Source organism: Kocuria dechangensis (assembly GCF_014636775.1).
GTDB lineage: Bacteria > Actinomycetota > Actinomycetes > Actinomycetales > Micrococcaceae > Kocuria > Kocuria dechangensis.
Map to the genome: position 1 here is coordinate 1 of NZ_BMEQ01000007.1, position 57273 is coordinate 57273.

48 protein-coding genes, 4 tRNA genes, 1 pseudogene and 1 riboswitch (1 of these 54 only partly in view) are annotated in these 57273 nt (G+C 73.7%); of the genes and pseudogenes, 15 read left to right on the forward strand and 38 right to left on the reverse strand.

All coding sequences use genetic code 11. From position 1 onward, the window contains the following. The 14 genes from IEW07_RS08355 to IEW07_RS08420 form a co-directional block, all read right to left on the reverse strand. Positions 1-99 (reverse strand): FAD-dependent monooxygenase (locus tag IEW07_RS08355; protein WP_188536178.1); only part of this gene is annotated, 99 nt, incomplete at its 3' end. Between the two features lie 114 nt (positions 100-213). Then, entirely contained in the window at positions 214-978 is a 765-nt protein-coding gene (locus IEW07_RS08360) for an IclR family transcriptional regulator (RefSeq protein WP_229741664.1), read from the reverse strand. Positions 979-1159: 181 nt separating this feature from the next. Beyond that, complete coding sequence (locus IEW07_RS08365) at positions 1160-5050, reverse strand: DNA-directed RNA polymerase subunit beta' (RefSeq protein ID WP_188536180.1); 3891 nt, start codon at positions 5048-5050, stop codon at positions 1160-1162. A 62-nt stretch (positions 5051-5112) separates the two neighbouring features. Beyond that, the gene (gene rpoB, locus IEW07_RS08370) at positions 5113-8622 is read right to left on the reverse strand and encodes a DNA-directed RNA polymerase subunit beta (RefSeq protein WP_188536182.1); all 3510 of its coding nucleotides are present in this window, start codon (positions 8620-8622) and stop codon (positions 5113-5115) included. A 281-nt stretch (positions 8623-8903) separates the two neighbouring features. Then, positions 8904-10013 carry a glycine cleavage system aminomethyltransferase GcvT gene (gene gcvT / locus IEW07_RS08375; protein ID WP_188536185.1) on the reverse strand — a complete coding sequence of 370 codons (1110 nt, stop codon included), beginning with the start codon at positions 10011-10013 and terminating at the stop codon, positions 8904-8906. Beyond that, positions 10010-12871, reverse strand: coding sequence for an aminomethyl-transferring glycine dehydrogenase (gene gcvP / locus IEW07_RS08380; protein WP_188536187.1), 2862 nt, complete (start codon positions 12869-12871; stop codon positions 10010-10012). Before gcvP ends, gcvT begins: the two co-directional genes overlap by 4 nt. A gap of 159 nt (positions 12872-13030) precedes the next feature. After that, positions 13031-13139: riboswitch (glycine riboswitch) on the reverse strand. Between the two features lie 131 nt (positions 13140-13270). Further along, complete coding sequence (gene rplL, locus IEW07_RS08385) at positions 13271-13654, reverse strand: 50S ribosomal protein L7/L12 (protein ID WP_188536189.1); 384 nt, start codon at positions 13652-13654, stop codon at positions 13271-13273. 96 nt (positions 13655-13750) lie between these two features. Then, a complete protein-coding gene (gene rplJ / locus IEW07_RS08390; RefSeq protein ID WP_188536191.1) occupies positions 13751-14275 on the reverse strand; it encodes a 50S ribosomal protein L10 in 525 nt (174 codons plus the stop codon). Between the two features lie 307 nt (positions 14276-14582). Further along, positions 14583-15731 (reverse strand): GNAT family N-acetyltransferase, encoded by a 1149-nt coding sequence (locus tag IEW07_RS08395; protein WP_188536193.1) that lies wholly within the window; start codon positions 15729-15731, stop codon positions 14583-14585. A 124-nt stretch (positions 15732-15855) separates the two neighbouring features. Beyond that, positions 15856-16563: a 50S ribosomal protein L1 gene (rplA, locus tag IEW07_RS08400; protein WP_188536195.1), complete on the reverse strand. Its 708-nt coding sequence runs from the start codon at positions 16561-16563 to the stop codon at positions 15856-15858. A 92-nt stretch (positions 16564-16655) separates the two neighbouring features. Next, on the reverse strand, positions 16656-17084 hold the full coding sequence (rplK, locus tag IEW07_RS08405) for a 50S ribosomal protein L11 (protein ID WP_188536197.1): 429 nt from the start codon (positions 17082-17084) through the stop codon (positions 16656-16658). 142 nt (positions 17085-17226) lie between these two features. After that, positions 17227-18039 carry a transcription termination/antitermination protein NusG gene (nusG, locus tag IEW07_RS08410; protein ID WP_188536199.1) on the reverse strand — a complete coding sequence of 271 codons (813 nt, stop codon included), beginning with the start codon at positions 18037-18039 and terminating at the stop codon, positions 17227-17229. A 76-nt stretch (positions 18040-18115) separates the two neighbouring features. Beyond that, entirely contained in the window at positions 18116-18394 is a 279-nt protein-coding gene (gene secE, locus IEW07_RS08415; protein WP_188536201.1) for a preprotein translocase subunit SecE, read from the reverse strand. 140 nt (positions 18395-18534) lie between these two features. Then, positions 18535-18607: transfer RNA gene (locus IEW07_RS08420), tRNA-Trp, on the reverse strand. Positions 18608-18910: 303 nt separating this feature from the next. On the opposite strand from IEW07_RS08420, the gene IEW07_RS08425 reads away from it, so the two are divergent. Continuing rightward, a complete protein-coding gene (locus tag IEW07_RS08425; RefSeq protein ID WP_188536203.1) occupies positions 18911-20116 on the forward strand; it encodes a pyridoxal phosphate-dependent aminotransferase in 1206 nt (401 codons plus the stop codon). Beyond that, positions 20113-20460, forward strand: a complete 348-nt coding sequence (locus IEW07_RS08430; RefSeq protein WP_188536205.1) for a hypothetical protein — start codon at positions 20113-20115, stop codon at positions 20458-20460. Before IEW07_RS08425 ends, IEW07_RS08430 begins: the two co-directional genes overlap by 4 nt. Positions 20461-20540: 80 nt before the next feature. Here IEW07_RS08430 and ppk2 read toward each other — a convergent pair whose 3' ends face one another. After that, complete coding sequence (gene ppk2, locus IEW07_RS08435; RefSeq protein WP_188536207.1) at positions 20541-21452, reverse strand: polyphosphate kinase 2; 912 nt, start codon at positions 21450-21452, stop codon at positions 20541-20543. A gap of 204 nt (positions 21453-21656) precedes the next feature. Between ppk2 and IEW07_RS08440 the strand changes: the two genes are divergently transcribed. Next, entirely contained in the window at positions 21657-22688 is a 1032-nt protein-coding gene (locus IEW07_RS08440) for a 6-phosphofructokinase (protein WP_188536209.1), read from the forward strand. Between the two features lie 102 nt (positions 22689-22790). Here the strand turns inward: IEW07_RS08440 and ygfZ are convergent, their stop codons facing one another. The 3 genes from ygfZ to IEW07_RS08455 form a co-directional block, all read right to left on the reverse strand. Beyond that, positions 22791-23885: a CAF17-like 4Fe-4S cluster assembly/insertion protein YgfZ gene (gene ygfZ / locus IEW07_RS08445; protein ID WP_188536211.1), complete on the reverse strand. Its 1095-nt coding sequence runs from the start codon at positions 23883-23885 to the stop codon at positions 22791-22793. Between the two features lie 5 nt (positions 23886-23890). Beyond that, positions 23891-24490 carry a heme-binding beta-barrel domain-containing protein gene (locus IEW07_RS08450; RefSeq protein ID WP_188536213.1) on the reverse strand — a complete coding sequence of 200 codons (600 nt, stop codon included), beginning with the start codon at positions 24488-24490 and terminating at the stop codon, positions 23891-23893. A gap of 117 nt (positions 24491-24607) precedes the next feature. Next, complete coding sequence (locus IEW07_RS08455) at positions 24608-25213, reverse strand: hypothetical protein (protein ID WP_229741666.1); 606 nt, start codon at positions 25211-25213, stop codon at positions 24608-24610. Positions 25214-25372: 159 nt separating this feature from the next. Here IEW07_RS08455 and IEW07_RS08460 point away from each other — a divergent pair, with 159 nt between their 5' ends. The 9 genes and pseudogenes from IEW07_RS08460 (at position 25373) to IEW07_RS08495 (ending at position 33885) form a co-directional block, all read left to right on the forward strand. Next, complete coding sequence (locus IEW07_RS08460; protein ID WP_188536215.1) at positions 25373-26056, forward strand: response regulator transcription factor; 684 nt, start codon at positions 25373-25375, stop codon at positions 26054-26056. Between the two features lie 80 nt (positions 26057-26136). Then, a pseudogene (gene mshD, locus IEW07_RS20950) lies at positions 26137-27039 on the forward strand (mycothiol synthase); the annotation flags it as partial. A 6-nt stretch (positions 27040-27045) separates the two neighbouring features. Further along, a complete protein-coding gene (locus IEW07_RS08465) occupies positions 27046-29265 on the forward strand; it encodes an RNA degradosome polyphosphate kinase (protein ID WP_371870222.1) in 2220 nt (739 codons plus the stop codon). A 92-nt stretch (positions 29266-29357) separates the two neighbouring features. Then, positions 29358-30320, forward strand: a complete 963-nt coding sequence (locus IEW07_RS08470; protein ID WP_188536219.1) for an NUDIX hydrolase — start codon at positions 29358-29360, stop codon at positions 30318-30320. 52 nt (positions 30321-30372) lie between these two features. Beyond that, positions 30373-31221, forward strand: a complete 849-nt coding sequence (locus tag IEW07_RS08475; RefSeq protein WP_188536221.1) for a thymidylate synthase — start codon at positions 30373-30375, stop codon at positions 31219-31221. Between the two features lie 83 nt (positions 31222-31304). Then, on the forward strand, positions 31305-31769 hold the full coding sequence (locus IEW07_RS08480) for a dihydrofolate reductase (protein WP_443093584.1): 465 nt from the start codon (positions 31305-31307) through the stop codon (positions 31767-31769). Positions 31770-31866: 97 nt separating this feature from the next. Beyond that, complete coding sequence (locus IEW07_RS08485) at positions 31867-32262, forward strand: GNAT family N-acetyltransferase (protein WP_229741669.1); 396 nt, start codon at positions 31867-31869, stop codon at positions 32260-32262. A gap of 10 nt (positions 32263-32272) precedes the next feature. Next, complete coding sequence (gene asd, locus IEW07_RS08490) at positions 32273-33415, forward strand: aspartate-semialdehyde dehydrogenase (protein WP_188536225.1); 1143 nt, start codon at positions 32273-32275, stop codon at positions 33413-33415. Positions 33416-33423: 8 nt separating this feature from the next. Beyond that, complete coding sequence (locus IEW07_RS08495) at positions 33424-33885, forward strand: GntR family transcriptional regulator (protein WP_308738220.1); 462 nt, start codon at positions 33424-33426, stop codon at positions 33883-33885. 60 nt (positions 33886-33945) lie between these two features. Here the strand turns inward: IEW07_RS08495 and IEW07_RS08500 are convergent, their stop codons facing one another. The 17 genes from IEW07_RS08500 to IEW07_RS08580 all read right to left on the reverse strand — a co-directional run bounded on the left by IEW07_RS08500 (position 33946) and on the right by IEW07_RS08580 (position 53145). Then, positions 33946-34341, reverse strand: coding sequence for a PGPGW domain-containing protein (locus IEW07_RS08500; RefSeq protein ID WP_188536227.1), 396 nt, complete (start codon positions 34339-34341; stop codon positions 33946-33948). Positions 34342-34351: 10 nt separating this feature from the next. Then, positions 34352-35467, reverse strand: coding sequence for a UDP-N-acetylmuramate dehydrogenase (locus IEW07_RS08505; protein ID WP_188536229.1), 1116 nt, complete (start codon positions 35465-35467; stop codon positions 34352-34354). A 10-nt stretch (positions 35468-35477) separates the two neighbouring features. Further along, positions 35478-36707 (reverse strand): MFS transporter, encoded by a 1230-nt coding sequence (locus IEW07_RS08510; protein WP_188536231.1) that lies wholly within the window; start codon positions 36705-36707, stop codon positions 35478-35480. Continuing rightward, complete coding sequence (locus IEW07_RS08515) at positions 36704-37189, reverse strand: MaoC family dehydratase (RefSeq protein WP_188536233.1); 486 nt, start codon at positions 37187-37189, stop codon at positions 36704-36706. The genes IEW07_RS08510 and IEW07_RS08515 overlap by 4 nt, the downstream gene beginning before the upstream one ends. 2 nt (positions 37190-37191) lie before the next feature. Beyond that, a complete protein-coding gene (locus tag IEW07_RS08520) occupies positions 37192-37641 on the reverse strand; it encodes an FAS1-like dehydratase domain-containing protein (RefSeq protein ID WP_188536235.1) in 450 nt (149 codons plus the stop codon). Positions 37642-37766: 125 nt separating this feature from the next. Then, positions 37767-37840 (reverse strand) — tRNA-Met (locus tag IEW07_RS08525). A gap of 60 nt (positions 37841-37900) precedes the next feature. After that, positions 37901-37972 (reverse strand) — tRNA-Thr (locus IEW07_RS08530). A 201-nt stretch (positions 37973-38173) separates the two neighbouring features. Then, a complete protein-coding gene (locus IEW07_RS08535) occupies positions 38174-38755 on the reverse strand; it encodes a hypothetical protein (protein ID WP_188536236.1) in 582 nt (193 codons plus the stop codon). 18 nt (positions 38756-38773) lie between these two features. Continuing rightward, the gene (locus tag IEW07_RS08540; protein ID WP_188536238.1) at positions 38774-41323 is read right to left on the reverse strand and encodes a phosphotransferase; all 2550 of its coding nucleotides are present in this window, start codon (positions 41321-41323) and stop codon (positions 38774-38776) included. Further along, positions 41320-43224: an ABC transporter ATP-binding protein gene (locus IEW07_RS08545; protein WP_188536240.1), complete on the reverse strand. Its 1905-nt coding sequence runs from the start codon at positions 43222-43224 to the stop codon at positions 41320-41322. The genes IEW07_RS08540 and IEW07_RS08545 overlap by 4 nt, the downstream gene beginning before the upstream one ends. Then, a complete protein-coding gene (locus IEW07_RS08550; RefSeq protein WP_188536242.1) occupies positions 43221-44465 on the reverse strand; it encodes a glycosyltransferase family 4 protein in 1245 nt (414 codons plus the stop codon). The genes IEW07_RS08545 and IEW07_RS08550 overlap by 4 nt, the downstream gene beginning before the upstream one ends. Continuing rightward, the gene (locus tag IEW07_RS08555) at positions 44465-45700 is read right to left on the reverse strand and encodes a glycosyltransferase (RefSeq protein ID WP_188536243.1); all 1236 of its coding nucleotides are present in this window, start codon (positions 45698-45700) and stop codon (positions 44465-44467) included. The genes IEW07_RS08550 and IEW07_RS08555 overlap by 1 nt, the downstream gene beginning before the upstream one ends. Next, on the reverse strand, positions 45697-46947 hold the full coding sequence (locus IEW07_RS08560; RefSeq protein ID WP_188536245.1) for a glycosyltransferase family protein: 1251 nt from the start codon (positions 46945-46947) through the stop codon (positions 45697-45699). Before IEW07_RS08560 ends, IEW07_RS08555 begins: the two co-directional genes overlap by 4 nt. A gap of 182 nt (positions 46948-47129) precedes the next feature. Further along, positions 47130-47798, reverse strand: a complete 669-nt coding sequence (locus tag IEW07_RS08565; RefSeq protein ID WP_188536247.1) for a response regulator transcription factor — start codon at positions 47796-47798, stop codon at positions 47130-47132. Beyond that, the gene (locus tag IEW07_RS08570; protein WP_188536249.1) at positions 47795-49453 is read right to left on the reverse strand and encodes a sensor histidine kinase; all 1659 of its coding nucleotides are present in this window, start codon (positions 49451-49453) and stop codon (positions 47795-47797) included. Before IEW07_RS08570 ends, IEW07_RS08565 begins: the two co-directional genes overlap by 4 nt. A 111-nt stretch (positions 49454-49564) precedes the next feature. Further along, the gene (locus tag IEW07_RS08575) at positions 49565-51430 is read right to left on the reverse strand and encodes a DEAD/DEAH box helicase (protein WP_188536251.1); all 1866 of its coding nucleotides are present in this window, start codon (positions 51428-51430) and stop codon (positions 49565-49567) included. Between the two features lie 248 nt (positions 51431-51678). Continuing rightward, the gene (locus IEW07_RS08580) at positions 51679-53145 is read right to left on the reverse strand and encodes a DUF2079 domain-containing protein (RefSeq protein ID WP_229741671.1); all 1467 of its coding nucleotides are present in this window, start codon (positions 53143-53145) and stop codon (positions 51679-51681) included. Positions 53146-53245: 100 nt separating this feature from the next. Between IEW07_RS08580 and IEW07_RS08585 the strand changes: the two genes are divergently transcribed. Then, positions 53246-54232 carry a DNA-3-methyladenine glycosylase family protein gene (locus tag IEW07_RS08585; protein WP_188536253.1) on the forward strand — a complete coding sequence of 329 codons (987 nt, stop codon included), beginning with the start codon at positions 53246-53248 and terminating at the stop codon, positions 54230-54232. Between the two features lie 112 nt (positions 54233-54344). Beyond that, positions 54345-55064 (forward strand): VIT1/CCC1 transporter family protein, encoded by a 720-nt coding sequence (locus tag IEW07_RS08590; RefSeq protein ID WP_188536255.1) that lies wholly within the window; start codon positions 54345-54347, stop codon positions 55062-55064. A gap of 81 nt (positions 55065-55145) precedes the next feature. Here IEW07_RS08590 and IEW07_RS08595 read toward each other — a convergent pair whose 3' ends face one another. Next, positions 55146-55523, reverse strand: coding sequence for a thioredoxin family protein (locus IEW07_RS08595; protein WP_188536257.1), 378 nt, complete (start codon positions 55521-55523; stop codon positions 55146-55148). A 125-nt stretch (positions 55524-55648) separates the two neighbouring features. Here IEW07_RS08595 and IEW07_RS08600 point away from each other — a divergent pair, with 125 nt between their 5' ends. Next, entirely contained in the window at positions 55649-56698 is a 1050-nt protein-coding gene (locus tag IEW07_RS08600) for an LLM class flavin-dependent oxidoreductase (protein ID WP_188536259.1), read from the forward strand. A gap of 146 nt (positions 56699-56844) precedes the next feature. Here IEW07_RS08600 and IEW07_RS08605 read toward each other — a convergent pair. Both IEW07_RS08605 and IEW07_RS08610 read right to left on the reverse strand, forming a co-directional pair. Further along, positions 56845-56926: transfer RNA gene (locus tag IEW07_RS08605), tRNA-Tyr, on the reverse strand. A gap of 107 nt (positions 56927-57033) precedes the next feature. Continuing rightward, a protein-coding gene (locus IEW07_RS08610) for a hypothetical protein (protein WP_188536261.1) crosses the window boundary here: on the reverse strand, positions 57034-57273 show its 3' portion. Its footprint extends 84 nt past the window's final position; the window shows 240 of its 324 coding nt (coding positions 85-324); its start codon lies off the right edge, out of view — the gene reads right to left on this strand; its stop codon occupies positions 57034-57036.

A 57273-nucleotide genomic window follows, 5' to 3' on the forward strand; every position in this document is an offset into this window, starting at 1 on the left:
GATGCCGGCCCGGTGCAGCAGGTGGGACAGCATCAGCCCGGCGGGACCACCTCCGACGATGCCGACCTGGGTGGTGAGAACGGTGCGCTCTGCGCTCATGAGTACTCCTGGTGATACGGACGGGGTCGCGTCCAGTGTCTCAGCGCAGTGTGGGCGCCACCACAGCCGTCCCGTTCAACGGGATGGGGTTGCCCGCGGTCCGAGGACCTCGCCTCAGCGCGCGTCCTCCCGCAGGGTGCGCCGGATGCCGTGCGCGGCGGTGTGCAGCGCCTGCACGATGGCGCCGGCCCGGGCGGCCGGGTCGCCGGCCCGGGTCACCACGCCGAGGCCAGCGACCACCTGCTCGCCGCGCCCGCGCACCGGCACGGCGATGCCGGTGGTGTCCGGCTCCAGGTAGCCCGTCTGGACCGCGTGGCCCGTCGCGCGGATCCGCTCGAGGTCCGCGGCGAGGACCTGCGGGTCCGTGGGCGAGGCCTCCGTGACCGCCGACAGCGGACCCGCCAGGTAGGACTCCTGCACGGGTGCCGGGGCGTGGGCGAGCAGCACGAGGCCCGTGGCGGACAGGTGCAGGGGCAGCCGCCCGGCCACGGCGGCGCGCACGGCCACCGCGTTCGGGTGCGAGAGCCGCTCCACGAGCAGCACCTCCCGGCCCTCGACGATGCCCAGCTGGACGTGCTGGCGCAGGACCGCGTGGATGTCCCCCATGAAGGGCCGCGCGGTGCGCGCCAGGCTCAGCTCGCGGGAGGAGCGGTTGGCCAGCTCCCACAGCCTCGTCCCGACGACGTAGTGCCCGCCCTCGACCCGCTCCAGCCAGCCCTGCCGCGCCATGTCCTGGGCCAGCCGGTGCGCCGTGGCCGTGGGCAGCCCCGCCAGGGCGGCGATCTGCCCGCCCGTCAGCCGGGTGTCCTCCGCGGTGAACGCCGCGAGGATCCGGTCCACCCGCTCCAGCACCGACTCGCCGGTGGGTGAGTTCGCCATGGTCGTGCCGTCCTCTCGGTCCTGGTCCTGCCCCTGCCCGTGCTGTCCCTGCGCGTCCTGTCCTTGCCCGTCATGCCGCCGACCGTCGTGCTGCCCCGGCCCGCGGGCCTCGACGGCGGCAGCCCCGCCCCGGGAACGGTGTTCCGGGACGGGGCTGCCGTCGTGCTGCCGTGCTGCGGCGTCAGTTGGACCCGAAGTCGTAGTCCTCCAGCGGGATCGCCTGGAACTCGGCCGGGGTGTGGCCGGAGTTCTCCTCGGCGTAGCTGAAGTCCGAGAACGAGCCCGGCTCCGTGAACAGCGAGGCCTTGGCCTCCTCCGTGGGCTCCACGTCGATATTGTTGTACCGCGCGAGCCCGGTGCCGGCCGGGATGAGCTTGCCGATGATGACGTTCTCCTTGAGCCCCATCAGCGGGTCGGACTTGCCCTCCATGGCCGCCTGCGTGAGCACGCGGGTGGTCTCCTGGAAGGACGCGGCCGACAGCCACGAGTCGGTGGCGAGGGACGCCTTGGTGATGCCCATCAGCTCCGGGCGGCCCGCCGCGGGGCGGACGCTCTCGGCGACGGCCTTGCGGTTGGCCTCCAGGAAGCGGACGTTCTCGACCAGCTCGCCCGGCAGGAGGTCGGTCTCGCCGGACTCGATGATCGTCACGCGGCGCAGCATCTGCCGCACGATGACCTCGACGTGCTTGTCGTGGATGCCCACGCCCTGGGAGCGGTACACGCGCTGGACCTCGTCCACGAGGTGCTTCTGCGCCTGCCGCGGACCGCGGATGCGCAGCACCTCCTTGGGGTCCACCGCGCCGGAGACCAGCTGCTGGCCGACCTCGACGTGGTCGCCCTCGGCGACCAGCAGCTTGGCACGGCGCAGCACCGGGTAGCCGATCGCCTCGTCCCCGTTGTCCGGCGTCACGACCAGCTTCAGGGCCTTCTCCGTGTCCTCGATGGTCACGCGGCCGGCGACCTCCGAGATCGGCGCGACACCCTTGGGGGTGCGGGCCTCGAAGAGCTCCTGGATGCGGGGCAGACCCTGGGTGATGTCGCCGTCCGAGGACGCGACGCCACCGGTGTGGAAGGTGCGCATGGTCAGCTGCGTGCCGGGCTCGCCGATCGACTGGGCCGCGATGATGCCGACGGCCTCGCCGATGTCCACGAGCTGGTTGGAGGCCAGCGAGCGGCCGTAGCAGGCCGCGCACACGCCCACCGCGGACTCGCAGGTCAGCACGGAGCGCACGCGCACCGTGTCGGCCCCGCCGGTGAACAGCGCGCCGATCACCGCGTCGGACAGGTCCGCGCCGGCCTCGGCCAGCAGCTCGCCGTTCTCGTCCGCCACGTCGACCGCGAGCACGCGACCGTGCACGGTGTTCTCGATGTCCTCGTGCAGGGCACGGGCACCGGACTCGGACACGTCGGCGATCGGCAGCACCAGGCCGCGCTCGGTCATGCAGTCCGCCTCGCGCACGATGACGTCCTGCGAGACGTCCACGAGACGACGGGTCAGGTAGCCCGAGTTCGCGGTGCGCAGCGCGGTGTCGGCCAGGCCCTTGCGGGCGCCGTGGGTCGCGATGAAGTACTCCAGCACCGACAGGCCCTCGCGGTAGGAGGACTTGATGGGGCGGGGCATGATCTCGCCCTTCGGGTTCGACACGAGCCCGCGGATGCCGGCGATCTGACGGACCTGCATCCAGTTGCCTCGCGCGCCGGAGGACACCATGCGGTTGATGGTGTTCAGCTCCGTCATGTTGTCCCGCATGGCCTGGGCGACCTCGTCGGTGGCCTTGGTCCAGATGTCGATCAGCTCGGAGCGGCGCTCGTCGTCGTCGATCAGACCGCGGTCGTACTGGCCCTGGATCTTCGCGGCCTGCGCCTCGTAGCCCTCCATGATGGCGGGCTTCTGCGGCGGGGTCGCGATGTCCGAGATCGCCACGGTCACGCCCGAGCGGGCCGCCCAGTGGAAGCCGGCGTCCTTGAGCTCGTCCAGCGTGTGCGCCACGGTGACCATCGGGTACCGCTCGGCGAGGTCGTTGACCAGCGCCGAGAGGTGCTTCTTGTCGGCGACGGCCTCGTCCCAGGGGTAGTCCTCGGGCAGGGTGTCGTTGAACAGCACCCGGCCCAGGGTGGTCTCCACGAGCACCGGCCGGCCGGACTCCCAGCCCTCGGGGGCCTCCCAGCCCTCGAACGGCACGAAGTCGTCCAGCTCGATCTTGCACAGCGCGTTGAGGTGGAGCTGCCCGGCGTCGTGCGCCATGATCGCCTCGGCCACGGAGGAGAACCCGCGGCCCTCCCCCACCTCGCCCTTGCGGACGGTGGTGAGGTGGTACAGGCCGATGATCATGTCCTGCGAGGGCAGGGCGATCGGCTTGCCGTCGGAGGGCTTCAGGATGTTGTTCGAGGACAGCATCAGGATGCGGGCCTCGGCCTGGGCCTCCGGGGACAGGGGCAGGTGCACGGCCATCTGGTCGCCGTCGAAGTCGGCGTTGAACGCGCCGCACACGAGCGGGTGGAGCTGGATGGCCTTGCCCTCGACGAGCATCGGCTCGAACGCCTGGATGCCGAGACGGTGCAGGGTGGGGGCACGGTTGAGCAGCACGGGGTGCTCGGTGATGACCTCCTCCAGGACGTCCCAGACCTGCGGGCGGTAGCGCTCGACCATGCGCTTGGCCGACTTGATGTTCTGCGCGTGGTTGAGGTCCACCAGGCGCTTCATCACGAAGGGCTTGAACAGCTCGAGCGCCATCTGCTTGGGCAGACCGCACTGGTGCAGCTTCAGCTGCGGGCCGACCACGATGACCGAACGGCCCGAGTAGTCGACGCGCTTGCCGAGCAGGTTCTGGCGGAACCGGCCCTGCTTGCCCTTGAGCATGTCGGACAGCGACTTCAGGGCGCGGTTGCCCGGGCCCGTGACCGGACGGCCGCGGCGGCCGTTGTCGAACAGCGAGTCCACGGCCTCCTGGAGCATCCGCTTCTCGTTGTTGACGATGATCTCCGGGGCGCCCAGGTCCAGCAGCCGCTTGAGGCGGTTGTTGCGGTTGATCACGCGCCGGTAGAGGTCGTTGAGGTCCGAGGTCGCGAAGCGGCCGCCGTCGAGCTGGACCATCGGGCGCAGCTCCGGCGGGATCACCGGGACCGCGTCCAGGACCATGCCCAGCGGGGAGTTGTCCGTGGTCAGGAACGCGTTGACCACCTTGAGCCGCTTCAGGGCGCGGGTCTTGCGCTGGCCCTTGCCGGTGGCGATGGTCTCGCGCAGGGACTCGGCCTCGCCCTCGAGGTCGAAGGACTCGAGGCGCTTCTTGATCGCCTCGGCGCCCATGGAGCCCTCGAAGTACATGCCGTAGCGGTCCACCATCTGGCGGTAGAGCGCCTCGTCGCCCTCGAGGTCGTTGACCTTGAGGTTCTTGAAGCGGTCCCAGACCTGCTCGAGCCGGTCGATCTCCACGTTGGCGCGCTTGCGCACGTTCGCCATCTGGCGGTCGGCGGAGTCGCGGAGCTTGCGCTTCTCCGCGGCCTTGCCGCCCTCCTCCTCGACGCGGGAGAGCTCGGTCTCGAGGTCGCGGGCGATCGCGGCGATGTCGGCGTCGCGGGTGGACTCCATCTGCGCCTTCTCGCGGTCCACGGCGGCCTGCAGGTTCGGCAGGTCGTCGTGGCGGGCGCTCTCGTCCACCGAGGTGATCATGTACGCCGCGAAGTAGATGACCTTCTCGAGGTCCTTCGGGGCGAGGTCCAGCAGGTAGCCCAGCCGGGACGGGACGCCCTTGAAGTACCAGATGTGGGTCACGGGAGCGGCGAGCTCGATGTGGCCCATGCGCTCGCGGCGCACCTTGGCGCGGGTGACCTCGACGCCGCAGCGCTCACAGATGATGCCCTTGTAGCGCACGCGCTTGTACTTGCCGCAGTAGCACTCCCAGTCCCGGGTGGGGCCGAAGATCTTCTCGCAGAAGAGGCCGTCCTTCTCGGGCTTGAGGGTGCGGTAGTTGATGGTCTCCGGCTTCTTGACCTCGCCGTAGGACCAGGTCCGGATGTCCTCGGCGGTCGCAAGACCGATCCGCATGAGTCCGAGTGAAGATTCGTTGGACATGAGGGTCCTTTATCTCTTTCTCTAGAAAGCTTGACGTCTCGTCGGGGGTGGAACGGAGGGAATCAGACCTCTTCGACCGAGCTGGGCTCGGAGTGGGAGAGATCGATGCCGAGTTCCTCGGCCGCCCGGAAGACCTCGTCGTCCGAGTCGCGCATCTCGATCGTGTTGCCGTCCGCCGAGAGCACCTCGACGTTCAGGCACAGCGACTGCATCTCCTTGATGAGCACCTTGAAGGACTCGGGGACACCCGGCTCGGGGATGTTCTCGCCCTTGACGATGGCCTCGTAGACCTTGACGCGCCCGTGGACGTCGTCGGACTTGACCGTCAGCAGCTCCTGCAGGGTGTAGGCGGCGCCGTACGCCTCGAGGGCCCAGACCTCCATCTCGCCGAAGCGCTGGCCGCCGAACTGCGCCTTACCGCCCAGCGGCTGCTGGGTGATCATGGAGTAGGGACCGGTGGAGCGCGCGTGGATCTTGTCGTCCACCAGGTGGTGGAGCTTCAGGATGTACTGGTAGCCCACCGAGACCGGGTCCGGGAACGGCTCGCCGGAGCGGCCGTCGAACAGCCGCGCCTTGCCGGAGCGGTCGATCAGGCGGACGCCGTCGCGCGTGGGGTTGGTGTGGTCGAGCAGGTCGAAGATCTCCTCCTCGCGCGCGCCGTCGAACACCGGGGTCGCGACGTTGGTGGGCCCGGACTGCTTCGGGAAGTTCGGCAGCTTGCCGAGCCACTCCGGGTCGCCCTCGATGTTCCAGCCCTGCTTGGCCAGCCAGCCGGTGTGCACCTCGAGGACCTGCCCGAGGTTCATGCGGCCGGGCACGCCCAGCGGGTTGAGGATGATGTCCACCGGGGTGCCGTCCTCGAGGAACGGCATGTCCTCCAGGGGCAGGATCTTCGAGATGACGCCCTTGTTGCCGTGGCGGCCGGCGAGCTTGTCGCCGTCGGTGATCTTGCGCTTCTGCGCCACGTAGACCCGGACCACCTGGTTGACGCCCGCGGGCAGGTCGTCGTCCTCGTCGTCGCGGTCGAAGACGCGCACGCCGATGACGGTGCCGGACTCGCCGTGGGGCACCTTCAGGGAGGTGTCGCGGACCTCGCGGGACTTCTCGCCGAAGATCGCGCGCAGCAGCCGCTCCTCCGGGGTCAGCTCGGTCTCGCCCTTCGGCGTGACCTTGCCGACCAGGATGTCGCCCGCCTGGACCTCGGCGCCGATGTGGATGATGCCGCGCTCGTCGAGGGCGGACAGCACCTCCTCGGACACGTTGGGGATGTCGCGGGTGATCTCCTCGGCGCCCAGCTTGGTGTCGCGGGCGTCGATCTCGTGCTCCTCGATGTGGATCGAGGTGAGCACGTCCTCGGAGACCATGCGCTGGGAGAGGATGATGGCGTCCTCGTAGTTGAGGCCCTCCCAGGACATGTACGCGACCAGCAGGTTCTTGCCCAGGGCCAGCTCGCCCTGGTCCGTCGAGGGGCCGTCGGCGATGACCGCGCGCTCCTCGACGCGCTCGCCCTCGGAGACGATGACGCGCTGGTTGTAGGTGTTGCCCGGGTTCGAGCGCATGAACTTGTTGATCGGGTAGACCGTGGTCGTCCCGTCGTCGTTGAGCACGCGCACGAGGTTCGCGGAGACCTCCTCGACCACGCCGGCCTTGCGGGCCAGCACGGAGTCGCCGGCGTCCATCGCGGCGTAGCGCTCCATGCCGGTGCCCACGAACGGGGCCTCGGACTCGAGCAGCGGCACGGCCTGGCGCTGCATGTTGGCGCCCATGAGCGCGCGGTTGGCGTCGTCGTGCTCGAGGTACGGGATCAGGGCGGTCGCCACGGACACCATCTGGCGCGGGGAGACGTCCATGAACTGCACGGCGGTCGGCTCGACCAGCACGGCCTCGCCGGAGCCGTCCGCGGCGCGGGCGAGGACGGCGTCCTCGGCGAAGCGGTTGTCCTCGGTCAGGGGCGCGTTGGCCTGCGCGATGGTGACGCCGCGCTCGTCGTCGGCGGTGAGGTACTCGACCTCGTCCGTGACGAGGCCGCCCACAACCTTGCGGTACGGGGTCTCGATGAAGCCGAACGGGTTGATCCGCCCGTAGGTCGCCAGCGAGCCGATGAGGCCGATGTTGGAGCCCTCAGGGGTCTCGATCGGGCACATGCGGCCGTAGTGCGACGGGTGGACGTCACGGACCTCCATGCCGGCACGGTCGCGGGAGAGACCGCCCGGGCCGAGCGCGGACAGGCGGCGCTTGTGGGTCAGGCCCGCGAGCGGGTTGTTCTGGTCCATGAACTGCGACAGCTGCGAGGTCCCGAAGAACTCCTTGATCGCGGCCACCACGGGGCGGATGTTGATCAGGGTCTGCGGGGTGATCGCCTCGACGTCCTGCGTGGTCATGCGCTCGCGCACCACGCGCTCCATGCGGGACAGGCCGGTGCGGATCTGGTTCTCGATCAGCTCGCCCACCGCGCGGATGCGGCGGTTGCCGAAGTGGTCGATGTCGTCGACGTCCACGACGATCTCGCGGGGCTCGCCGTTGCGCACGCCCTGGATCGTCCCGCCGCCGGCGTGCAGGGTCACGAGGTAGCGGATCATCGCCACGATGTCGTCGACCGACAGCACGGAGGCGTCGTCGTCCTCGAAGGCCTTGTCGAGCCCCAGCTTGCGGTTGAGCTTGTAGCGGCCCACCTTGGCGAGGTCGTAGCGCTTCGAGTTGAAGTACATGTTGTCGAGCAGCGTCTGGGCGGCGTCGACCGTGGGCGGCTCCCCCGGGCGCAGCTTGCGGTAGATGTCCAGCAGCGCGTCCTCGCGGGACTCGACGGTGTCCTTCTCCAGGGTGGCGCGGATGGAGTCGAAGTCCCCGAACTCCTCGAGGATGCGGGACTCGGTCCAGCCGAGGGCCTTGAGCAGCACCGTGACGGACTGCTTGCGCTTGCGGTCGAGGCGCACGCCGACCTGGTCGCGCTTGTCGATCTCGAGCTCGAACCAGGCGCCGCGCGAGGGGATGATCTTCGCGGAGTAGATGTCCTTGTCCGAGGTGCGGTCCTGGCCGCGCTCGAAGTACGCGCCCGGGGAGCGGACGAGCTGGGAGACGACGACGCGCTCGGTGCCGTTGATGACGAACGTGCCCTTCTCCGTCATCAGCGGGAAGTCGCCCATGAACACGGTCTGCTGCTTGATCTCGCCCGTGTTGTTGTTCATGAACTCGGCCTTGACGTACAGGGGCGCCGAGAAGGTGGCATCCCGGTCCTTGCACTCGTCCATGGTGTACTTGGGGTCGTAGAACTCCGGCTCGGAGAAGGACAGGGACATGGTGCCCTGGAAGTCCTCGATGGGAGAGATCTCCTCGAAGATGTCGGCCAGACCGGAGGTCGTGGCGATGCCCTTCTCGCCGCTCTCGAGGGCCTGCTGGACGCGGGCCTGCCAGCGCTCGTTGCCGACGAGACGGTCGAAGCTGTCCGTCTGGAGCGCCAGCAGGTTCGGCACGTCCAGCGGTTCGTGGATCTTGGCGAAGGAGATGCGGCGCGGGATGTTCCCGTCGGCCGGGTGGTTAGCGGTTACGTTCGAATCGGTGCTCGAGGCGACCAAGATGGATTCCTTCCACAGACCTGCAGTTGAATCGCGCAGTACCCGATCGGGTTCGACGGGTGCGCGGGGACCAGCGTCCTGGAGTGTGCTGGTTCGCTTCCCGGGGGGCGCCCACCGCTATATGAAGGCACGCAGAATGAGGGACAACGCAAATGTCCAGCATAGGCGTGAAAGGCCCCTCTGTCCACACGGCCGGTGGACGCTGGGCGTCCACCGGCCGTAGGATGAGGGATTTCGTGTCCTGCGTCTCAGGACCGCTCCAGGGATTCCCCGGGGGGCTCTCAGGCCCGCCGGTAGAACGGCAGCTCGACGACCTCCACCGGGGCGCGGCGGCCCCGGACGTCGGCCTCGAGGGGCGCGTCCGCGTCCAGCGCACCGGGCCGCAGCAGCGCCATGGCGACGGGGTGCCCCAGGGTGGGCGACGGGACGCCGCTGGTGACCTCGCCGACCACCTCCTCCCCCGCGAGCACCGAGTTGCCCGCCCGCAGGGGGCGCCGGCTCAGGCCCCGCAGCCCCACCAGCACCCGCTCCGGCGGCGTCGCGGCCTGCGCCTCGAGGGCCGCGCGCCCCACGAAGTCCTCCTTGGTCCGCAGCGCGGCCTCCACCAGCCTGCCCAGCCCCGCCTCGAACGGCGTGATGCCGGTGCCCAGCTCGTGGCCGTAGAGCGGCATCCCGGCCTCGAGGCGCAGCGAGTCGCGGGCGGCGAGCCCCGCCGGGACCACTCCGCGCTCCTCCCCCGCGGCAAGCAGGGCGTCCCAGACGGTGCGCGCGTGCTCGGGGGCGACGTAGAGCTCGAAGCCGTCCTCGCCCGTGTAGCCGGTGCGGGCCACGAGCGCCGGGACCCCCGCCACTTCCGTGGGCACGCACGCGTAGTACCGCAGCTCCCGGACGGCCTCCGGGTCGGCGCAGCCCGCCGCGAGCAGCACGTCCAGCGCGGCCGGCCCCTGCACGGCGACCAGCGCGGTCTGCTCCGTCCGGTCCTCGACGCGCACGTCGAAGCCCTCGGCGCGCGCACTGAGGGCCTCGAGGACCACGGGGGTGTTCGCCGCGTTGGGCACCACGAGGAAGCGGTCCTCGGCCAGGCGGTAGGTGATGAGGTCGTCCAGGACCCGACCGGCCTCGTCGACGATGATCGAGTACTTCGCCCGCCCGGGGGCGAGCGCGCTCATCCGGGAGACGAGGGCGGCGTCCAGGAACCGGGCGGCGTCGGGGCCCTCGACGGCGACCTCGCCCATGTGGGAGAGGTCGAAGAGCCCGGCCGAGCGGCGCACGGCGTGGTGCTCGGCGACGTCGTTGGCGTACTTCAGCGGCATCTGCCAGCCGCCGAAGTCCGTGAAGACCGCGCCGGCATCCCGGTGGGCGGCCTCGAGCGGGGTGGTCCGGGCGCTCATCGGGCGGCCTCCGACGAGCCGGCGTCGGCCCCCGCGTGGACGGCGAACGCCTCGACCGGCGGGCAGCTGCAGATCAGGTTGCGGTCCCCGGCGGCGTTCTCGACCCGGCCCACGGGCGCCCAGTACTTGGCCAGGCGCAGCTCGGGGACCGGGTAGGCGGCCTGGGAGCGCGGGTAGGAGCGGTCCCACTCGTCGGCCGTGAGCACCTCCGCCGTGTGCGGGGCGTGGCGCAGCACGGAGTCCTCCAGGGCGACCTCGCCGTCGGCCACGGCCGTCATCTCGGCGTGGATCGCGCGCATCGCCGCGACGAACCGGTCGAGCTCCGCGAGGTTCTCGGACTCGGTGGGCTCGACCATCAGCGTCCCGGCGACCGGGAAGGCGAGGGTGGGCGCGTGGAAGCCGTAGTCGACGAGCCGCTTGCACACGTCCTCGGCGGTGATCCCGGACGCCTTGGTGAGCGGGCGCAGGTCGAGGATGCACTCGTGGGCCACGAGCCCGCCCGGGCCCGTGTACAGCGTGGGGAAGACGTCCGCGAGGCGCGCGGAGACGTAGTTCGCGGAGAGGATCGCGGTGCGGGAGGACTCCCGCAGCCCCTCGGCGCCGGTCATGGCGATGTACATCCACGAGATCGGCAGCACCCCGGCGGAGCCGTAGCGGGCCTGGGAGACCGGGAACGCGTCGGCGTCGCCGGGGACGGCGGCGGGGTCCTCGGGCAGGAACGGCACGAGGTGCTCGGCCACGGCCACCGGCCCGACGCCGGGCCCCCCGCCGCCGTGCGGGATGCAGAAGGTCTTGTGCAGGTTCAGGTGGGACACGTCCCCGCCGAAGCAGCCCGGGCGGGCCAGGCCCATCAGGGCGTTGAGGTTGGCGCCGTCGATGTAGACCTGGCCCCCGGCGGCGTGCACCGCGGCGCAGACGTCGGTGACCTGCTCCTCGAACACGCCGTGCGTGGACGGGTAGGTGATCATGATGCCCGCGAGCTCCTCGCCCACGGCCTCGATCTTGGCGGCGAGGTCGCTCATGTCCACGGAGCCGTCCTGGGCGGTGGCGACGACGACGACCTTGAGGTCGGCGAGCACGGCGGAGGCGGCGTTCGTGCCGTGCGCCGAGGACGGGATGAGGATGGTCTTGCGCTGCCGGTCCCCGCGGGAGAGGTGGTAGCGGCGGATCGCCAGCAGCCCGGCGATCTCGCCCTGGGAGCCGGCGTTGGGCTGGACGGAGACGGCCGCGTAGCCGGTGATCTCGCTCAGCCAGGCCTCCAGCTGGCCGATGAGCTCCCGCCAGCCGAGGGTCTGGTCCTCCGGGGCCAGCGGGTGGATGCCGGCGAACTCGGGCCAGCTGATGGGCTCCATCTCGGCGGCGGCGTTGAGCTTCATGGTGCACGAGCCCAGGGGGATCATCGTCCGGTCCAGGGCCAGGTCCTTGTCCGCGAGGGAGCGCAGCCAGCGCATCATCGCGGTCTCGGAGCGGTGCAGGGTGAACACCGGGTGGGTCAGGTAGGAGTCGGTGCGCAGCAGCCCGGCCGGCAGCTCCCACGCGGTGCCGGCCTCGGCGGGGGCTGAGGCCCCGAAGGCCGCCAGCACGGCGTCGACGTCGCGCTCGTCGTGGGGCTCGCCGATCGACACGGAGACGTGGTCGGCGTCGACGAGGCGCAGGTTGATCCCGCGCTCGGCGGCGGCGGCCACCACGTCGTCGGCCCGGCCCGGGACCTCGGCCAGCACCGTGTCGAAGAACCGGTCGTGGACCACGCGCACGCCCGCGGCGGCGAGCCCGCCGGCCAGGCGCTCGGCGAGGCCGTGCACGCGCTCGGCGATCGCCCGCAGCCCGTCCGCGCCGTGGTAGGCGGCGTAGGCGCCGGCGACGATGGCCAGCAGCGCCTGGGCGGTGCAGATGTTGGAGGTCGCCTTCTCCCGGCGGATGTGCTGCTCGCGGGTCTGGAGGGCGAGCCGGTAGGCGGGACGGCCGGAGGAGTCCACGGAGACGCCCACGAGCCGGCCCGGCAGGTTGCGCTCGAGGCCCTTGCGGCAGGCGAGGAACGCCGCGTGGGGGCCGCCGAAGAACAGCGGCACGCCGAAGCGCTGCGAGGAGCCCACGGCGATGTCCGCGCCCTGCTCGCCCGGGGAGCGCAGCAGGGTCAGGGCCAGCAGGTCGGTGGCCACGGTCACGAGCGCGCCCTGCGCGTGGGCCTCCTCCACCCGCTCGGCCAGGGACACGACGTCGCCGTCGACCCCCACCTGGGTGAGGACGAGGCCGAAGAGCCCGCCCTCGGGCAGGCCCTCGGAGAGGTCGGCGACCACGAGCTCGACGCCGACGGCGCGGCACCGCCCGCGGAGCACGGCCAGGGTCTGGGGCAGGGTCCGGGCGTCCACGACGACCCGGTCGCTGGTGGCCTTGCGGTTGGCGCGGCGCATCATCAGCACCGCCTCGGTGACGGCGGTGGCCTCGTCCAGCAGGGACGCGTTGGCGAGGTCCAGGCCGGTGAGGTCCATCACGGCGTTCTGGAAGGTCAGCAGCGCCTCGAGCCGGCCCTGGGAGATCTCCGGCTGGTACGGGGTGTAGGAGGTGTACCAGCCCGGGTTCTCGAGGATGTTCCGGCGCAGCACCGGCGGGGTCACGGTGTCCGCATAGCCCTGGCCGATCATCTGGGTCATCACACGGTTCTTGGCGGCCACCGTGCGCAGGGCCGCGAGGGCCTCGTGCTCGGCCATCGGGGCGGGCAGGGCCAGGGGTGCGTCCGCGGCGATGGTCGCCGGGACCGCACGGGCGACGAGTTCGTCGAGGTCGGGGACCCCGATGGTCTCGAGCATGATCCCGGTCTCGGCGGCGTCCGGGCCGATGTGGCGTGACAGGAAGGACAAGGTCAACTCCTCGTGGTTCGAGGCCCCGCAGGGCCCGTCAGGTCTCCCCGCTCTGTTCACTGACCTGAGAGTTTTCGCCGGGCCCGCGGGCCCGGCCTGCACCGTCGGTGGCCCTCCCGGTGGCCGGTGGCCGGGGACGGAGGGCCTCTTCAGAGTGGCCTGCTCGCAGCGGTTCGGGTGCCTGAGAGATTCCCGGGGAGGACTTGCTCCTTCGGCGCCGCCCGCCGTCCGGGGAAAGGACGGCGGCGGGCTCTCCCGCTGCGCGTGGGCGGCCGATGTGGTTGTGTCCCCCAAGTTTCGCACAGACGGCGGGCGGGGACGGCACGAGGCCCCGGACGGCGTGCGTCCGGGGCCTCGCGGGAGGACGTCCGTGCGGACGTCCGGGGTGCTGCGGGGGACTTACTTGAGGGTGACGGTGGCGCCGGCGCCCTCGAGGGCCTCCTTGGCCTTCTCCGCGGCCTCCTTGTTGGCGCCCTCGAGGACGGCCTTGGGGGCGGAGTCGACGAGGTCCTTGGCCTCCTTCAGGCCGAGGGAGGTCAGCGCGCGGACCTCCTTGATGACCTGGATCTTCTTCTCGCCGGCGGACTCGAGGACGACGTCGAACTCGGTCTGCTCCTCGGCCTCCTCGGCGGCGGCGGCCGGAGCGGCGGCACCGGCGACGGCCACGGGGGCGGCGGCGGTGACGTCGAAGGTCTCCTCGAAGGCCTTGACGAACTCGGAGAGCTCGATGAGGGAAAGCTCCTTGAAGGCGTCGATCAGTTCGTCGGTGGTGAGCTTGGCCATGGTTGTGGCTCCTTTTCGATGTGGTGCCCCGGCCGGGTTCGTCGGCGCGGGACGGTCTGGTTCCGTGGTGAGAATGTGCCTCGCGGCGGGTGCTGGTTAGGCGCCCTGCTCCTCGACCTTGGCGCGCAGCGCCTCGGCGGTGCGGACGGTCTTGGACAGCGGGGCCTGGAACAGCGCCGCGGCCTTCGACAGGGACGCCTTGGCGGCGCCTGCCACCTTGGCCAGCAGCACCTCGCGGGACTCGAGGTCCGCGAGCTGCTTGATCTCCGCCTCGGTGAGCGCCTTGCCCTCGAGGTAGCCGCTCTTGATGATCAGCTGGGGGTTCGTCTTGGCGAAGTCACGCAGGCTCTTCGCGGCCTCGACGGGGTCCCCCGAGATGAAGGCGATGGCGCTCGGGCCGGCGAGCTGGCCGTCGAACGCGTCGATGCCCATCTCCTTGGCCGCGATCGCGGTGAGCGTGTTCTTCACCACGGCGTATTCGGCGTTCTCACCGAGCGAGCGGCGCAGCTCCTTGAGCTGGGCCACGGTGAGTCCGCGGTACTCAGTCAGAACAGCAGCGTCCGAGTTGGAGAAGAACTCCTTCAACTCGGCGACCGCGGCTGCCTTTTCCGGGTTCGCCATGGTACTCCTTCCGGTCTTCGTGCCGGGCGCTGCCTGGAAGGGTCCGCACACGGAAAAAGCCCCGCGCAGATGCCCGGGGCTCGACGGCACGACCCGTGCAGGACGGGACGTGCTCGTGGTGCTGGTTCACCTGCGCTGGCCGTTCCTGACGGAACTCTTACGGCTGATCCCCTCGTCCTGCGCGACCCGAGTGGGAGGCGAAGGGCAGAAGGATGCACGACCGGCGGTCTTTGGTACGCCCCACCCTACCCGACGCCGCCGGGCCGGGCCAAATCGCCGGCACGGAGCCCACGGGCCGGAGGTGCGCTCAGTGCGCGGGGAAGTCGCGGGACCACACCCCGCTGCGGCCCGCCACCCGGAAGCCGAGGCGGCTGTTGACCCGGTTCATCCGGTCGTCACCGCTGTGGGACCAGGAGTAGAGCGTCCGCACGGAGGGAGCCGTCCGGGCCAGCTGCTGGAGGTTCGCGAGCTTGAGCCGGGTGCCCAGCCAGCGCCGGCGGTGCTCGCGCAGCACGACGGTCTCGTCCTGGAGACCGATCGGCGGCTCGTCGCCGGCCAGGACGATCTCGGTCAGGCCCACGAGCCGGCCGGTGGCCACGTCCTCGGCCACGGCCACGAGCGCGCGGCTGCCGGCCTCGGTCCGCAGCTGCTCCGCGCGGCGCACCCGCTCCGCGTCCCACGGCTCGGGGTCCGCGGCGACGGGCGGGAGGAAGGACTCGGCGCCCATCCGGGAGTGCAGCGAGGCGAGCTGGTCGAGCCAGTGCTCCGGCGCCGGCCCGTCCCAGGTGTGCACCCGGTAGGCCGAGGCCTCGGGGGACGCGGCGATCTCCCGGAGCAGGGACTCCGCGCGGTCGTCCGGGACGGGCACCTCGAGGACGCTGAAGTCGCTGACCGACTCCAGGCGGTACCCGGCGCTCACCGCGAAACGGGTCTGGCGGTTGGACATGGGCAGCCGGCCGGAGCCGTCCGCCGCGTCGATCCACTCGACCATCCCGGGGGTGATCACGGGGAAGACGCCGGTCACGCTGCCGTCCCCCGTGATCTCCTGCGGGCCGGGGTGCTCGGTCTGGATCCGCACGTGCCGCCGGGACTCGTGCAGGGCGAGCTGCTCGGCGGCCGCCAGCAGCTCGGTGCCGGTGCCCTGGGAGGTGACCTCCGGGTCCACGTCCACGGTGATGTGCGCGGACTCGGTGAAGTCGACCAGGGGCATCCGGACCTCGGCGCGCCCCGCCAGGCGCTCCCCCGACCACGCCAGGAGGATCACGACGCGCTCGTACGGGTCCTTGAGGTCGCGGTAGATCTCCTGGGCGTCGCCGGTCAGGTCGGAGATGCCCCAGACGTGCTCCCGGGAGCGGCGCACCAGGTCGGCGACATGGCCGAGGAGGCGCTGGGCGGCGTCGTCGAACGCGTCGGGGATGCGCAGCTGCTCGATGCGCACCGTGGGGTGCTCGTTCACGGGGATCTCCGTTCCGTCACGGCGGGACGACCGCCCTGGAATCAGCTGGGAAGACGGCAGGGGCCCGGCCGCATCGGCCGGGCCCCCACCCGTCGGGACCCCAGGGGGTCCCGGACTCACGGCGTCACGCGCCGACGACGACCTCGGTCGCGTTCGGGTCGACCGGGATGCCCGGGCCGAACGTGGTCGAAACGGTCGCCTTGGTGATGTAGCGGCCCTTTGACGCGGACGGCTTCAGGCGGAGGATCTCCTCGAGCGCCGCGCCGTAGTTCTCGGCGAGCTTCTGCGTGTCGAAGGACGTCTTGCCCACGATGAAGTGCAGGTTCGAGTGCTTGTCGACGCGGAAGTCGATCTTGCCGCCCTTGATGTCGGTGACGGCCTTGGCGACGTCCATGGTCACGGTGCCGGTCTTCGGGTTCGGCATGAGGTTGCGGGGGCCGAGGACCTTGCCCAGGCGGCCGACCTTGCCCATCATGTCCGGGGTGGCCACGGCGGCGTCGAAGTCCGTCCAGCCGCCCTGGATGCGGGCGATGAGGTCGTCCGAGCCCACGATGTCGGCGCCGGCCTCCTCCGCGGCGGCGGCCTTGTCGCCGGTCGCGAAGACGACGACGCGGGCGGTCTTGCCCGTGCCGTGCGGCAGGTTCACGGTGCCGCGGACCATCTGGTCGGCCTTGCGGGGGTCGACGCCGAGACGGAGGACGACCTCCACGGTCGAGTCGGTCTTGGCGCTGTCGATCTCCTTGGCCAGGGCGACGGCCTCAGCGGGGGCGTAGAACTTGCCCTCCTCGATCTTGGCCACAGCCGCCTGGTACGCCTTGCTGCGCTTTGCCATCTGCTTCTTCTCCTTGTGCAGTTGTGGTCTGCGGACCGCGCTCGGCCCTGCCACGAGAAACTTGGGGTGGGTGGTGGATCAGCGGACGCTGATCACTCGACCTCGATGCCCATGGAACGGGCGGTGCCGGCGATGATCTTCGCCGCGGCGTCGATGTCGTTGGCGTTGAGGTCTTCCTTCTTGGTCTCGGCGATCTCACGGACCTGGTCCATGGTGAGCTTGCCGACCTTCTGGGTGTGCGGGACACCGGAGCCCTTGGCGACGCCGGCGGCCTTCTTGATCAGCTGCGCGGCGGGCGGGGTCTTGGTGACGAACGTGAACGAGCGGTCCTCGTACACCGTGATCTCGACGGGGACGATGTTCCCGCGCTGGGATTCCGTGGCCGCGTTGTAGGCCTTGCAGAATTCCATGATGTTGACGCCGTGCTGACCGAGAGCCGGACCCACGGGAGGAGCCGGGTTGGCGGCACCTGCCTGGATCTGCAGCTTGATCAGGCCTGCGACCTTCTTCTTGGGAGCCATGTGCTGGTCCTTCTCTTGCTGGACGTACCGGCGCACAGGAGCGTACGGCGGCGGGTGGCCGCCGTGGCGCGGCGGCCGGGCGGCCCCTCGGTGAAGCGTGCACCGGGGGGCCGGGACTGTGGAGCGGGCCGGGGCCCGCGGATCAGATCTTGGAGACCTGGTTGAACCCCAGGGTGACCGGGGTCTCGCGCTCGAAGATCGACACGAGGACGACGAGCTGCTGGGACTCGACCTTGATCTCGGAGATCGTGGCCGGGAGGGTCTCGAACGGGCCCTCCTTGACGATGACGGACTCGCCGACCTCGAAGTCCACGTCGATCTGCGGCTGGGCGCTGGGCTGGGACGCCGCCTGCGCGCCGGCGCCGGCCGGGGCCTCGAAGGTCGGGTTGAGCATCTCGAAGACCTCGTCGAGGCGCAGCGGGACGGGGTTGTACGCGTCCTGGCCCACGAAGCCGGTCACGCCCGGGGTGTGCCGCACGGCGCCCCAGGAGGCGTCGGTGAGGTCCATCCGCACCAGCACGTAGCCGGGGATGCGCACGCGGCGCACGGTCTTGCGCTGGGCGTTCTTGATCTCGACGACCTCCTCCATGGGCACCTCGATCTGGAAGATGTCCTCCTCCATGTTGAGGGACTGGATGCGGGTCTCGAGGTTCGTCTTCACGCGGTTCTCGTAGCCGGCGTAGGTGTGGATGACGTACCAGTCACCCTCCTGGCGGCGCAGCTTCGCCTTGAACTCCTCGACGGGGTCCACGGCCGGCTCGTCGGCGTCCGAGGTCGCGGGGGCCTCGGCGGCCTCCGCGGCGGGGGCGACCGGTGCATCGTCCGGCTCGTGCGCGGCTGCGTGGTCGGCCTCCTGCACGGAGGCCTCCTGGAGGGGCGCCTCCGTCGGCTCCGCGGCCTGCTGGTCGGCCTCGACCGACGCGTCGATGCCGTTTTCGAGCTCGTGCTCGGTCACTGGATCTCCCTGCTCTTCTCGTGGATGTCGTGCTCTGTGGGCGGCGGCGCCCGGTCCGCCGGTGCACGCCCCGGGCTCAGCCGGCGGCGGGGGCGCTCCCCTGGCCGAAGATCCACAGGGCGGCCTGCCCGAACGCGAGGTCCAGGACCGAGATGAGCACCATCATGAACGCCACGAACACGAGGACGACCAGGACGTAGTTGACGAGCTCGCGCCGGGTCGGGGTGACGACCTTCTTGAGCTCCCCCACCACCTGGCGCAGGAACAGGAACAGGCGCCCGAAGAGGCCGCGGGGGCTCTCGGCGTCCTGCCCCGGGGGCTGGCCCGACGCCCTGCCGGCGGTGGTCTGCGACATCGGCTCTCCCTGTCTGGACTCGTGCGTGCCGTGCGGTGCTGCCGGCTCGTCCGCGCCCGGAGGGCGGCACCGGCCGGGCCGCCGATCCGGTGCGGCCCCGGCGCCCCGGACGGGGCGCCGGGATCCGTCCCGGACTGGAGCAGGGCAGACAGGACTCGAACCTGCAACCTGCGGTTTTGGAGACCGCTGCGCTACCAATTGCGCCACTGCCCTTCGTGCCTCACGAAGGACGGCCGGCGTCGGAACGCCGGTGCCGATTCGCTCGGACCCGGTCACCGACTCTACCACCCGCCCCGCGGCCGGTACGGCACGGCGGAGCAGGCGTCGATGACACCAGTGGACCACTGTAGGCGACCGGCCGGGCCGCGTGCAATCCGGGGCGTGCGCGATCCGGGTCGCCGGCCGCGGCCGCGCCCCCGGACCGGGGCGCGGGCCCGCGAGTAGCATGGGGACACGTCCGCACCGCCGTGCCCGCACCCGGCGGACCCGCCCGTCCCTTCCAGGAGGCCCCCGGTCATGACCGCATCCCGCATCTCCCGGCGCGTCGGCGCCATCGCAGAATCCGCGACCCTCGCGGTGGACGCCAAGGCCAAGGCGCTCAAGGCCGCCGGCCGGCCCGTGATCGGCTTCGGCGCCGGGGAGCCCGACTTCCCGACCCCGCAGTACATCGTGGACGCCGCCGCGGCCGCGCTGCAGGACCCCGCGAACTTCCGCTACACCCCCGCCGCGGGGCTGCCGGAGCTGCGGAAGGCGGTCGCGGAGCAGACCGCCCGGGACGACGGGTACGCCGTGGAGCCCTCGCAGGTGCTCATCACCAACGGCGGCAAGCAGGCCGTCTTCCAGGCCTTCGCCACGGTCGTGGACGAGGGCGACGACGTGCTGCTGCCCGCCCCGTACTGGACCACCTACCCCGAGGCGATCAAGCTCGCCGGCGGCAACCCGGTGGAGGTCTTCGCCGGGCCCGAGCTCGGCTACAAGGTCACCCCGGAGCTGCTGGAGGCCGCGTGGACCGAGCGCACCAAGGCCCTGCTGTTCTGCTCCCCGTCCAACCCGACCGGCGCCGTGTACTCCCCCGAGGAGACCGCCGCCGTGGGCCGGTGGGCCGCGGAGAAGGGGATCTTCGTGCTGACCGACGAGATCTACCAGCACCTCACCTATGACGGCGTGCCGTTCACCTCGATCGCCGCCGCGGTGCCCGAGCTGGGCGACCGCGTGGTCATCCTCAACGGCGTGGCCAAGACCTACGCGATGACCGGCTGGCGCGTCGGCTGGATGATCGGGGCCCCCGACGTCATCAAGGCCGCCACCAACCTGCAGTCCCACCTGACCTCCAACGTCAACAACGTGGCCCAGCGCGCGGCGCTCGCGGCCGTCTCCGGCCCCCTCGACGAGGCGCACCGGATGCGGGAGGCCTTCGACCGCCGGCGCAAGGTCATGGTCGAGGCGCTCAACGCCATCGAGGGCGTCGAGTGCCCGGTGCCGACCGGCGCCTTCTATGCCTACGCCGACGTGCGGGGCCTGCTCGGCAAACGCTTCGGCGACGCCGTCCCGCGGACCTCCGCCGAGCTCGCCGAGCTGGTCCTGGAGAAGGCGGAGGTGGCGGTGGTCCCCGGTGAGGCCTTCGGCCCCTCGGGCTTCCTGCGGCTGTCCTACGCCCTGGGCGACGACGACCTCGCCGAGGGCCTGCGCCGGCTCCAGGACTTCCTCGGCGGCGCCGCGTGAGCGCCGCGGCGGACGTCCTGGACACCGCCGTGCGCGCGGCGGAGGCCGTGCCCACCGCCGTCCTCGTCTCCGGCGGGCTGATCGGCGGCTACGCGACGGCGCGGGCCACCGGCAACCGCCCGCTCGGCGGCGCGGTGCTCGCCGCCGCGGGGGCCGCGGCCGCCCACACGTGGTGGCGCCGCGGCGGGCCGGCCACGACCGCGGGCCTGACCGCCCTCTACGTCCTGGGCTTCGGGCTCTCCCACCCGCTGGCCCGGAGGATCGGCGCCTGGCCCTCGGTGCTCGCGGTGACCGCCGCCAACGCCACGGCCAACTGGGTCCTCGTGGACCGCGCCGGGCGCTGAGCCCGGCCCCGCACGACGCCGCCCGCCCCCTTCCGGGGACGGGCGGCGTCGTCGTGGGGGTGCGCGGACGGGCCCGGCGCTCAGTCCCCGACGGCCTCGCGGCCGCGGCGCACGATCAGCGGGTCGGGCGGGTGGACCACCTCGGGGTCCTTGTCGTCGTAGTCGAACTGGTCCAGGAAGAAGCGCATCGCGTTGAGCCGGGCCCGCTTCTTGTCGTTGGACTTCACCGTGATCCACGGCGCGTGGTCGGTGTCGGTGCGCAGGAACATCTCCTCCTTCGCCTCCGTGTAGTCCTCCCACCGGTCCAGGGAGGCCAGGTCCATCGGCGAGAGCTTCCACCGGCGCACCGGGTCGATCTGCCGGATCGCGAACCGGGTCCGCTGCTCGTGCTGGGTGACCGAGAACCAGAACTTGGTCAGGTGGATCCCGGAGTCCACCAGCATCTTCTCGAACACCGGGGCCTGCTCCATGAACGTCCGGTACTCCGCGTCGGTGCAGAAGCCCATCACCCGCTCCACGTTGGCGCGGTTGTACCAGGAGCGGTCGAACATCACGATCTCCCCGGCCGTGGGCAGGTGCTGGATGTAGCGCTGGAAGTACCACTGCCCCCGCTCCCGGTCCGAGGGCTTGGTCAGCGCCACCACACGGGCCGCCCGGGGGTTGAGGTGCTCGGTGAACCGTTTGATGGTCCCGCCCTTGCCGGCGGCGTCACGGCCCTCGAAGACGATCACGTGGCGCAGGTCGTGGTCCTGGCCCCAGTACTGGAACTTCAGCAGCTCGATCTGCAGCTGGTACTTCTCCAGCTCGTACTGCTCCCGGGACATCCGCTCCTCGTAGGGGTACTCCTCCCGCCAGGTCTCCACCGCCGAGCCCCCGGGGTCGATCAGGTCCGGGTCCGGGGACTGGCCCTCCCGCACCGTGTAGCCCTGCTCGATCAGCTTGTCGATGAACTCCCGCAGGTTCTCCCGGACCGGTTCTCTGTCCTCGGCCATCGCGGACCTCCTTCCGGCCCGGACGGGCCCTCCAGGGCAGTCTAGGCACGCCCGGCGCCGGGACGAGGGAGGGCACAACACAGCCGCGGCCGGTCGCGCCCGCGGACACCCTGCTCACTAGACTGGGCGGGTCGGCGCAACCCGCCGGACCCGCACGCCCGCGAACGACCACCTGCGAACGACCACCTCGAGGAGCCTGTACGGATGAAGATCGGACTGCTGACCAGCGGCGGGGACTGCCCCGGCCTCAACGCCGTGATCCGCGGCGCCGTGCTGCACGGCATCAAGACCTACGGCCACGACTTCGTAGGCTTCCGCGACGGCTGGCGCGGCGTGGTCGAGGGCGACATCATGGACCTGCCCCGCACCCGCGTCCGCGGTCTCGCCCGGGAGGGCGGCACCATCCTGGGCACCTCGCGCACCAACCCCTACGACGGGCCCCACGGCGGCCCCGAGAAGATCGCCGTGACCCTGGAGCGGCACGCGATCGACGCGGTGGTGGCCATCGGCGGGGAGGGCACCCTGGCGGGCGCCAAGGAGCTGGCCGACGCCGGCCTCCCCGTGGTCGGCGTGCCGAAGACCATCGACAACGACCTCAACGCCACCGACTACACGTTCGGCTTCGACACCGCGGTCCAGATCGCGACCGACGCCATGGACCGGCTGCGCACCACCGGCGAGTCCCACCACCGCTGCATGGTCGCGGAGGTCATGGGCCGCCACGTGGGGTGGATCGCGCTGCACTCCGGGATGTCCGCCGGCGCCCACGCCGTGCTGATCCCGGAGCAGAAGGTCCCCATGGAGCAGGTGGCCCAGTGGGTGACCGAGGTGCACGAGCGCGGCCGCTCCCCGCTGGTGGTCGTGGCCGAGGGCTTCATCCCGGAGGGGCGCGACGAGGTCCTGGCCGGCAAGGGCACCGAGGAGTCCGGCCGTCCGCGCCTGGGCGGGGTCGGCGAGTACGTGACCGAGGAGATCGAGCGGCTGACCGGCATCGAGACCCGGAACACCACCCTGGGGCACATCCAGCGCGGCGGCGCCCCCACCGGCTTCGACCGGGTGCTGGCCACGCGCTTCGGCATGGCGGTGGTGGACCTCGTGCACGAGAAGCAGTGGGGCCGGATGGTCGCCATCCGGGGCACGGACATGGTGCGGGTGGACTTCGGCGAGGCCCTGGAGGGCCTCAAGACCGTGCCGCAGTACCGCTGGGACGAGGCCCGGGTGCTCTTCGGCCGCTGAGCCGGTCCGCGCGGGTCCCGGCCGTCGCGTCCGGCCGGGACCCGCCGCCGGCCCGCGGAGCCGGGGGTCGTCCGGCCGGGGCCGTGCGGTCCGCCCCCCGGGCTACGGGCGCAGTCCGCCGGAGCCGCGCAGGAAGCCCTGCTGCCGGCCCACGACCTGGCCTGCCGACGGGGAGACCACGACCTGCTGGGAGGCCGCGTACCGGTCCTCGCCGTCCACGACGACCAGCGGGGCGGCCGGGTCCACGGTGCGCTTGAGCACCGCCAGGGCGATCGGGCCCGCCTCGTGGTGCAGCTGCACGGAGGTGATCCGGCCGACCGTCCGCTCCCCCGCGAGGACCGCCGAGCCGGCCGCGGGCAGGGTGTGCTCCGACCCGTCGAGGTCGAGCAGGACGAGCCGGCGGGGCGGGTGGCCCAGGTTGTGCACGCGCGCGACCGTCTCCTGGCCCTTGTAGCAGCCCTTGGCGAGGTGCACCGCGGTGCGCAGGAGGTCGAGCTCGTGCGGGATGGTCTTCTCGTCGGTCTCGGCACCCCAGCGCGGGCGCCACGCGGCGATCCGCAGGGCCTCGGCGGCCCAGGCGCCGGCCAGCCGGAGGCCGTCGGCGGTGCGGGCGAGGTCGGCGCGGGGCACCAGGTGCTCCCACCAGATCCGCTCCTCGCCGGGGTGCGGGCCGTCGAGGACGGCGTAGGTCCAGCCGCCCGGCGCGACCTCCGGCCAGGGGTCCTTCCAGACGACGCCGTCGAGGTCCGGCACGGGGCCGGTGGCGCCGAGCACGGCCCACTCGTCCGTGCGGTCCGCGATCTCCACGCGCAGGGCGAAGCGCATGGACTCCAGCCACGCCACGAGCGGCGCGGTCTCGTCGGCCTCCGTGATCAGCCACGTGGTGGCGCCGTCGTCGACGACGTGCGGGGCCGTCTCGATGCGCCCCTGGACGGAGAGGAAGAGCGTCTCGGTGCCGCGGCCCGGCTCGAGGCCGGTGAGCACCTGGGAGGACAGGGTGGTGAGCCAGCTGAGGCGGTCGGGGCCGGTCACGGTGACGACGCCCTTGTGGGAGAGGTCGACCACGGTGCCGGGGGTGCGCACGAGGGCGCGCTGCTCCTGGACGGGGTCGCCGTAGTGCGCCGCGACGCCGCGGTCCAGGCCGCCGGCCTCGACGGCGCCCGGGCGGTCGAGGAGGGGGGAGCGGTAGCCGCCCACGGCGCTCAGCCGACCCTCTTGAGCTGGGCGGAGGCGTGCGTGGTCAGCGGCTCGCCGAGGGCGGCCATGTCCCAGGCCCAGAAGAGGTCCCCGTGGACGAGCCCGTACATCCGGCTGGACGCGGAGTAGTCCTTGGCGCCCCGGGCACGGACCACGGCGTCCGTGGCGAGGTCGATCCGCGGGCCCTTGATCTGGCCGATGTACAGCTCGGCGACGCCGCCGGGGTGGGTCAGGGTCACGAGGACGTCGAAGCCGCCGTCGGCGTTGCGCAGCTGCTCCACGTCCTCGGCGCCCTTGTGCACCGGCACGATGTCGGCCGGGAGCATCCCGGGACCGACGTCGCCGTCCTCGAGCGTGCGGTCGATCTGCCAGAACCCCTGCTCCACCGTGGCCGGACGCAGCAGCTGCCCCTCCTCGTCGAGGAGCGTGGTCTCCGCCCGGTACTCCAGGAACGGCAGGCCGTTCTGCTCGAAGGTCACGCGCTGGCGGAAGGCCCGCTGCTCGACCTCTCCGTACCCCATGAAGCCGTCACCCTCCCAGGTGCCCAGCAGCCAGGCGAAGGGGACGAGCTCGGGGGTCAGATCCGAGGGGATCTCGATCGGCACGGGACTAGTGCTGGCCCTTGAACAGGCCCAGGACCACCTTCACGGAGATGCCGAGGATGAACAGGCTGGCGATGCCCAGCAGGGCCAGGTAGAAGATCTCGAGTGCAAGCATGGTCGTTAAGCTACCACGGGGCCCAGCACGCGGGCCGCGAAGACGGCGGCCACGCCGAGGAACGCCACGGGGGTCACGCCGAGGACCAGGACCCCGCGCCGGGGGGAGTCCGCCGGCGCCGCAGCGATCAGGCGCCCGCCCACGAGGGCGACGACCGCGGCGAGCAGCAGGCCGACGAGGACGAGCTGGGACGGCTCGGCGCCGGTGGTGCGGTAGTCGTCGCCCAGGGCGATCCAGCCGGAGGAGCTGACGGCGGCGAGCACGCCCGCGGTGGAGGCGATCGTGGACTCCAGCCGGTGCTCGGCGCCCTCCCCCCGCACCAGCTCCGCCGCGAACACGGACATCAGGGCCACGCCGAGCACCGCCGGCAGCCACACGAGCTGCTGGCCGGGCAGGAACTGGACGAGCAGCGCGGCGACGGTGCCGGCCGCGCTGATGATGACGTTGTGCCGGTGCCGGGCCGCGATGCCGGTGGCCGCGGGCCAGCCGAAGCCGATCAGCACGGACATGGCCACGGCGAGCAGGGCGGGAGCCGGGCCGCCCACCACGACCGCGCCGAGGACGGCCACGAGGCTGAGCACGCTGCACGCGGCGATCATGGCGTATCTCATGGCGGTCGGACTCCTGTCCTGTCGACGGGTCCGGGCCGGGGCCCGCGCGGTCACGTGCCACGATAGCGGCTCGCCCGCGCGGAGCGCCCCGGCGGGCCCGGCAGGAGGGCCGACTTATACTGACAGCTCAGCCCGTACGCCAGAGTGGAGAAGCCCGTTTTGTTCCAGATCCTGATGCTGACCGATGCGGACGGGCCGTCGGCATCGGTGCTGCCGGCCCTGGACCTGCTCAACCACCGGGTGGCCGTCGCGCCCACCCGCACGGCCTCGGGCAGCCTGGAGGGCCACGAGCCCGACGTCGTCCTCCTCGACGGGCGCACCGATCTGATCACCGCGCGCAACCTCGCGCAGCTGCTCACCGCCAAGGGGCTCGCCGCCCCGCTGCTCATGGTCCTCACGGAGGGCGGGATGGCGGCCGTGGCCGCGAACTGGATGGTCGACGACGTGGTGCTGGACACCGCGGGACCGGCGGAGGTCGAGGCCCGGCTGCGCCTGGCGTCGTCCCGCACCGCGGAGCACCCCGAGGACGACACGCGGATCCGCGCCGGCTCCGTGGTGATCGACGACGCCGCCTACTCGGCCCACGTCAACGGCCAGCCCCTGAACCTCACCTACAAGGAGTTCGAGCTCCTGAAGTTCCTCGCCCAGCACGCGGGCCGGGTCTTCACCCGCGCCCAGCTGCTGAGCGAGGTGTGGGGCTACGACTACTACGGGGGCACCCGCACCGTGGACGTCCACGTCCGGCGGCTGCGCGCCAAGCTCGGCTCCGACCACGAGCACCTGATCACCACGGTGCGTAACGTGGGCTACAGCTTCACCACGGGGCGCGGCCGGGAGGACTGACGCCCCGGCGGAGCCGCCCCGTCGCCCCCGGGACGCTCCCGGACCGTCCCCGCACCCTTCCCGCCCCGCAGGAGGCCCCCATGCCCGACCCCGCGCCGTACATCCTGGAGCGGCCCGACGCCGCGCCGCTCGACGAGATCACCGAGCTCGCGTCCCGCGCCGGGGCCGCGGACGGCGACCCGCCCTTCTCCGACCAGACCCTCGTGGACCTGCGCGCCACCCCCGACCCGCGGGTGCGCACCGTCCTGGCCCGCTCCCCCCAGGGCGAGCTCGTGGGCGCGGGCGTCGGGGTGAGCGAGGACGACGGCGCCGCGCACCTCGTGGAGCTCGTGGTCGACCCCCGGCACCGCCGGCGCGGGATCGGCGGGGCGCTCACGGCCGCCCTGGCCGAGGGCGGCACGGGCACGGTCCGGGCCTGGGCGCACGGCGGCCACCCCGGCGCGGCGGCCCTGGCCGCCCGCCACGGGCTGACCCCCGTCCGCGACCTGCACCGCCTGCTGCGGCCGCTGCGCGGCGCGCAGGACCTGCCCCTGCCCGGCGAGCTGCCGGCCGGCTACCGGCTGCGCAGCTTCGAACCCGGCCGCGACGAGCAGGAGTGGCTGCGCGCCAACGCCGCGGCCTTCGCCGACCACCCGGAGCAGGGCCGGATGACCCTGGACGACCTCCGCCAGCGCGAGGCCGAGCCGTGGTTCGACGCGGCGGGCTTCCTGCTGGCCGTCCCCGAGGACGACCCCGGGACCGTCGCCGGCTTCCACTGGACCAAGGTCCATCCCGCCGAGGGCGGGCGGGCGCCCCTCGGGGAGGTCTACGCCGTGGGCATCGTCCCGGAGCACCAGGGCGCGGGCCTGGGCCGGGCGCTGACCGCCGCCGGCGTCAACCACCTCGCCGAGCAGGGCCTCGACGAGGTCATGCTCTACGTGGACGGGGACAACACCGCGGCCCTGCGGCTCTACGAGCGCCTCGGCTTCCGGCCGTGGCACCTCGACGTCATGTACTCCGGCGTCCTGGAGCCCGCGGGACGGGACGGGGCCGCAGGGGCCCTCGCCCCGCGGGGGCACGGGGACCGGGACCGGATCGACGACCCCGTCCCCGCCGCCCGCCAGGTGCTCGAGGGCCGGCACGGCCCGGAGCGCTTCCTGGACCGCGAGGCCAGCTGGATCGCGTTCAACACCCGGGTCCTGGAGCTCGCGGAGGACCCGGAGCTGTTCCTGCTGGAGCGCGTCCAGTTCCTGTCCATCGTCGCCTCGAACCTGGACGAGTTCTTCATGGTCCGGGTCGCCGGGCTGAAGCGGCGGATCGCCACGGGCATCGCCCGCCCGAGCGCCTCGGGGTGCTCACCGGCCGAGCAGATGGAGACCATCGCCGTGCACGCGCACGCGCTCCAGCACCGCCACGCCCGCGCGTTCCACGAGCTGGTGCGCCCCGAGCTGGCACGGGAGAACATCCACCTGGTGCGCTGGACGGACCTGGACTCCCCCACCCGCGAGCGGATCAGCCGGGACTTCCACCAGGGCGTCTTCCCCATCCTCACCCCGCTGGCCGTGGACCCCGCCCACCCGTTCCCGTACATCTCCGGGCTGAGCCTCAACCTCGCCGTGATGGTCCGCAACCCCCAGACGGGCAAGCGCCTGTTCGCCCGGGTGAAGGTCCCCGACCAGCTGCCCCGGCTGCTGGCCGTGGACGGCGCCCGCAGCCGGAACCTGCCCGGCCAGGCGGCGCGCTTCGTCGCCCTCGAGGACGTCATCGCCGAGCACCTCGACGACCTGTTCCCCGGCATGGAGGTCGAGGAGCACCACGTCTTCCGCGTGACCCGCAACGAGGACCTGGAGGTCGAGGAGGACGACGCCGAGAACCTGCTGCAGGCCCTCGAGAAGGAGCTGCTGCGCCGGCGCTTCGGCCCGGCCGTCCGGCTCGAGGTGACGGAGAGCATCAGCGACGAGGTGCTCGAGCTGCTCGTCTCCGAGCTCGGCATCGACGGGTCGGAGATCTACCGCCTGCCCGCGCCCCTGGACCTGCGCGGCCTGGGCGTGATCGCGGGGATCGACCGCCCGGAGCTGCACTACCCGCGCCACGTGGCCCACACCTCCCGGTACCTCAACGCCACGGAGACCGCCAAGGCCGCCGACGTCTTCGCCGCGACCCGCGCCCGCGACGTGCTGCTGCACCACCCGTACGACTCCTTCGCCACGAGCGTCCAGGCGTTCCTGGAGCAGGCCGCGGCCGACCCGAGGGTGCAGGCGATCAAGCAAACCCTCTACCGCACCTCCGGGGACTCCCCCATCGTGGACGCCCTCATCGACGCCGCGGAGGCCGGCAAGCAGGTGCTGGCGCTGGTGGAGATCAAGGCCCGGTTCGACGAGCAGGCCAACATCTCGTGGGCGCGCAAGCTCGAGCAGGCCGGGGTGCACGTGGTCTACGGCATCGTGGGCCTGAAGACCCACTGCAAGCTCTCCCTGGTGGTGCGCCAGGAGGACCACGGCCTGCGCCGCTACGTGCACATCGGCACGGGCAACTACCACCCCTCCACGGCCCGGTTCTACGAGGACCTGGGGCTGCTGACCTGCGACCCGGAGGTCGGGGAGGACGTCTCCCGGCTGTTCAACCAGCTCTCCGGCTACGCCCCGAAGACCACGTTCAAGCGCCTGCTCGTGGCCCCGCGCTCGGTGCGCTCCGGGCTGATCGACCTGGTGGAGGCGGAGATCCGCCACCACCGTGCCGGGCACCCGGCTCGGATCCAGGTCAAGTGCAACTCGATCGTGGACGAGGCCGTGATCGACGCGCTCTACCGGGCGTCCCAGGCCGGGGTGCCCGTGGACGTCGTGGTGCGCGGGATCTGCGCGCTGCGCCCCGGCGTGCCGGGGCTGTCCGAGACGGTCCGGGTGCGCTCGGTCCTGGGCCGGTTCCTCGAGCACTCCCGGATGTTCGCCTTCGCCAACGGGGGTGAGCCGGCGGTCTACATCGGCTCGGCGGACATGATGCACCGCAACCTGGACCGCCGGGTGGAGACCCTGGTGCGGATCACCGACCCCCGCCAGGCCCGGGCGCTCGTGGACCTGCTGCACCGCTACGTCTCCGACACCACGAGCAGCTGGCACCTGGACGCCGAGGGCCGATGGAACCGCCACCACCGCGACGCCGCCGGCCGGCCCCTCCAGGACATCCAGGAGCACCTGCTGGAGAGCCGGATCCAGGGCCGGCGGACGCTCTGACCGCCGGTACCATCGTGGAGGCGCCCGACGCCGGCCCGGACGGCCGGCCCACGCACGACGAACCACCACGGACAGGGGACGAGAGACCGACCATGGCCAAGACCGCCTCGAAGCCCACCACCGCCACCCACCAGCCGGACGTCCTGGCCGCCGGCTGCCTGTGCTGGCGGCGCGCGGGCAACGGGCTGGAGGTGCTCCTCATCCACCGCCCCCGCTACGACGACTGGTCCTTCCCCAAGGGCAAGCAGGACGACGGCGAGACGCTGCCGGAAACCGCCTACCGGGAGGTGCGGGAGGAGATCGGCCTGCTGCCGCGGCTGGGCGTGCCCCTGCCCACCATCCGCTACGAGGTGGAGGTCGGCCTCAAGGCCGTGCACTACTGGGCCGCCGAGTTCGGTCCCGGCGCGCGGCCGGAGCCCGACGGCCGCGAGGTGGACGAGCTGCGCTGGGTGGGACCCGACGAGGCCAGCCGGATGCTCAGCAACGCCGCGGACCGCGAGCCGCTGGCCCGGCTCGTCGAGCTGCACGGGCGGGGGGACCTGGCGACGCGGCCGGCGATCGTGGTGCGCCACGCGAAGGCCAAGCCGCGCTCCTCCTGGTCCCGCGCGGAGGGCGACCGCCCGCTCGCCGCCACCGGCAGGCGGCAGGCCCTCGCGGTGACCCGGCTGCTCCAGGTGTGGTCCCCCGAGCGGATCCTGACCTCGCCGTGGCTGCGCTGCCTCTCCACCGTGGTGCCCTACGCCCGCAAGGCCGGGGTCAAGGTCCGCGAGCGGCCGCAGCTGACCGAGGCCTCGCACAAGCGCCACCCCAAGCGGGCGGCGACCGTGGTGCAGACGATCTTCGACAAGGAGGCGCCCGTGGCCCTGTGCACCCACCGCCCCGTGCTGCCCACGGTCCTGCGGGTGCTGACCCGGTACATGGACGACGAGCTGGCGCGGCGGCTCCCGGCCAAGGACCCGTACCTGACCCCGGGCGAGATGATCGTGCTCCAGATCTCCCGGCGGCACCGCCGCCGGGTGGTCTCCGTGGAGCTCGTGAAGCCGTTCGACGACTGACCACCCCGCCGCCCGTCCCGCCCGCCCACCCCGCCGCCCCGCAGGAGCACCCATGACAGAGCCCGTCCCCGCGCCCGGGAGGGTGTCCGTGCCGACCCCGTACGAGGACCTCCTGCGCGAGGTCCTCCAGGAGGGCGTGCACAAGTCCGACCGCACGGGCACCGGCACGCGCAGCGTCTTCGGCCGCCAGATCCGCTTCGACCTCTCGGAGTCCTTCCCCCTGCTGACCACCAAGCGGGTGCACTTCAGGTCCCTGGCCCTGGAGCTGCTGTGGTTCCTGCGCGGGGACTCCAACGTGCGCTGGCTCCAGGAGCGCGGCGTGAGCATCTGGGACGAGTGGGCGGACGAGAACGGGGACCTCGGCCCCGTGTACGGCGTCCAGTGGCGCTCGTGGCCCACGCCCGGCGGCGGGTCGATCGACCAGATCGCCAGGGTCGTGGAGCAGATCCGCACGGCCCCGGACTCCCGCCGCCACGTGGTCACCGCGTGGAACCCGGCGGAGGTCGACGACATGGCGCTGCCCCCGTGCCACGCCCTGTTCCAGTTCTACGTGCAGCCCCAGGAGGAGGGACCGGGCCGGCTCTCGTGCCAGCTCTACCAGCGCTCCGCGGACATGTTCCTGGGCGTGCCGTTCAACATCGCCTCCTACGCCCTGCTGACCGTCATGGTCGCGCAGCAGACGGACCTGCTGCCCGGCGAGTTCGTCTGGACGGGCGGGGACTGCCACGTCTACGACAACCACGTGGCGCAGGTGACCGAGCAGCTCTCCCGGGAGCCGTACCCGTACCCGAGGCTGCGGCTCGCGCGGCGGCCGGAGTCGATCTTCGACTACGCGTACGAGGACTTCGAGGTGCTGGACTACCGCCACCACCCCGCGATCAAGGCCCCGGTGGCAGTGTGAGCGCCGCCGCGGGGACCCCGGGCGCCGTGGTCGGGGCGATCTGGGCGCAGACGCCGGCCGGCGTGATCGGCCGGGACGGGACCATGCCGTGGTCCCTGCCCGAGGACCTGGCCTTCTTCCGGCGCACGACGACGGGCCACCCCGTGGTCATGGGCCGGCGCACCTGGGAGTCCTTCCCCGAGCGCTACCGGCCCCTGCCCGGCCGGACCAACATCGTCATCACCTCCCGCCCGGAGGAGGTGCTCGCCGGGACGGCCCCCGGCGCCGTGCTGACCGCCGCGTCCTGGGGCGAGGCGGTCGGTCTGGCCCTGCGCAGCCCCGGCGCCGAGGAGATCTGGGTGATCGGCGGGGAGCGCGTCTTCCGGGACGCGATCGAGGACCCCGAGCACCCGCTCACCGAGGCGCTGGTCACCACCATCGACCTCGACGTGGAGGGGGACACCGTGGCGCCCGTGCTCGGCGAGGAGTGGGCCTCGGAGCCGGTCGTCGCGCCCTCCGTCTCCCGCACGGGGCTGGGCTACCTGATCGACCGGCGCACCCGGCGCTGACGGGGCCGGGACGGGGCCGTTCATGGGCTGTTCCGGCCTGTTCCGTCCGCCCGGGCCCTCCGGTAGCGTGGGCTGCACCACCGACCAGGAGGCGCCCGTGAGCGACCAGCACCCCGCACCGCAGATCCACGACGAGCCGGAGCTGCGCCTCGTCGACAACGCCGACCGGGAGCGCTACGAGCTGTGGCGGGGCGAGGACTTCGTGGGCTTCGAGGAGTACGAGGTGCACCCGGAGGACGGCTCGGTCGAGCTGCGCAACACCATCATCAGCGAGCGGTTCGGACGGCAGGGCTACGCCCGCACCCTGGTCACGATGCTGCTGGAGGGCTTCCGCGAGCGGGGCGTGGCCGTCCGGGCCACCTGCCCCTACGTGCAGGACTTCCTGCACCGCTTCCCGCACTACCAGCAGCTCCTGGCCCCCGGCGCCGGGCTCCCGCCGGTCCAGGCCGTCAAGGAGAAGCGCCGACGCCGGCTGTCGTTCCGCGCCCACTAGACTGGGGGCCATGACTTTTCGCACGGGTGATTCGGTAGGGTTCGTCGGCTGGCGGGGCATGGTGGGCTCCGTGCTCATGCAGCGCATGCAGGAGGAGGGGGACTTCGAGCACGTCACCCCGGTGTTCTTCTCGACCTCCAGCGCGGGCCGGCCCGCGCCCGGGTTCGCGGGTGACGCCGGCACCCTCCAGGACGCCCACGACCTCGAGGCCCTCGCGAAGCTGCCGATCATCGTCACCGCCCAGGGCGGGGACTACACCAAGGACGTGCACGGCCGGCTGCGCGCCGCGGGCTGGGACGGGCTGTGGATCGACGCCGCCTCGACCCTGCGGATGAACGACGACGCGATCATCGTCCTCGACCCCGTCAACCGCGACGTCATCGACCAGGGCCTCGCGCGCGGCGTCAAGGACTTCGTGGGCGGCAACTGCACGGTCTCGTGCCTGCTGATGGGCCTGGGCGGGCTGTTCCGCAACGACCTCGTCGAGTGGGCCACGTCCATGACCTACCAGGCCGCCTCCGGCGGGGGCGCCCGGCACATGCGCGAGGTGCTCCAGCAGTTCGGCGCCCTCCACGGCGTGGTCGCCGACGAGCTCGCCGACCCGGCCTCCGCGATCCTCGACATCGACCGGAAGGTCCTGGACGCCCAGCGCGGCGACGAGCTGGACACCTCGATGTTCGGCGCGCCCCTCTCCGGCTCGCTCATCCCGTGGATCGACGCGGACCTCGGCAACGGCCAGTCCCGCGAGGAGTGGAAGGCCGCGGCGGAGACCAACAAGATCCTCGGCCGCACCGACCAGTACGCGCAGGACTGGGTGCCGATGGACGGGCTGTGCGTGCGGATCGCCACCATGCGCTCCCACTCCCAGGCGCTGACCGTCAAGCTGCGCGAGGACCTGCCGGTCGAGGAGATCGAGCGGATCATCGACGGGGACAACGAGTGGGCCACCGTGGTGCCCAACACCAAGGAGGACTCGATGCGGGACCTCACCCCCGTGGCGACCTCCGGGACCCTGACCATCCCCGTGGGCCGGATCCGGAAGCTGTCGATGGGCCCCGGCTACATCAGCGCCTTCACCATCGGCGACCAGCTCCTGTGGGGCGCGGCCGAGCCGCTGCGCCGCATGCTGCGCATCGCCACCGGGACCCTGTAGCGGCCGCCGTGGACCAGAACGCCGGCGAGACCGCCGGCGCGGCCGCGGACCGGCCCGCCGGCGCCGTGACGGCAGGGGCGGGGGACGCGGCGGAGGACGCCGGGATCCCGCCGCAGCTGGCGCTGGACCCCGCCGACCCGAACCCGCCGTACGAGCAGCTCAAGCAGCGCGTGCTGCAGGGCCGCCAGGACGGCACCCTGCCCGCGGGCACCCGGCTGCCGCCGGTGCGCCGGCTCGCGGAGCACCTGGGGCTCGCGGCCAACACCGTCGCCAAGGCCTACCGGGAGCTCGAGGCCGCCGGCGGGATCGAGACCCGGGGGCGGCGCGGCAGCTTCGTGCGCGCCGCGGACCGCACCGAGGACCTGGCCGTGCGGGCCGCCGAGCGCTACGCGGCCGAGGTGCGGGCCCTCGGGCTCCCGGCCGGGCGGGCGGTCGAGCTGGTCGCCGCCGCGCTGGAGCGGATCCGCTGACAGGGGCCCTCCGGCCCAGCCGGCCCGGTCACAGGCCCGGTCACCGGCCCAGGAGCCTGCTCAGGGGCGCGGGACGCGCAGGTGGCGCGGGCCGGGCACGAGGTCACCGGGGCCGGCGAGGGCACGGCGGTGCCGCCGCTCCGCCACCAGGATCTGCACCTGGCGCCACCGGACCATCACCTGCGCCTTGGCCCACAGGTTGAGCCGGTGGGCCCAGTGGAACTCGGTGCCCCAGATGCCGAGGCCCAGGAAGATCGCCAGCCAGCCGGGCCCGGGCGTGATGAGCATGATCAGGCCCGCGAGCACGAACACGCCTCCGAGCACGGTGACGAAGACCTTGTAGGCCGCGGACAGGGCCGGGTGGCTGTGCGACCACCGCCGCAGCCGCCGCAGCGCCCGCCGCACCCGGCCGTCGGAGCTCTCGCCCTGGGCGATCTCCTCCTCGAGGCTGCTCACCGGGACCGCCTCAGACCGCCGTGCCCACGATGACGGGCTCGGCCACCAGCTGGACGCCCCAGACCGAGGCGACGCCGTCGCGGACCGTCCTGGCCAGCGCCATGAGGTCCTCCGCGGAGGCCCCGCCGCGGTTGGTCAGCGCCAGCGTGTGCTTCGTGGACAGGGAGGCCCGTCCCCCGGCGACCGCGGCGCCGTCGAGGTCCAGGAGTTCGTTGCGGGTGCCGGGCAGCCCGAAGCCCTTCCCGAACCCCGCGCGGTCGATCAGCCACGCGGCGGAGAGCTTCACGCGGTCCTCGAGGGGCGCCCCGGCGGCGTCGACCACGGGGAAGCGGGGGGCGTCCGCCGGGATCCGCCCGTCCAGGTCCGCGGTGGGCAGGACCGGGTTGGTGAAGAAGGAGCCGGTGCTGAAGGTGTCCCGGTCCGCCGGGTCGAGGACCATGCCCTTGCCGGCGCGCAGGGCCAGGACGGCCTCCCGGACCGTGGCCAGCGGGGCGCGCTCCCCCACCTGGACGCCGAGGCGGCGGGCGAGCTCGGCGTAGCGCACCGGCGCGCCTTCGGTGCCGCGCTCCAGCCGGAACCGCACGGCGAGGACCACGTGGCGGGGCGCCCCGTCCACGGTGGTGCGCTTGAGCAGCGAGTCCCTGTAGGCGAAGCCCAGCTCGCCGGGGCCGAACTCCCGCACCCGCCGCTCGTGCCGGTCCCAGACCCGCACGAGCTCGACGGTCTGGGCGACCTCCTGGCCGTAGGCGCCGACGTTCTGCACGGGGGTGGCCCCGGTGGTGCCGGGGATGCCGGAGAGGGCCTCGATCCCCACCAGGGACTCCGCCACGGTCCGGGCGACGAGCTCGTCCCACGGGTGCCCGGCCTGCACCTCCAGGACCGCGGCGCCGGGACCGTCCTCGACGACCGTGACGCCCCGGGAGGCGACGTGCACGACGGTCCCGCCGAAGCCGGCGTCGGCCGCGATGAGGTTGGAGCCCCCGCCCACGACGAGGACGGGACGGCACGCGGCGTCGGCCTCCGCGACGGCGTCGACGACGGCCTGCTCCGTCTCGGCCCGGACGTAGTGGCCGGCCGGTCCGCCCACGGCGGCCGTGGTGAGCTCTGCGATGCGAGGGGTGGTCATGGCGACCAGCTTATCGGCCCGTCCCGGGGACCCTGTGCCCCGCGGGCGGGACCCGCAGGGCGGGGACCAGCAGCAGGGAGACGGCCACGAGACCCGCCACGGCGGTCAGCGCCTGGCGCACCCCGACGGCCTCGCCCAGCAGGCCCAGCAGGGGCGGCCCGCCGAGGAACGCGCCGTAGCCCAGGGTCGAGACGACCGAGACGCTGGCCGCGGTGTTGGAGCGGTCGTCGGCGGCGGCGGACATGCCCACCGGGAAGCCCACGGAGACCCCGAGGCCCCACAGGAACAGGCCCGCGAGGCCGAGGCCCAGCGAGGGGGACGCGACGAACACCGCCAGCCCCGCGAGGGCGAGGGAGCACGCGACGCGGAGGATGACGACCCGCCCGAAGCGGTCCAGCATCGGCGTGCCGGCGAGGCGGCCGGCCGTCATGGCCGTGACGAAGATCCCGTACCCGAGCGCGCCCACAGCCTCCGTGGTGCCGTAGCCGGTGGTCAGGGCCAGTGCCACCCAGTCGTTGGCCGCGCCCTCCGCCAGTGCGATGCCGAGGACGAACACGCCCACGAGGACCGTGCGGGGGTTGCGCCACGCGGCCCGCATGCCCTGCGCCGGCCGGTCCGCCGCCAGCGCCGCGAGGTCGATCGAGCCGGTGTCCGTCCGCGGCTCCCGCGGACGGACCCGGGTGCCCTCCCCGCGGAGGAAGGGCAGCCCGCCCCAGACCAGGGCGAGCACCAGGACCGCCGCGCCCGAGACGTGCCAGACCACCGGGACCCGGGCGGCCGCCGCGAGGGCGCCGACGCCGGCGCCGGCCACCGTCCCGATGGAGAAGAAGGCGTGCAGCACGGGCATGATGTGCTTGCCGAGCGCGTTCTCGAGCGCGGTGCCCTCGACGTTCGCGGCCACGTTCCACGTGGCCGAGCCCAGGCCGAAGAGCAGCATGCCCACGACCGTCACCGGGACCGACGCGAAGAGGCTCACGCCGAGGCCCAGCAGCACGAGTCCCACCACGACGATCCCGGAGGTGAGGCGCAGCGTCCGGGACGCGCCCAGGCGCAGGACGGTCATCCCGGACGTCGAGACCGAGGCGAAGGCGGCGACCGTCTGCGTGAGCAGCAGGGCGCCCAGGCTCGCCGGGGACAGCTCGAGCCGCTCGGCGATCGCGGGCAGGCGCGTCAACCACGCCGAGAGCCCGATCCCGGACGCGAGGTAGACGGCCAGGACCGCGTTGCGCCAGGCCCTCACGCGATGCGCACGACGGCCTGGGCCTTGACGAGCACCTTGAGCTGCGCGGCGGTCGCGGGGTCGGCGCCGGGCGCCGAGAGGTCGGGGGCGGTCACGGCGAGGTCCACCCGGACGGTGCGGGCGTCGGCGTCGACGGCGCCGATCGACCCGGTGACCGTGAGCGCGGTCGAGGGCTCGACCTCGGTGCCGAAGCGGTTGGGGACGACGACCGGCTTGGTGAAGCGGGTCTGGTAGTCCACGACGGCGCCGGGGTCCCCGGCCCAGTCGACGACGAGCTGCACGGCGGCGCCCATCGTCAGCATCCCGTGGGCGATGACGTCCGGGAGGTCCACCGAGCGGGCGAACTCCTCGTTCCAGTGGATGGGGTTCAGGTCGCCGGAGGCGCCCGCGTACCGCACGAGGTCGGCGCGGGAGAGCTCGATCCGGCGCTCCCCGATCCGCTGCCCCTTCTCGAGCTCCTCGAACACGATGGCTGCCGTCATGGTCACTGGTCCTCTCCGCGCACCAACAGGGACGAGACCGTGGTGGCGACCTTCTCGCCGGCCACGGTGCTGATCTCGGCGCGGGACGTCACCATCGCCCCGGAGCCCACCGCGCGGACCTGGTCCACGTGCAGCTCGGCCACCAGCTCGTCGCCGGCGACGACGGGCCGGTGGTGGGTGAAGCGCTGGTCGACGTGCACCACGCGCGAGAAGTCGATGCCGGCCTCGGGGTCGGCGACGAGCGCGGCGTCGGCGCGCTGCGCCACGACGATCGCGAACGTGGGCGGCGCCACGAGGTCGGCGTGGCCCAGGGCGCGGGCCGCCTCGACGTCGTGGTGGGCGGGGTGGCCGGCCTGCACGGCGCGGGCGAAGTCGCGGATCGCCTCCCGTCCCACGCTGTAGGTCTCGGCCGGCGGGTACGTCCGCCCGACCAGATCGGGGTTCACGGGCATGGTTGCTCCTCGCGCGACGGGGGCCGCCCCGGGGCGGCGGGCACCCGGCCATTCTACGGGGCGGCGCGGGCCGGGCCGGGAACGGAAAAAGCCCGTGACCGTCAAGGGTCACGGGCTTTTCGCCGTAGCGGTGGACGGGCTCGATCCGTCGACCTCACGATTATGAGTCGTGCGCTCTAACCAGCTGAGCTACACCGCCAGGTAGATGGGACACCGCGGGAACCGGCCTGTCGGCCGGGCCGCGGAATCTCATCATGAGAGCCCCGACCGGGAATCGATCCCGGGACCTCCATCTTACCAAGATGGCGCTCTACCACTGAGCTATCGGGGCAACGACGAAGACTCTACCAGCAGGTTTCGGCAAAACAAAAATCGCCCGGCCCCTCCTCGGCGCGGCCCCACGGACCCCGTGTCGGCCCAGGTTGCGGGCCGATCCGGCCGCTGCGGGGGCCTCTCCGAGGGGCTGTCCGCGGGTCTCCTCGGGAGCCGTCGCGCGAGGTCCGCGGGGCGGCCCCCGTGCGCACCGCACCGCTCAGTCGTCGTCCCAGTCGTCGCCGCCGTCGTCCGAGTCGTCGTCCCCGTCGTCGTCCGGGTCGCCGGCGGGCGGGGCCGGCTGCACCGGGAGGGGCACCTGGGCCGGCGGCGCGGGAGCGGGTGCCGGAGCAGTAGGCACGGGGGCGGGCGCCAGGGCCGGCGGCTCGGGAGCGGGCGCCGGGACCACGGGGGCCGGCGCCGGCTGCTCGGGCGCTGGGGCCTTCCCGCCGTCGCCGGGCGCGGCCGGCTCCGCGGCGCCCTTCGCCGCCCCCTCCGCCGCGTCCTTCTCCGGCCCCTCCTTCCCGTCCTCGTCCGCGTCCTTCTCCGCGGCCGGAGGGCGTTCCGAGGCGACGGGAGTGGGCTCGCCGGGGGCGGCGTCGGCCGTGCGCACGCTGCCGGGGGTGCGGGCGGGCGCGGAGCTGCCGGTCGTGGAGACGCCGTCGCGCACGACCTCGACGCTGTTCGTGCCGGTCGCGGCGCTCCAGAGCAGGACGGCCAGGACCGAGACCGCCACGAGCGAGACTGCCGACCACATGATCTTCATGGCCTCCACTCTCCCGGAGACGGTTGAGACAGGCATGAGAACATGAGAGCCCCCTCAGGAAGCCCGGCCGTCGAGCAGCTGCTGCGCCACGGCCCGCCAGCGCGGCCGGAAGGCGTAGACGCACGCGAGGCGCAGGCGCGTCGCCTCGGCGTGGACGGCCAGCCGGTCGGGGTCCACGGCGAGCCGCCGGCCCACCTCGTCCACCGCCGCGCGGCCCGCCGTCCGCAGCTCCGGTGCCAGCAGCCCCTGGGCGACCCGCAGGTCCAGGTGCACCGCGAGGTTCGCGAGGTCCAGGGCGGGCTCGCCGACCGCCGCGGTGTCGAAGTCCAGCAGGCCCGCCCGCGCGCCGTCGAACAGCAGCTGCTGGTCGTGCAGGTCCCGGTGCAGCACCGCCCGGGCGCGCCGGTCCGCGGGCAGCGCCACGAGGCGCCCGGCGATCTGCTCCGCGCGGGCGGCGACGGCTCCCGGGGCGGCCCGGAGCAGGCCGGGGAAGGACTCCAGGTGTGCCGCCCACCCGAGCAGGGTGCGGGCCTCGTCCTCCGCGGTGTGCTCCGGCAGCTCCCCGGTCCCCGGCACGGCGGTCGCCAGGACGGGCCAGTGCCGCGCCCAGACCTCCCAGGCGGCCCGCCAGGCGGGCCCGTCCCCGGCGGCGCCGAGCTCGTGCAGGCTCCGTCCGGGCAGGACGGAGAACTCCACCCGGTCCCCGGCCGCGGCGAGCACCGCGGGGACGGCGAAGCCCGCGGCGGTGCCGAGGCCGTGCAGGCGGGCGGAGATCGCGGCGACGCGCTCCGCCTTCCCCCGCGCCAGTAGCTTGACGTAGCGGTCCGGGGCGGCCACCACGGCGCGGCGGCCCCAGCGGTGGACCACCAGGCGGCCGCCGGCCGCCGCGGAGGCCAGCCCGGGCAGGCGGGGGTCCTCGGCGTGGGGTGCCACCCGGACCTCCCGGCCGCCCCGGGGCCGCGGGACCGACTCCCCCGCCCGGACCCGTCCCTGCTCGTCCTCGAGCTCCAGCAGGATCCGGGCCTCCGCCGCGGGCCACGCGCGGCGCACGCGGAGGGGACGCCCGTCGGCGTCGGGCACCGTCTCGGGGACGATGACGGGGCTGATGTCGCGGCTGATGTCGGGGACGGGGTCCGGACCGGTCGCCTCCGACGGGCCCGTGCGCGGCGCGTCCGCCGGCGGGAGCGAGTGAGGGACCGGGTGAGGGGGAGTGCGCGGGACGGCGTGCGGGACGGCGTCCCGCCGCGCCGCGCGCAGCAGCCGCTCGGCGAGCTCCAGCCGCCCGGCGGTGGCCTCCCGCCAGCCGGGCGCGGTCGCGCGGAACGGCTCCGCGGCCCGGCCCAGGACGTGGAACGCCGCCCAGGCGAGCACGTCCGCGCGGGCCGGCGGGCACGCCCCGAGGGCAGTGGCGGCGCGGCCGTAGCCGCCCGAGAGGGCCTCCGCGAGGGCGGTGCCCACGGCGGGCCGCGCCCCCGCGGCCTCCTGCGCGGTCAGCAGCTCCACGGCCAGGAAGCAGCCCAGGTCGTCGGCCGGGGCGCCGGCCCGGAGCCGGTCGAGGTCGGCCAGCAGCAGCCGCGGGGCGCCGGCGGCCGCCGCCCGGTGCACGAGCACCTGGTCCGCGGAGAAGTCGCCGTGCAGCAGCCGCGCGGGTCCCTCTCCCTGCGCGGCCAGCGCCGCGGCAGCGGCCTGCGCGGTGCGCGCGAAGCGCTCGGCCAGGCCGGCGTCGAGGTCCGCGAGGTCCGCGGCGAGCGCGCCGAGCCTGGCCGCCGGGTCCACGGCCGCCGGCACCCGGGAGGCCTCGACCTGCTCCGGGCCGAGCAGGTGCAGGCGGGCCAGGGCCGCACCGGCCTCGGCGGCCGTGCCGAGGAGGTCGGAGGCGGGGAGGTCGGGGCCAGGGAGGTCGGGGCCGGGCACGTCGGGGCCGGGGGCGCCCCGCTCCGGGGAGCCGAGGCCGGCGAGGTCCCCGTCGCCGAACCACGGGTAGTGCAGGACGTGCGGGCCGCGCGGCAGGCCGGCGGGGTCGGTGGGGGCGAGCACGGGGATCCCGGCGGCGGCGAGGCGGGCCAGCAGGTCCGCGCCGACGGGGGCGGGCCGGGCGGTGAGCTTGGTGACCACGGTGGCGCCGTCGTCGTCGTGCCCGGTGAGCACGAGGCGCCGGCGCGGGTTGAAGCGCAGCAGCCGGTGCCGCTGTGCGGGGCCGCCCAGGTCCCGGGCGAGGTCGGCTCCCAGCTGGGACAGGGGGCCGCCGAGGTCGAGGTCCGCCCCGATCCGTCCGACGGCGAGGCGGTGCCCGGGGCGGCCGGGCACGTCCCGGACCAGCACGGCGTCGTCGGTGCCGAGCCGTCGGCGGCCGCGGGCCACGGCCTTGTCGAGCTTGCCGGTGCGCCCCGCGGCGGGCGGGGCGAACGCGGCGACCCAGTGCACCGCCCCGGTGGGCGCCACGTCCAGGCGGGCCACGGCCGAGACCCCCGGCTTGTAGCGCAGGGAGCTCGTCCGGAGGGAGCCGCCCAGCTCCTGGCCGAACAGTCCGGTGAGCCGTGCAGCGTCGAGGAGGACCTCGAGGGCGGGCAGGCCGGCCCAGGAGTCCGGCAGCCGGCCCGTCACGGCCGGACCCCCTGCTGCTGCGACACCGATCGCGACACCGGGTCCGGCTCCGGCTGCGGTTCCGGCCGGGACTGCTGCTGCGACTCCCGCTGTGCCTCCTGCTGCGCGACCCACGCGGCGAACACGCCGTCGGGCCGGGCGAGGAGCTCCTCGGGGGCGCCGTCGAGCAGGACCCTGCCGTCCTGGACCCACAGCACGCGGTCCGCCGCGAGGGCCAGGGCGGCGTCGTGGGTGACGGCCAGGGAGGTGCGGCCGCGCACGAGGCGCCCGATCGCGGCCGTGACGTCCCAGGTGGCCTGCGGGTCCAGGCCCGTGGTCGCCTCGTCGAGCACGACCACGGGCGCGTTGCGCAGCAGGGCGCGCGCGATGGCGAGCCGCTGGCGCTGCCCGCCCGAGACGGTCGAGCCCCGCTCCCCCACCGGGGTGTCGTAGCCCTGGGGGAACGCGGTGATGAAGTCGTGGGCCTGCGCGGCCTGGGCCGCGGACTCGACCTCCGCGTCCGTGGCGTCCGGGCGCCCGAGGCGGATGTTCTCGCGGACGGTGCCGTGGAACAGGACGGAGTCCTGGAGCAGCAGCGCCACGCTGCCGCGCACGGTGCCCAGCGTGAGCAGGCGCAGGTCGTGGCCGTCCAGGGTGACGGCTCCGGAGACGGGGTCCATCATCCGCACCAGCAGGGAGGCGAGGGTGGACTTCCCGGAGCCGGAGGGGCCGACGACGGCGACGTGCTGGCCGGCGGGGATCACGAGGTCCACGTCGCGCAGCACGGTGCTGCCGCCGTCGGCCGGGTCGCCGTACGCGGCGTCGACGTGGTGGAGGGCGAGCTCGCCGCGCACCCCCGGCAGCTCCCGGGCGCCCGGGCTCTCCCGGACGTCCACGGTCTCGTCCATCAGGTCGGCCACCCGCTCCCCGGAGGCGGCGGCCCGGGCGATCCGCCCGGTGTACTTGGCCATGTCCCGCAGCGGCTTCATGCAGGTCTTGAGGTAGGTGGTGAACAGCACGAGGTCGCCCAGGGTCATGGCGCCCTGCAGCACGCGCATCCCGCCGCCGACGACCACGAGCGCGGTGGCCGCGCCCACGATGACGTCCGTGGAGCGTTCCAGCCCCGCCGCCAGCCGGCGCGAGCGCACGCCCTCGGTGAGGGCCTGCTCGTTGGAGCGCCGGAAGGTCTCCGCCATCCGTCCCTCCAGCCCGTATGCCTGCACCGTGCGGACGGCGCCGAGGGCTTCGTGGGCGGTGTTGGCCAGGGCGCCCTCCCCCTGCCGGGTCCTCCGGGACGCCTCGGTGATCCGCGCCGAGGAGCCGCGGCCGACCAGCAGGAACGCCAGGATCGCCACGACGACAACGCCGGCCAGCATCGGGTCGAGAACCAGCATCACCCCGCACATCGCCACGAGGGTGATGACGTTGGCCAGCAGCGGCAGGCCCGCGCTGACGGCGACCTCCTGGAGCTTGCCGATGTCCGAGACGAGGCGCTGGACCGTGTCCCCGACCCGGGACACGGAGTGGTAGCGGTCGGACAGGGACTGGACGTGGTCGAACACCCGGGCCCGCAGGACGGTGGAGACGCGGGAGCCCACGAGGGCGAACGCGACCGTGGCGAGGTAGTTGAACAGGGCGCGGAAGCCGACGATCGAGACGGTGGCGAGGCCGGCCGCCAGGAGCAGCTGCCACGACGCCCCGGGGATCCACCCGTCGACGTTCTGCGCCCCGAGGGAGCGGGAGATCGCGTCGACGACGATCTTCAGCGGCCAGGGCTCGAGCACCCGGAACGCCACCTCGAGCAGCAGCACCAGGACCCCGGCCGCGATCAGCAGGCGGTGCTCGCGCAGGTGCGGCCGGATCAGCGCGACGGTGCGCCCGAGGGCCTTCGGGCCGGTCCGCCCCCGGCTCCTGCGGCTCACGCCGGGACCTCCGCGGCCGCGGGGCCCTGCTCGCCGGGGTGCCTCCTGTGGTGTCCGACCGGGCGTCCCACGGCGGTGCCCGCGAGGAGGCGGTCGAGCACCGCCGTCCACGAGCGCTGCTCGACCGCCGTCCGCCGGGCGGCGCGGCCCATGGCCCGGCGGCGGGCGGGGTCGGCCACGAGGGCGTCCACGGCGCGGGCGAGCGCGGCGGGGTCCGAGGGCTCGACGAGCAGGCCGCCGACCCCGTCCTCGACCGCCGAGGGGATCTGGCCCACCCGGGAGGCGACCACGGGCAGGGCCGCGGCGGCGTACTCATAGAGCTTCAGCGGGGAGAAGTACTGGTCGGCGGCGTCCTCGGTGGCGGGGTAGGGGGCCACCGCGACGGCGCAGTCGGCCAGCAGGGCGGGGACGTCCGCGGGGGCCACGGCGCCGGTGAACGCCACGTCGACGCCCAGCTCGGCGGCGAGCGCCTCGAGGGGCGCGCGCTGCGGGCCGTCCCCCACGATCCGCAGCCGCCAGTCCCCCGTCGCGGCGGCGCGGGCGCGGAGCAGGTGCTCCACCCCGTGCCACGGCTTGAGGGTGCCGACGAAGACGACGACGGGCGGGGCGGTGTCCGGACCCTGGGCGGAGGCGTCGGCGCAGGGCCCGACCCGCTCCGGGTTGACGCCGTTGGGCGCCACGACCACCCGGCCGGGTGGGACCGGCACGGCGCGCTCGACCCACCGGGCGACCGGCTCGGAGACGCACGCGGTGCGCTCGGCGGCGGTCACCTGCGCGGCGAGCGCGGCGCGGGCGGCGGCCTCGTCGACGAGGTCGCGGTGGACGCGCTGCTCGTCGATCAGCGGGGCGTTGACCTCCAGGACCCCGGGGACCCCCAGCCGGGCGGTGGCCTCGGCGAGGGCCGTGGAGAACAGGGAGTAGCGCTCGTAGACGACGTCGGCGCCGTCGGCGACCACCCGTGCGGCGAGCCGCCGCGCGGCCTCGGCCTGGGCGCGCTCCCGGGCGGCGACGCGCGCGGCCCGGTCGGCGCCGTCCCCGGCGGGCGCGGCCGGGACGGGCACGTGCACGACCGGGACGTCGGCGAGGTCGGCCGTGACGTCGGCGCCGAGCCGGGTGGCGTAGAGGCGCACCTCGGCGCCGCGGGCGCGCCAGGCGCGCAGGATCTCCTGGACGTGGACGGAGGCGCCCTTGGTCCCGAACACGGGGATGCCGGGGTCGGCGCAGACGTAGGCGACGCGCATCAGCGGCTCGCTCCTTCGGGGATCGGGACGGGCAGGAGGGCGCGCAGCGCGGCGGCCTGGCCCGTGGAGTCGTAGTCGCGCTTCACGAGCGCGCGGGCCGCCCGGGCGGTGCCCGTGCGGTCGAAGCCTGGACCGGCGACGACGGCGAGCGCCCGGACCAGCTCGTCGTGGGCCCCTGCGGGCACCAGCACCCCGGTGCGGGGCCCGCTGTTGCGCACCACCTCCGGGATGCCGGTGACGTCGGACGCGATGACGGGCACGCCCATGGCCATCGCCTCGAGCAGGACCGTGGGCAGGCCGTCGGCGTTGCCGTCGGCGCCCACCACGCACGGCGCCACGAAGACGTCCGCGGCGCGCAGCAGCCGGCAGACCTCCGCCTGGGTGCGGGGCCCGGCGAGCTGCACGACGTCCTCGAGGCCGAGCTCCGCCACGAGCGCCCGCAGGCCGGCCTCGAGCTCCCCGCCGCCCGCGATGGTGACGCTCAGGCGGGCCCCGGCGGCGCGGCGCGCGGCGACGGCGCGCACCAGCCCGGCGAAGCCCTTCTTCTCGACGAGCCGGCCGACCGCGACGACCCGCAGGCTCTCCCCGACGGGGGCGGGGTCGCGGTAGGGGAAGCGGGCGAACTCCAGCCCGTTGCGCACGAGCCGCAGCTTCCGCGCGTGCTCGGGGAACGCGGCCCGCAGGTGGCGCCGGTTGTACTCGGAGATCGCCACGACGTCGTGCGCGTGCTCGAGCGTGCGGCGCAGCCGGGCGGGGTCCACGGACTCGTGGAAGATGTCCTTCGCGTGGGTGGTCACGGTGAACGGCACCCCGGTCAGGCGCGAGGCGATCTCGGCGACGCGGGCGGAGAGGGACGCGAAGTGGGCGTGCAGGTGCGTGATCCCCTGCTCGACCACGGCCACGGCCAGGGCCACGCCCTGGTGCACCTCGGACGCCTCGGTCCGGACGAGGTCCGGCAGCAGCGCCGCGAGGCGCTCGCCGAAGCCGGGCACGACCTCGGCGGCGCGGGCGAGCACCGCCCAGCCCTCCGAGGCGCGCTCGGGGCGTGGGACGTAGTGCACCGGGGCCTGGACGCGGGCCAGCTCCGGGTGGAACCGGGGGTCGGTGCTGTGCCGCAGGGCGAAGATCTCCAGCTGCTCCCCCTGCGCCTCGCGGGCCAGGATCTCGGTGACCACGAAGGTCTCGGAGAAGCGCGGGTAGACCTTGAGGACGTAGCCGATCCGGGGGGCGCTCACCGGAGACCTCCGGCGGCGGCGGGGACGCCGGCCGGGACGGCGGACGGCTCGGGGGACAGCTCGCGGGACGGCTCGGGGGGCGCCGTCGCGGTCCCGTGCAGCAGGCCGGCGGCGAGGCCGGGGACGGCGGCAAGGCCGTCCAGCGCCAGGTGCCGGCGCAGCTGCACGGTGCCGACCACCCGGTGCAGCCAGGCGCTGAGCGCGGCGCTGGTCAGGGCGTCGGCGGTCAGCACGTCCACGGCGCCGTGCGCCTGGAGGGCCCGGGCCCGGATCAGCTGCTCCTGGCGCGGATGCTCCCGCGGGACGACGAGGGCCGGGGTGTTGGTGGTGAGGATCTCCGCGACCGAGTTGTAGCCGCCCATGGACACGACCGCGCCGGCCTCCGCGACCTCGGCGAGCGCGTCCGGGACGGACGGCAGGACGAGCGTGCCCGGCACGGCGGCCGCGCGGACCTGCTCGGCGTGCTCCTCGGGCATCTGCGGCCCGGTGATCACCACGTGCCGGTGGCCGTGGGGGACCCGGGCGCGGGCGGCCGCGAGCGTGAGGCTGTGGCCGTCGGCGCCCCCGCCCGCCATCGACAGGACGTAGGGGCGGTCGACGCCGCTCGTGCGCGGGCCGGGGGTCCGTCCGGTGGCCAGGTAGCCGGTGTGCCGGACGAGGTCGGCGAGCTCGGCGGGGATCTCGCCGGAGGCCACCGGGTCGTGCACGGCGCGGTCGCCGTAGACCCAGATCTGGTCGTAGACCTCGCGCACCAGGTCGAGGTCCCCCAGCGCGGCCCACTCGCGGGCCGCGGCCGCGGGCTCGTCGAGCACCTCCCGCAGGCCGAGGACCACGACCGTGCCGGGGTGCTGCGCGCGCAGCCGCAGGAGCGGCTCCAGCAGCTCCCGGTCCACGCCCCAGGCGTGGCGGTCGACGACGACGAGGTGCGGGCGGAAGCCGGCGAGCGCGGCGTCCACCATCCCGGAGCGCAGGGAGGTCAGCTCCGCCATGCCCACGGCGAGGTTGCGGGGGGCGTAGCCGTCCGTGCCCTTGCGGATCCCGGGCAGCACCACCCAGTCGAAGCCGTCGGGCCGGCCGTGGGCGGTGGCGGCGTCGATGCCGGTCAGCAGCATGCCCGTGACCCTGCGGCCGGTCAGTGCCGGCAGGTGCCGGGCGAGGGACCGGCCCAGCGCCAGGTTCCGGCGGGTATGGCCGAGGCCCTGGGAGTCGTGCGAGTACAGCACCACCCGCAGCTCGTCGTCGCTCATCGTGTCCTCCTCGGGGGGCGGCGGCGCCGGGGGTCCGGCGCCGTTCCGTCAGGCCTCCACAGTGGCCGAGGGACATGATGCGAACATGAGTCGTTCATGAAAACGTTCTCATCCGGCCGCCCGCCGCTCCCCGCGCGGGGACGGCGGGCGGGTCGGAGGCGGGCGGCTCAGAGGCGGGCGGCTCAGAGGCGGGCGAGCCGGTAACCGGCGCCGCGGACCGTGACGATCCGCTCGGCGCCGATCTTGTTGCGCAGGTAGCGCACGTAGACGTCCACCACGTTTGAGGACCCGTCGAAGTCGTAGCCCCACACCTTGTTGAGCAGCTGCTCCCGGGTGAGCACCTGCCCGGGGCTCTCCAGGAAGGCCCGGGCCATGGCGAACTCGCGGGCGGACAGCTCGATCTCGCGGCCCTCGACCACCGCGCAGCGGGTGCCGACGTCGAGGGACAGCCCGCCGCAGCTCAGCTCCTCCTGCGCCGCCCCGGCCGGGGCGCGGTCCCGGAGCCGGGCCCGGACCCGCGCGAGCAGCTCCTGGAACCGGAAGGGCTTGGCGAGGTAGTCGTCGGCGCCCTGCTCGAGGCCGGCGACGGTGTCCTCCACGGAGTCGCGGGCCGTGCACATGATCACGGGGAGGGTGAAGCCCATGGAGCGCAGCACGGAGAGGACCATGAAGCCGTCCATCCCGGGCAGGCCGACGTCGAGGACCACGAGGTCGAACTCGCCGGTGCTCGCGTAGTCGAGGGCGGTGGGGCCGTCCTCCACCACGGTGGTCGTGTAGCCCGCGGCGCGCAGGCCCTTCTGGATGAAGCGGGAGATCCGCTCCTCGTCCTCGGCGATGAGGATGCTGGTCACGGGGTGGTCCTCCGGGTCGGGTGCGGGACGGGAACGGCCGGCGGGCCGTTCCCGGGACGGTCTGCAGAGTGGTCTGCGAGGTGGTCTGCGGGGTCGTCCGCGGAAGGATCTGCGGAGTGGTCCGCGGCAGAGTGGTCCCCGGCGACGTCGCCGGGGAGGCCGTCGGGGGGCGCGGCGGGCGGGTGCTCGGGCAGCCGGAGCGTGAACGTGGAGCCGTCGCCGGGGCTCGAGCGCAGGCCCACGCTCCCGCCGTGGCCGTGGGCGATGGCGGCGACGATCGACAGGCCCAGCCCGGAGCCCTCCACCGTGCGGCCGGTCTCCGCGCGGCCGAAGCGCTCGAAGATCCGCTCCTGGTCCTCCGGGGCGACCCCGACGCCGGTGTCCCGCACCCACACCTCCAGGGCCCGGCCGTCCGCGTCCGCGGCCCAGGCGGCACCGAGGGCCACGACGTCGCCGGGCGAGGAGAACTTCACGGCGTTGGCGGCGAGCTGGACCACGGCCTGGGTGAGCCGCTGCTCGTCGGCCACCACCAGTCCTCCGGCCCGGGCGTCGAGCTGCCAGCGGCGGTCGCCGAGGGCCCGCAGCCGCTCCAGGGTGGCGTCGAGCCACGGCCCCACGTCGACCGGGGCGGGGCGGATGAAGTCGGCGCGCTGGGCCCGAGCGAGCAGCAGCAGGTCCTCCACCAGGCGGTTCATCCGCTCGATCTCGTCGAGCAGCAGGGCGCGCGTCTCCGCCACGTCGGCGGGGTCCTGCTCGTCCATCAGCTCGAGGTTGCCGTGCAGGATGGTCAGGGGGGTGCGCAGCTCGTGGGCGGCGTCGTCGAGGAACTTCCGCTGCTGGACGAAGGCCGTCTCGATCCGGCCGAGCATGCTGTTGAAGTTGACCGCGAGCTGCCCGACGTCGGAGTCGTCCTGCGTCACGGGCACCCGGCGGCCGAGGTCCTCGGGGCTGATCTGCTCGGTGGCCCGGCGCAGGCGGGTGATGGGGGCGGTGACCCGGCCGACCATGACGTAGGCGCCCATGCCGGCCAGGACCGTCGAGAGGGCGGCGATGCCGGTGTAGCGCCACAGGGACTCGAGGACGATGTCCCACTGCGCGCTCATGTCGTTGCCCACCACGAGGTAGCCCTGCCGGGGGTCCTGGTCGAGGCGCACGGAGATCACGCCCAGGCGCAGCACGCGCCCGTCCTGCTCGTGGTCGAAGACGACGGTCCGCCCGGGCTCGGCCCGCTCCCGCACCGCCGCCAGCGTGGCGGGGTCGTCGAGCTGGAACCGGGACCGGTCCGCGTGCTCGAACACCGGCTCCCCGTCCACGAGCACGAGGATGCTCTCGTACTCCCCCGGGACGGTGGTGGTCATGTAGGTGTAGAAGAGCTGGGCGAGGTCGGTGAACGGCACCTCCGCGGGCGCGTCGAGGTCCTCGGACGGGGGCGCGTCGGGCCCGAGGGGGCCGCGCTGCGCGAGCCGTTGCAGCTCCCCGGCCTCCTGCAGGATGTCCTGGCGCACGGACTCATCGGCGTCCAGCAGGCGCAGGTAGTGGGTCAGCCCGCCCACCAGGACGAGCGTGCCGGCCAGGACGGCCAGGGTCGTGGCCAGCGCACGGCTGCGGACGGAGTTCAGCTCCGTCCGCACCCTCTCCCAGCGCGAGCCCGACATGCGCCCACCCTAGCGGCGGCACGTGAGAGGGGGATGAGCCGTGCGGCCCATCCCCCTCCGCGCACCCGTCACGGGTGCGCCCGGCGCCGCCGCGGCGGCGCCACTACCGGATCAGTAGCTCTTGTGGCGCGGCTTGCGGAACGGCTTGTCGCCGTCGCGGTCGGTCCGCTTGCCCTGGTAGCCGCCGCGGGACTCCCCGCCGCGGGCGGGGCCGTTGCGGCGCGGCCGGTCCTGGTAGGAGGACGTGCCCTTGGGGCGGCCCCGGCCGCCGCCCACGGGGCCGTGGTCGGCCTCGAGGTGGATCAGCTCGCCGTTGATCCGGGTGCCGGCGAGCCGGTCCAGGGTCGAGGCGGGCAGGTTCTCCGGCAGGCCCACGAGGGTGTGCGTGGAGCGGATGTCGATCGCGCCGATCTGGCCGCCGCTGAGGCCGCCCTCGTTGGTGAGGGCGCCCACGATGGAGCCCGGCGAGACACGGTGGCGGTGCCCCACGGCGAGCCGGTACGTGGCCATGCCCTTCTCCACGCGCGGCTCCCGGCGGGGGCCGCCCTCGCCCTCCCGGTCGGAGCGGCCGCGCTCGCGGTCGCGGGAGCGGGGGGCCGGCTCCGGCAGCTCCTCCACGAAGAAGGGGCGCCCGCCCTGGGCCATCACGGCGATCGCGGCGGCGATCTCCACGGCGTCGACGTCGTGCTCGTCCTGGTACTGCTCCACGAGCTCGCGGAACTGCGTCAGGTCCTCGGACTCCATGGTGTCCGTGATCTGCTGCGCGAAGCGCTGCTTGCGGGTCTGGTTCACGTCCTCGGTGGAGGGCATCCGCATGAGCTCGACCGGCTGGCGGGTGGCCTTCTCGATGGCCCGCAGCAGGTACTTCTCCCGCGGGGTCATGAACAGGATGGCCTCGCCCGAGCGCCCGGCGCGGCCGGTGCGGCCGATCCGGTGCACGTAGGACTCGGTGTCGTGGGGGATGTCGTAGTTGACCACGAGCGAGATCCGCTCCACGTCGAGGCCGCGCGCGGCGACGTCGGTGGCCACGAGGATGTCGATCTTGCCCTCGCGCAGGGCCTCGACGGTGCGCTCGCGCATGTTCTGGGGGATGTCGCCGTTGATCGCGGCGGCGGCGTAGCCCCGGGCCTTGAGCCGGTCGGCGACCTCCTCGGTGGCGGCCTTGGTGCGCACGAAGACGATGACGCCGTCGTAGTCCCCGACCTCGAGGATCCGGGTCATGGCCTCCATCTTGTGGGAGCCCATGACCTGCAGGTACCGCTGGCGGGTGTTGGTGCCGGTGGTGGTCTTGGCCTTGACCGTGATCTCCTGCGGGGAGCGCAGGTACTTCTTGGCGATCTTGCGGATGGCCGGGGGCATGGTGGCGGAGAACAGGGCGACCTGCTTCTCGGCCGGGGTCTGGCTCAGGATCTCCTCGACGTCCTCGGCGAAGCCCATGCGCAGCATCTCGTCGGCCTCGTCGAGGACCACGTACTGCAGGTGGGACAGGTCCAGGGACCCCTTCTTGAGGTGGTCGATCACGCGGCCGGGGGTGCCGACGACGACCTGGGCGCCGCGGCGCAGGCCGGCCAGCTGGGGGCCGTAGGGGGAGCCGCCGTAAACGGGCAGGACCGTGAAGTCCTCGAGGTGGGTGGCGTAGGAGGAGAACGCCTCGCCGACCTGGAGGGCGAGCTCGCGGGTCGGGGCGAGCACCAGCACCTGGGTGTCGCGGGAGACGCCGTTGACGTCGGAGAGCTCGGCGAGCCGGGACAGCGCGGGCACCGCGAAGGCCGCGGTCTTGCCGGTTCCGGTCTGGGCCAGGCCCACGACGTCGTTGCCCTGGAGCAGCACCGGGATGGTGGCGGCCTGGATCGGCGTGGGGGTCTCGTAGCCGATGTCGTCGACGGCCGCGAGCACACGGGGGTCGATCCCGAGCTCGGCGAACGTGACGCTGGGCTCGTCGGCGGTGTCGGGGGTCACGGGGGTGTCAGCGGTCATGCAGGTGCCTCGTTCTGTGCGGGTGGCGGCCCGGGACGGTACCGGGTGGGGTGCCGGGGGCGTCGGCCACGGTGGGTGTCCGGACGTCCCTGCCAACCACTGGGTTCCCGCCTGCGGCGGGAGCGTCGGACACGGCGCGGGCGTGCCGCGCGCCGAACACGATGCGCCTTGGGGGCCATCGCGTTGCACGAGAAAGTGAGGGAGTGACCGGATTCGGTCCTGTCAGTCTAGCGCACGCGGTGCCGCGCTCAGCCCTGCCGCCGCGCGACCACGAGGTGCTCCTCGTCACGCACCACCGCGTAGGGGGCGCCGTAGTGCTGCTCCGCCCACCCCGCGACGTCGGCGGGCGGGTTGCCGCCCCAGGTGGCGCCGAGCTGGTCCACCACCACGTAGTCGGGCGGCGGGTCCCCCTCGTTACCGAGCCAGTGGACCGTCGTGGTGGGCACGAGGTGGTGCATGAGGGTCAGGTCCGTGCCCACGCTCGCCCCCGCCGGGACGGCCGCGACGACCGCCGCCTTGGTCCGCGCCCGCGGGTCCGCCGCGTAGGCGGCGGGGTCGGCAAGGTCCGCCAGGGGGCGGCCGGGGACCAGCAGGAGGGCGACGGCGAGGGCGAGCCACGGACCGGCCCCGGCGAGCCGCCGCAGCCCCGGCCGCGGGTCGCGGCGCAGCCGCAGGACGGCGTCCAGCAGGGCGGTGAGGACCACCGGCATGAGCACGGCGCTGTAGTGCCACTCGGTGCCCCAGTAGCCGTGGTTCGGGGAGAGCATCCGCCACAGCAGCGTCGGCAGGGCGACGAGCACGAGCGGCGAGCGCAGGGCGATCCCCGCGCCGACGAGCAGGACCGTGAGCCAGGTCAGGGCCTTCTGCGCGGGCACCACGAGGGACACGAGCGCCCCGAGGGGGTCGGCGAGGGCGGCGCCGGGGTCGAGCCGGTCGGCGTAGGCGAACTCCCCGCCGGGGTTGAGGGCGGGCAGCACCACGGCCACCGCGAGCAGGGACCAGGCCGCGCCCCACGCCGCGAGCGAGAGCCCCAGCAGGACCGGCCGGCGGTCCCCGCCCGCCTCGCGGTGGGCCCGCCACGCCAGGACGAGGCCGAGGACCGCGACCGTGACCCCGAGGTCCTCCTTGACGAACGCCACGGGGGCCGCCCACAGGGCCGCGGCCGTCCAGCGGCCCTCCACCAGGGCGCCGAGGGAGAGGGCGAGCAGCGGCAGCGCGAACGCGACCTCGTGGAACTGCACCGCCACGGCCGCCTGCAGCCCGAAGCTCAGCCCGTAGGCGAGGCCGAGGGCCCCTCCCGGGGCGGTGCCGAGGCCGCGCACCGCCGAGCGGGTCAGGGCCCACGCCGACCCCGCGACGAGGACGTCCTGGACCACGACCAGGGTCAGCGCGGAGGGGAAGAGGGCGTAGACCGGGGCCAGCAGCACGAGGATCGGGTGGAAGTGGTCGCCCAGGAGGTTGTAGCCGTGGCCCTTGATGGGCACGAGGGGGCCGTCCCCGGCCGCGTAGGACCTGGCCAGCTGGGTGAAGATGCCCAGGTCCCAGGACGGGACCTCCCAGCGGTGCCACTGCAGCAGGGACCACCACAGGTACAGCACCAGCACGAGCGCGGCCACGGCGAGGGGCGTCCACCGCGCGCGCCGGTCCGCCGGTGCCGGGGCGGCACCGGCGGCGGTGCTGAGGACGGTGCTCACGGCGTGGGGCGCGGCGCTCACGGCACGGGCCGGCGGGCGGCGGTGGAGGGCATGGGCGGAGGTTCCTCGGGTGCCGTCCGGGCGGGGCGCGGACGTCGGACAGGACTGCCATCATGGTCTCATGCCGACTCCCGCCGCCCCCTCCGCGCCGCCGCGCCCGGTCGCGGACGGCGAGCTCGTGTGGGACCCCGCGGGCCCCCTGCACCTGGGACAGACCCTCGGCGTCCTGGCCCGCGGCGCCGGCGACCCGGTGGTGCGCGTGCTCGCCCCGGACCTCGTGTGGGTGGTGGCCCGGACACCGGCCGGGCCGGTGTCGGCGTGCTTCTCCCGGACCGGTCCGGGCGGGCCGCTGCGGCGCCCCGTGCGCGTGCGCGCCTGGGGCCCGGGGGCCGCGGAGTTCCTGGCCGAGGCCCCGCGCTGGGCCGGGGCCGAGGACTCCTGGGTGCGCTTCGAGGCCTCGGACGCGTTCCGGGCCCTCCCCCACCCCCTCCGGGCGGCCCGGCACCACCACCCCGGCCTGCGGCTGCCGTCCACCGGGCGGGTCCTGGACCGCGCGGTCGTCTCGGTGCTGGAGCAGCGCGTCACGGTGCGGGAGGCCGTGGCCGCCCACCGGCTGCTGGTCCGCCGGCATGGCGAGCCCGCCCCCGGCCCGGCCCCCGACGGGATGCGCGTCCCGCCCACCGCCGAGGCGTGGCGGGCCGTCCCCGTGTGGGAGTGGCACCGCGCCGGGGTCGACGGCGCCCGGGCCGCCACGGTCCGCCGCGTCGCCGAGCGGGCCCCGGCCCTGGAGCGGCTCGGCGGCGCGCCCCTCGACGCGCAGCTGCACCGCGCGCTGCGCTCGGTCCCGGGGCTGGGCCCGTGGACCGTCGCGGAGATCGTCCAGTGCACGCACGGGGACCCGGACTCGGTGAGCGTCTTCGACTTCCACCTCGCGTCCTCGGTCTGCTGGTTCTTCGACCGCCGCACCGGCGACGACCGCCGGATGCTGGAGCTGCTCGAGCCGTGGCGCGGCGACCGGCAGCGGGTCGTGCGCCTGCTGCGGGCCTCCGGCTTCCGCAAGCCGTCCTTCGCGCCCCGGCTGCACCCCGAGGACCACCGCCGCCGGTGATCCCCCGGCCGGTGCTCCGCGTGCCGGTGGTCCCCGTGCCGGCGCTCCCCCGGCCGGTGAGGCAACCCTGTCCTAGCTGGCACGGCGCCGCCCGCGCGCGTTCAATGGAGCCATGACCTCCGAACACGTGATCCAGGAGCCGCACGCCGCGGGCTACACCGAGCGGATGAACAAGCTGCGCGCCGGTGTGCTCGGCGCGAACGACGGGATCGTCTCGGTCGCCGCGGTCGTGGTCGGCGTGGCCGGCGCCACGTCGAACACCGGCGCGATCCTCACGGCGGGACTCGCGGCCCTGGTGGGCGGCGCCCTGTCCATGGCCCAGGGCGAGTACGTGTCCGTGTCCAGCCAGTCGGACTCCCACCGCGCCCTGATCGCCAAGGAGGAGCGGGAGCTGATCGAGATGCCCGAGGCCGAGCTCCAGGAGCTCGCGGAGATCTACGAGGCCAAGGGCCTGTCGACCGCGACCGCCCGGCGGGTGGCCGAGGAGCTCACCGAGCACGACGCCCTCGCCGCGCACCTGGACGCGGAGCTCAACATCGACCAGGAGGACATCGTCAGCCCCTGGAACGCCGCGGTCGCCTCCGCGGTCTCCTTCTTCATCGGGGCCCTGCTGCCCATGCTCGCCATCCTCCTGCCGCCCGAGCAGTGGCGGGTCCCGGTGACGTTCGTCGCCGTGCTCGCGGCCCTGGGCCTCACCGGCTGGCTGGGCGCGAAGCTCGGCGGGACCCCCGAGCGGGGCCGCGCCGTGGTCCGGATGGTGGTGGGCGGGGCGCTCGCCCTGGTCGCCACGTTCGCCATCGGCTCGCTGCTCGGCGTCACCGGCGTCGTGTGAGCCCCACCGCCCCCACGACGACGGCACCCCCATCTCTGGATTGAGGTGGGGGTGCCGTCGTCGTGCGTGGTCCGGGGCCGGTCAGGCGTTCGGCGCGTCCTGGGTCTGCTTGGCGACCTCCGCGCGGACCTCCTCCATGTCGAGGCCCTTGACCGCGTCGATCACCTGGTCCAGGGCGGCGGCGGGCAGCGCGCCGGGCTGCGAGAAGACGAGGATGCCCTCGCGGAAGGCCATCAGCGTGGGGATCGAGGAGATCTGCGCCGAGGCGGCCAGCATCTGCTGGTCCTCGGTGTCGACCTTGCCGAACACGATGTCCGCGTGCTTCTCGGACGCGGCCTCGTAGGTCGGGGCGAACTGCTTGCAGGGGCCGCACCATTCGGCCCACCAGTCCAGCAGGACGATGTCGTTGTCGGCGATGGTCTGGCCCAGGGTCTCCTGAGTGATGTCAACGGTAGCCATGCCTCCAGCCTACGGACCGCGCGGGAGCCCGGACAACGGTTTCACTCGTGGCTCAAGACCGCCCCCTTCCCCGCCGCGCCGCGCTCCCTAGACTGGGGGCGGACCCGTGCACCCGGAGGCACTCCATGAACTTCGAGATCGGCATCTTCTCCCTGGGCGAGGTCGCCCCCGACCCCGCCACGGGCTCGCGCCCGGACAACAGGCAGCGGCTGCGGGACATCATCGAGCAGGCCGAGGCCGCGGAGCACGCGGGGCTGGCCGTGATGGGGGTGGGCGAGAGCCACGGCTCGGACGTGGTGGCCACCTCCCCCGTGGTGCTGCTGTCCGCCATCGCAGGCCGGACGCGCCTGCTGCGCCTCACCACCGCGGTGTCCGTGCTCACCGTGGCCGACCCGGTGCAGCTCTACGAGCAGATCTCCATGCTGGACAACATCTCCGCCGGCCGGGCCGAGATGATCGTGGGCCGGGGCGCCTCGGAGCCGGTGCTGCGCTCGCTCGGCATGGAGGGGCCGGACTCCGACGCGATCTTCGAACGGAAGCTGCTCCAGCTGCTGCAGGTGCTCGAGCGGAACCCCGTGACCTTCGACGGGGCGCTCACGCCCCACGTCGCGGACCTCGCCATCGAGCCGCGGCCCCTGCAGGAGCGGCTCCCCGTGTGGGTCGCCTGCTCCGGGACCGTCCGCTCGGCGGTGCGGGCGGCGGAGCTGGGCCTTCCCCTCGCGCTGCTCCGCACGCACGGCCCGATCTCGGACGCCGTGCCGCTCGTGGAGGCCTACCGGCAGGCGCTCGGCGAGTCCGGCAGGGACACCGCCACGCCCGTGAGCCTCAACGTCCCCGGCTTCGTGGCGCGCACCGCGCAGCAGGCGCGGGAGGCGACCTACCCCTACTTCGCGGGCGGCACCCGCAGCCACGGGCGCATCCGCTCCGAGGACCCGCCCTGGACCCGGGAGGAGTACGAGCAGGAGTGCGAGCCCGGCGGGTCGCTCGTGGTCGGCGACGTCGACGAGGTCGTCGGGAAGATCGTGGAGCAGCAGCGGGCCCTCGGCCACCAGCGGCTGCTGCTGCGGATGGACGCGGGCGGGATCCCGCACCACCTGACGATGGAGGCGATCGCGCTGCTCGGCACGGAGGTGGTGCCGCGGGTGCGCGCCGCGCTGGCGCCGGAGATCCCCTGACCGGACGTCCTGCGCAGACCTCCCGGACGGAGTTCCCGGGCAGGAGTCCCGCGCGAGTCCTGCGCAGGAGTGCTGCGCGGGAACGACGAACGCCCCGGACCTGGTGGTCCGGGGCGTTCGTGGTCGACGTCCTGCGACGTCACCGGTGGCAGATGAGGGATTCGAACCCCCGTAGGCATTGCCAGCTGATTTACAGTCAGCCCCCTTTGGCCGCTCGGGTAATCTGCCGGGGTGCCGATCCAGGACCTCACGGGCCGGGATCGTGGCCCCCGCGTGCGGGAGCACTTCAACAGTACAGAAAATCGACCGGGATGCGAAATTGCCGCGGCACCGGCTCAGCAGGCGATCTTGCGGTACACCTGCTCCAGGAACGAGGCCGCCTGGGTCTCCGTGATCTCGCCGTGGGTGACGGCCTCCGCGAGGTCCTGGGCCACGCCCGCCAGCCGTTCCGCGACGTCCGGGTCCAGGTGGGCGGTCGCCGGGCCGACGGACCCGACCGAGCGGTGCGGGGGCGCCTCCACCGTGGCCGCCGCGGCGGCCGGGGACAGCCCCAGGCTCATCAGCAGGACGGCCGC

Bases quoted from the DNA above. Each gene is read 5' to 3' on its own strand.
- IEW07_RS08455 (WP_229741666.1), bottom strand. From the start codon at position 25,213: ATGAGATACGCCATGATCGCCGCGTGCAGCGTGCTCAGCCTCGTGGCC.
- asd (WP_188536225.1), top strand. From the start codon at position 32,273: ATGACTTTTCGCACGGGTGATTCGGTAGGGTTCGTCGGCTGGCGGGGC.
- IEW07_RS08480 (WP_443093584.1), top strand. From the start codon at position 31,305: ATGCCGTGGTCCCTGCCCGAGGACCTGGCCTTCTTCCGGCGCACGACG.
- ppk2 (WP_188536207.1), bottom strand. From the start codon at position 21,452: ATGGCCGAGGACAGAGAACCGGTCCGGGAGAACCTGCGGGAGTTCATC.
- IEW07_RS08360 (WP_229741664.1), bottom strand. From the start codon at position 978: ATGGCGAACTCACCCACCGGCGAGTCGGTGCTGGAGCGGGTGGACCGG.
- rplJ (WP_188536191.1), bottom strand. From the start codon at position 14,275: ATGGCGAACCCGGAAAAGGCAGCCGCGGTCGCCGAGTTGAAGGAGTTC.
- IEW07_RS08590 (WP_188536255.1), top strand. From the start codon at position 54,345: ATGACCTCCGAACACGTGATCCAGGAGCCGCACGCCGCGGGCTACACC.
- IEW07_RS08425 (WP_188536203.1), top strand. From the start codon at position 18,911: ATGACCGCATCCCGCATCTCCCGGCGCGTCGGCGCCATCGCAGAATCC.
- secE (WP_188536201.1), bottom strand. From the start codon at position 18,394: ATGTCGCAGACCACCGCCGGCAGGGCGTCGGGCCAGCCCCCGGGGCAG.
- IEW07_RS08560 (WP_188536245.1), bottom strand. From the start codon at position 46,947: ATGAGCGACGACGAGCTGCGGGTGGTGCTGTACTCGCACGACTCCCAG.
- IEW07_RS08520 (WP_188536235.1), bottom strand. From the start codon at position 37,641: ATGCCCGTGAACCCCGATCTGGTCGGGCGGACGTACCCGCCGGCCGAG.
- IEW07_RS08575 (WP_188536251.1), bottom strand. From the start codon at position 51,430: ATGACCGCTGACACCCCCGTGACCCCCGACACCGCCGACGAGCCCAGC.
- IEW07_RS08475 (WP_188536221.1), top strand. From the start codon at position 30,373: ATGACAGAGCCCGTCCCCGCGCCCGGGAGGGTGTCCGTGCCGACCCCG.
- IEW07_RS08585 (WP_188536253.1), top strand. From the start codon at position 53,246: ATGCCGACTCCCGCCGCCCCCTCCGCGCCGCCGCGCCCGGTCGCGGAC.
- IEW07_RS08550 (WP_188536242.1), bottom strand. From the start codon at position 44,465: ATGCGCGTCGCCTACGTCTGCGCCGACCCCGGCATCCCCGTGTTCGGG.
- IEW07_RS08595 (WP_188536257.1), bottom strand. From the start codon at position 55,523: ATGGCTACCGTTGACATCACTCAGGAGACCCTGGGCCAGACCATCGCC.
- rplK (WP_188536197.1), bottom strand. From the start codon at position 17,084: ATGGCTCCCAAGAAGAAGGTCGCAGGCCTGATCAAGCTGCAGATCCAG.
- IEW07_RS08465 (WP_371870222.1), top strand. From the start codon at position 27,046: ATGTACTCCGGCGTCCTGGAGCCCGCGGGACGGGACGGGGCCGCAGGG.
- IEW07_RS08515 (WP_188536233.1), bottom strand. From the start codon at position 37,189: ATGACGGCAGCCATCGTGTTCGAGGAGCTCGAGAAGGGGCAGCGGATC.
- IEW07_RS08535 (WP_188536236.1), bottom strand. From the start codon at position 38,755: ATGCCTGTCTCAACCGTCTCCGGGAGAGTGGAGGCCATGAAGATCATG.
- IEW07_RS08505 (WP_188536229.1), bottom strand. From the start codon at position 35,467: ATGACCACCCCTCGCATCGCAGAGCTCACCACGGCCGCCGTGGGCGGA.
- rplA (WP_188536195.1), bottom strand. From the start codon at position 16,563: ATGGCAAAGCGCAGCAAGGCGTACCAGGCGGCTGTGGCCAAGATCGAG.
- gcvT (WP_188536185.1), bottom strand. From the start codon at position 10,013: ATGAGCGCCCGGACCACCCCGCTCGAGGCCGCCCACCGGGATGCCGGC.
- IEW07_RS08440 (WP_188536209.1), top strand. From the start codon at position 21,657: ATGAAGATCGGACTGCTGACCAGCGGCGGGGACTGCCCCGGCCTCAAC.
- IEW07_RS08600 (WP_188536259.1), top strand. From the start codon at position 55,649: ATGAACTTCGAGATCGGCATCTTCTCCCTGGGCGAGGTCGCCCCCGAC.
- IEW07_RS08365 (WP_188536180.1), bottom strand. From the start codon at position 5,050: ATGTCCAACGAATCTTCACTCGGACTCATGCGGATCGGTCTTGCGACC.
- rplL (WP_188536189.1), bottom strand. From the start codon at position 13,654: ATGGCCAAGCTCACCACCGACGAACTGATCGACGCCTTCAAGGAGCTT.
- IEW07_RS08470 (WP_188536219.1), top strand. From the start codon at position 29,358: ATGGCCAAGACCGCCTCGAAGCCCACCACCGCCACCCACCAGCCGGAC.
- IEW07_RS08570 (WP_188536249.1), bottom strand. From the start codon at position 49,453: ATGTCGGGCTCGCGCTGGGAGAGGGTGCGGACGGAGCTGAACTCCGTC.